Here is a 46,210-nt window from a genome sequence, read left to right as displayed (position 1 = left end):
CCGCGGCACCGGCGGGACCAGGGAGGTGTCCTGGGACGACGACGTATCCTCGCTCGTGCTGCGGCACCCCGGCCGGGTCGATCTGGGCCGGATCGGCGACTTCGTGGAAGGCCTGCTCGAGGCCTACGGCAACGACATGCTGCGCTACAAGGGCATCCTGGCCATCGCGGACAGGGACGAGCGCCTGATCTTCCAGGGCGTGCACCGCATCACCGGGTTCGACTACGGCCGGCCCTGGGCGGAGGGGGAGTGCCCGGAGTGCCTGATCGTCATCATCGGGCGCCGCCTGGACGACGCGGATATCCGTTCCCGCTTCGCCCGCGCCGTCGGCCAGGACGCTACGAGTACCGGCGTACCCGGCGCCGGGCCGTCAGGCGCATGCCCAGGATGAGCCCACCGAGGGCGCCCAGGACGAACGCGCACATTAGGCCGATGACCGATGCCTCGTAGAACATCTGGGAGCCGCCCACACCCAGCAACAGGTAGGGTTTCACTTCGTAGAACATGCTTTCCATGATCGCGTTCCTCTCCTCATGTGCCTGGCTTGTTGGTCGGTTGCCTGCGACATGCGCCGCCCGGTCGATCATGCAATGGCTTGCTGGGCAGCGTACTTCTACTGAGTTTGGCCGGACTGTAATACCCGAGTAAAAAAGCTGTCAACAGGCCCGCCGTGGCGGCCGGCCAAAAGAAAACGGGCAGCCTGGGCTGCCCGTGTCCAGTGCCGATGGCGACTTACTTCGGCTGCTGGCCGGCGTAGTACTCGGCGATGGCCTGGATGTCGGCGTCGGACAGGGGGGCGCCCATGGCGTGCATGGCCGACTGGACCCGCTTGCCTTCGCGGTAGTCCTTGAGCGCCTTGACCAGGTAGGCGACCGGCTGCCCTTCCAGGTGCGGCGTGACCATTTCCGGGTTGTCGACGGCGGCGCCATGGCACTTGTCGCAGCGTTCCGCCCATTGCTGGCCGGCGGTCGGCTTCGCCACGCCCGCGGCCTTGGGCGCCTGGGCGACGTAGAACGCGGCGACGTGCGCCAGGTCCTGGTCCTTCACGCCCGCGAGCATGCTCTTCATCTCGGCATGGGCACGGCCGCCGTCGCGATAGTTCTTCATGGTCTTGACCAGGTATTGGGCATCCTGGCCGGCCAGGCTCGGCGTCTTCTCGTCGGCGCTGTGGCCTTGCTGGCCGTGGCAGCCGCCGCACTTGCCGGACAGCGGTTCGCCGGCCTTGGCGTCGCCGGCAGACGACTTGTCGCGTTCGACCGGGGTCTGGGCGGCAAAGTAGGCGGCGATGTTCTCCATGGTGACCTGGTCGAGCTTGGCGACCTGCCCGGACATGGTGGCATCCTTGCGGCTGCCGGCCTTGTAGGCCTGCATGGCGCTGAGCAGGTAGCCCGGATGCTGGCCGGCCAGGCTGGGGGTGCCCGGGACCTTGCTGTTGCCGTCGCTGCCGTGGCAGGCGGCGCACACCGTGGCGGCCGCCTTGCCGGCCGCCACGGTGTCGGCGACACCGGCGGCGGCCGCCGCCCCGGCCGCCTTCTGGCTGGCGTAGTAGGCGGCGATGTTGTTGACGTCGGCCTCCGTGAGTTCGGAGGACAACTGCTGCAGGGCGGCGTGCTGGCGGGTGCCGGTACGGTAGCCGTTCAGCGCGTTGAGCAGATAGGCGACCTTCTGGCCACCCAGGTTCGGGATGTCGGGGCCGGTGCCCTTGCCGTCGAGGCCGTGGCAGCTGACGCACTTGCTTTCCGCGACGGCCTTGCCGGCGGCGATGTCACCGGCAGGCTGGGCGGCCGCGGGTGCGGTGGCAGTGGGCTCCTTGCCGCAGCCGGCGGCCAGGAGGGCGAGGACCAACAGGGATGGGACATATTTTTTCATTGTTATTACCTCGTCGACAGAAATCGGTTTTCGAGGAAGCGAGCCCCGAGGGGCCCGCTATGTGCCTCGGCGGTCAGGCGGAAACGGAGGGCAGGCGACCCTGGGCATCGATGAGATCCTGGGACGGCTTGTAGAGCCACATCTGGTACATGGAGGTGAACCACATGATGGTGAAGCAGATGCCGTACAGCGCGCCGCCGATGATCACGGCCCAGGCGAAGCCGGTCCACAGCTTGGTCAGGTACCAGGCCGCGACGTCCACGATCAGGGACAGGAACGGCGTCGCCAGCACCACGCACTTGAACCAGGCCGGACGGATGTACGAGTGGGTGAAGATGTAGCCGGTGATGAAGAAGATGAAGGTGATCGAGAACAGGTGGATGTGGGAAACCCGGACCAGCGTGGCGATGGTCATGCCGGTGTCGGCGGCCGCCACCTTGGAGACGCCGTCAAAGTTGGTCAGGTTGGGCAGGTTGGGGTTGGCCGAGGGGTTGTGGCAGGCCACGCAGTGTTCCTGCAGGATCGGGCCGATGGTGCTGTCGAATTGGTCCTGGGGGGCCTTGGCGTGCAGCCAGGCGAAGATCTTCTGCTTGTTCTCGGCGTCCAGCATGTCGGCCATCGGGCCGCGCAGGGCGGTTTCCAGGCGGGTCCCTTCCGGATTGCCGCTATACGAGATCATCAGGTCCTTGGCGGACAGCATCGGGTTGCCGTCCTTGCCGGCGTGGGATTCCCAGACCTGGACCATGGCCATGCAGTAGCCGAGGCCGAACACCAGCAGGACCATGCTGAACAGAACCCGCACTGAAAGCGGAAGAAACTTGAAATGGACGTAACTCACCTTGGTCATGAAAAACTCCTGAGATTGAAACTGGGCAGATATTGAACGGGCGCGAGTATATAAGCGGACACTAATGTCGTCAATTTAGACCGACGAAAAGCGCCCCGCTTTGACCTGCGTCAAGCGGAGCGGCTGCGGACCCGGGCGAAAAAGGCGGCGGACAAGAAGAGGGACAGCGAGAGCGCGATTTCGATCCCGGCCAGGATGGCCGACGGCGCCGGCTCGGTCATCGCGCGCATGACGCCTTCGGCGAAATACGGCCAGACCAGCAGGCTGGTCCAGCGGTAGGCGCGCAGACGCCCGTGCAGGATGCCGAAGAGCGGAAACAGCAGGGGCACGACTTTGAGCACCAGCCAGGAACCGCCCGGGCGCAGCGGTGCCAGCCAGAGTTCCCAGGCCAGGCCGAGCAGGATCAGGGCGATCAGGCTGGCGGCGGCGATGCCCGAAAGGCGGGCCGGGTTCAGGCTCGGCATTGCCGGGCCAATTCGACCAGTGCCGCGCGCGCCGATTGCGCGTCCAGTACCGGTTCGGCGAACGGGAAGCGCAGCAGGCGGCCGTCGGCGCGCACGTCGAAGCCATCCGGATCGATGCCGATCATGGCGGCCTCGGCCGCCTCGACCTGATGCACGTGCCGGCAATAGGCACGCAGATTGTCGGCGTGGTCGGCGTTCATGTGCGCCAGGATGCCGCCCTCCGCCTCCGCAAGGGTGCCCGCGGCGGCCAGGTAGGCCTCCGGCTCGATCCAGAAGATGTGTCCGAAACCGCCGATCCAGCGTACCCGGACCGGTTCGATGCGGTAGAAATTGAAGTCGTGCATGGCGAAATAGCCTTCCGCCTGCGGGAAGTAGCGCAGGTAGCGCGGTCCCAGTTCGTCCTTGTCGGGCAGGCGTTCGGCACGCCCGACCACGGTGACCCGGCCGGTCACCTGCATGTCGGCGGCGTAGGGCTGGACGATCATGGAGACGCGCGCGTCGGCGACGATGTTCTTGGTATGTTCGGCGATGTCGGAGATCAGGATCACCGGCCGGCCGGCGTGGTCCAGGATGAAGGGCGATACCGAGCCGAACGGGAAGCCGTCCAGGCGCTTGGAAAGGGTCGACAGCACCCCGCTGGTGTGGCCGCGCGTGAAACGGCGTGCCTCGTTGCCTTGCTCGCTCATGGTCAGTCCCTCAGCTTGGCGGCGATCTCGGCCAGCCGTCTGCCCTGGGCGAAGGCCAGCCGGCGTTCCTCCTCGGTCACCGGCAGGCTGCCGTCGGCACCGGCGAAGTGGCTGACCCCGTAGGGCGTGCCGCCGGAGCGGGTCGAGTTCAGTTCCGGGTTGGCGTAGGGCAGGCCGACGACGACCATGCCGTGGTGCAGCAGCGGCATCATCATCGTCATCAGGGTGGTCTCCTGGCCGCCGTGCAGGCTGGCGGTGGAAGTGAAGACGGCGGCCGGCTTGCCGGCCAGGGCGCCGGACAGCCAGAGGCTCAGGGTGCCGTCCCAGAAATACTTCATGGCCGCGGCCATGTTGCCGAACCGGGTCGGCGAGCCGAGGGCGACGCCGGCGCATTCCTCCAGGTCCCGGAGGGTGGCGTAGGGGGCGCCCGCGTCGGGCACCAGCTTGGCCGGACCGTCCGACTCGGAGACCACCTTGGGCACGGTGCGCAGGCGCGCGCGCATGCCCGGCACCGACTCGACGCCGTGGGCGATATGGGCGGCCAACTGCTTCACCGAGCCGTGCAGGCTGTAGTACAGGATGAGGATGTCATTGTCATTCATGGCGGGTGCTCCGTGCAGAGCCGCCATGCTACCGGAATTCGGGTGCCATCGTTGCCGGGCGGGCCGGACACGGCGGCGCGCGGGGCGTGCACCGCGAAATTTTCCGCGCCATCGCCCCGGGCCACTAAAATGGCGTTTTCCGTTGACCGGTTGTCGATATGAACCTGCACGAATACCAAGCCAAGGCGGTGCTGCGCGAGTTCGGCGTCCCGACGCCGCGCGGCGTTACCGTCGCGGCCGCCGGACAGTGTGCCGCGGCCGCGGCCGAACTGGGCGGCGAAGCCTGGGTGATCAAGGCGCAAGTCCATGCCGGCGGGCGTGGCAAGGCCGGCGGCGTAAGACTCTGCCGCAGCGCCGAGGAATTGAGCGCCGCGGCCGAAGGGCTGCTCGGCAAGCGCCTGGTCACCTACCAGAACGCCCCCGACGGCCAGCCGGTGAGCACCCTGCTGATCGAGGAAACCCTGCCCATCGCGCGCGAACTCTATCTGTCGATCACCGTCGACCGCGCCGCCGAGCGCATCGGCCTGGTCGCCTCGGCCGCCGGTGGCATGGAGATCGAGGAAGTGGCGGCGACGGCACCGGAAAAAATCCTGCGCGAGACGGTCGATCCGATCACCGGGCTGATGGACTACCAGGGCCGCAACCTGGCCTTCGGCCTCGGCCTGGCGGGCGAGCAGATCGCCGCCTTCGTCAAGCTGGTCAAGACCTGCTACCGCATCTTCCTGGAGCGCGACCTCAGCCTGCTCGAGATCAATCCGCTGGTGGTCACGGCGGACGGCCGCATCCTGCCGCTCGACTGCAAGATGGGCATCGACGACAACGCGCTGTATCGCCAGAAGGCCCTGGCCGAACTGGCCGACTTCTCGCAGATCGACCCCAAGGAGGCCGAGGCGCATCACCACAACGTCAACTACATCGCCCTGAACGGCAACATCGGCTGCATGGTCAACGGCGCCGGCCTGGCCATGGCGACCATGGACCTGATCAAGCTGTCCGGCGGCATGCCGGCCAACTTCCTCGACGTCGGCGGCGGCGCCACCGCGCAATCGGTGGCCCAGGCCTTCCAGATCATCCTGGCCGACGCCAACGTCAAGGCGGTGCTGATCAACATCTTCGGCGGCATCGTGCGCTGCGACCTGATCGCCGAGGGCATCATCCAGGCGGTCAAGGAGGTCGGCGTCAAGGTGCCGGTCATCGTCCGGTTGGAAGGCACCAATGCCGACAAGGGGCGCGAGCTGCTGGCCGGTTCCGGGCTGGCCATCATCGCCGCCAACGACCTCAACGAAGCCGCCAAGCGGGCCGTCGTGGAGGCGGCAGCATGAGCAAGGAGCAGGGCTCCCGCTTGCGGGATGCGACTGGCCGCGAGTGCCGCCAGCCGCCGACGCGCTACGCATTGCTTTCCAGAATCTGTTTTGAAGAGGCGGTGCAATGAGCATCCTGATCGACAAGCACACCAAGGTCATCTGCCAGGGCTTCACCGGCAAGCAGGGCACCTTCCATTCCGAACAGGCCATCGCCTACGGCACCCGGATGGTCGGCGGCGTCACGCCGGGCAAGGGCGGCCAGCGCCACCTCGACCTGCCGGTGTTCAACACCGTCAAGGACGCCGTGCGCGAGACCGGCGCCGACGCCACCATGATCTACGTCCCGGCGCCGTTCGCCGCCGACGGTATCCTGGAAGCGGCCGAGGCCGGCATCCGGGTCATCGCCTGCATCACCGAGGGGATACCCGTGCGCGACATGATCAGCGTCAAGGCCGCCATCCGCGCCAACGGGGCGAACCTCATCGGCCCGAACTGCCCCGGCCTGATCACCCCCGGCGAGTGCAAGATCGGCATCATGCCCGGCTTCATCCACCGGCCGGGCAAGGTCGGCATCGTTTCCCGCTCCGGCACCCTGACCTACGAGGCGGTCTGGCAGACCACGCAGAACGGACTGGGCCAGTCGACCTGCGTCGGCATCGGCGGCGATCCCATCAAGGGCCTCGACTTCATCGACTGCCTGGCGCTGTTCCAGGCCGACCCGCAGACGGAAGCCATCATCATGGTCGGCGAGATCGGCGGTACGGCCGAGGAGGCCGCGGCCGAGTACATCCAGGCCCATGTCACGAAGCCCGTTGCGGCCTACATCGCCGGCCTGACCGCGCCCAAGGGCAAGCGCATGGGCCACGCCGGGGCGATCATCGCCGGCGGCTCGGGCAAGGCCGAGGACAAGATCGCCGCCCTGGAGAAGGCCGGCGTGACGGTGGCCAAGAGCCCGGCCGGCATGGGCGAGGCGGTCAAGGCGGCCATCGCCGCCAAGTGAGCCGATGACCCGGGTCGACTTCTACTTCAACGCCCACGACCGCATCGAGGTAGCCCGGCGCCTGGCCGCCAAGGTGCTGCAGTCGGGCCAGCGGGCGTTGCTGTACGTATCCGACCCGGCCCTGGCGGCCGAGCTTGACAGCGGCCTCTGGACCCAGGACAAGTTGTCCTTCCTGCCGCACGTCCGTTGCGGCCACCCGCTGGCCGCGGAAACCCCGCTCCTGATCGGCACCGATCCCGCGGCCCTGGCCTCGCACGACGTCCTGATCAACCTGGACAACGCCTGTCCGACCTGCTTCAGCCGCTTCGAGCGCCTGCTCGAGGTGGTCAGCACCGACCCGGCCGACCGCGATCCGGCGCGCGAGCGCTATCGTTTCTACCGGGATCGCGGTTACGCGATCGAGAACCACGACCTGGCAAGGAGGTGACCATGGCGGACGAACAGAACGATATCTTCGGCAAGATCGACGCCATGCTCGGCAAGCGGGCCGGCTTCGGCGGCGTGGCCCGGCTGGACGAGGAGTTCCCGTTGCTCACCGAGGTGGTCGACGAGACGCCCGAGGAGCCGGCGCCCGACACGGTGCTGCCGGTGCCCGACGCCATGTCGCTGCCCGGCGATACCATGCCCCAGGTGGCCGCGCCCGAGATGACCGCGGGGCAGTTGTCCGAGGTCGACATCGACCGCCTGGCGGCGGCCCTGGAGGCGCGCCTGTCGGAACTGTTCATCCGCCAGCAGCTGCGCATCGAGGCCCTGGTGCGCCGGGTCGTCCAGGAAGAGCTCGACCGGCGCGGCGGACCGCGCTGACCTGCTGATCGGGCCGCCCGGCCCGGCTATAATTCCCCTCTTTGTTCGACCGCGCCGCCGGCGCCTTTACGCCATCATGGAACTCGCCAAATCATTCGAGCCGCACGACATCGAGAAACGCTGGTATGCCCGCTGGGAATCCGCAGGCTACTTCAAGATGGGCGAGGTCCCCGGCCGCGACCACTACTGCATCCTGCTGCCGCCGCCCAACGTCACCGGCACCCTGCACATGGGCCATGCCTTCCAGCACGGCCTCATGGACGCCCTGACCCGCTACCACCGCATGCTCGGCGACAACACCCTGTGGCAGCCGGGCACCGACCACGCCGGCATCGCCACCCAGATCGTCGTCGAGCGCCAGCTGGACGCCCAGAAGGTGTCGCGCCACGACCTCGGCCGTGACCGCTTCCTCGACAAGGTGTGGGAATGGAAGGAGCACTCCGGTTCCACGATCACCCGGCAGATGCGCCGCCTGGGCACCTCGCCGGCCTGGGAGCGCGAACGCTTCACCATGGACGACGGTCTCTCTCGCGCGGTCACCGAAGTCTTCGTCAAGCTTTACCAAGAAGGCCTGATCTACCGCGGCAAGCGCCTGGTCAACTGGGACCCGGTCCTGCAGACCGCGGTGTCCGACCTGGAGGTGGTGAACACCGAGGAGGACGGCTTCATCTGGGAGATCGATTATCCCCTGGAGGACGGCAGCGGCGTCCTCACCGTCGCCACCACCCGGCCGGAGACCCTGCTGGGCGACACCGCCGTGGCGGTCAACCCGGAGGATGAGCGCTACCTCCATCTGGTCGGCAAGCGCGTGCGCCTGCCGGTGGCGGAACGCAGCATCCCGATCATCGCCGACGACTACGTCGACCGCGAGTTCGGCACCGGGGTCGTCAAGATCACCCCGGCGCACGACTTCAACGACTGGCAGGTCGGCCAGCGCCACAACCTGGCGGCCATCAACGTCCTCACCCTGGACGCCCGGATGAACGAGTTCGCGCCGGCGGAGTACCAGGGCCTGGACCGCTACGTGGCGCGCCAGAAGATCCTCGACGAGCTCCAGGCCAAGGGCCTGCTGGTCTCGGCCAAGCCGCACAAGCTGATGATCCCGCGCGGCGACCGCACCCACTCGGTGATCGAGCCGATGCTCACCGACCAGTGGTTCATGAGCATGGCCGGGCTGGCCCGCGACGCGCTCAAGGTGGTCGACAGCGGCGAACTCCGGTTCGTGCCCGAGAACTGGACCACGACCTACCGGCAGTGGCTGGAGAACATCCAGGACTGGTGCATCTCGCGCCAGCTCTGGTGGGGCCACCGCATTCCGGCCTGGTACGACGACTCCGGCAACGTCTACGTCGCCGCGACCGAGGCGGAGGCGACGGCCCAGGCGGGCGGCCGCACGCTGACCCGCGACGAGGACGTGCTCGACACCTGGTTCTCCTCGGCCCTGTGGCCGTTCTCCACCCTGGGCTGGCCGGACGACACCGCCGAGCTGAAGAACTACCTGCCCACCTCGGTGCTGGTGACCGGCTTCGACATCATCTTCTTCTGGGTCGCCCGCATGGTCATGATGACCTTGCACTTCACCGGCAAGGTGCCGTTCAAGGAGGTCTACGTCACCGGCCTGGTGCGCGACTCGCACGGCAACAAGATGTCCAAGTCGAAGGGCAACGTGCTCGACCCGATCGACCTGATCGACGGCATCGCCCTCGACGACCTGGTCAAGAAGCGCACCTTCGGCCTCATGAACCCGAAGCAGGCCGAGGGCATCGAGAAGGCCACGCGCAAGGAATTCCCGGACGGCATCGCCAGCTTCGGTACCGATGCCCTGCGCTTCACCTTCGCCTCCCTGGCCACCCATGGCCGCGACATCAAGTTCGATCTGGCGCGCTGCGAGGGCTACCGCAATTTCTGCAACAAGCTGTGGAACGCCACCCGCTTCGTGCTCATGAACTGCGACGGCCAGGACGCTGGGGTTGATGAGGCGTTGCCACTCGAATTTAGTTTCGTCGACCGCTGGATACTGTCGCGCCTGGAGGCGGCCAAGGCGGCCGTGCACGACGGCTTCGAGCAGTACCGCTTCGACCAGGTCGCCCGCGCCATCTACGAATTCGTCTGGGACGAGTATTGCGACTGGTACGTCGAGCTCGCCAAGGTGCAGATCGGCAACGGCTCCGAGGCCGCCAAGCGGGCGACCCGGCGCACCCTGGTGCGGGTCCTCGAGGAAACCCTGCGCCTGGCCCATCCGGTCATCCCGTTCATCACCGAGGAACTCTGGCAGTCGGTGGCGCCGCTCGCCGGCGCCCGGGGCGACAGCCTCATGCTGGCTGCCTATCCGCTGCCCGACGCCGGCCGCGTCGATGCCGCCGCCCTGGCCGAGATGGAACGCCTCAAGGCGCTCGTCAACGCCTGCCGCAACCTGCGCGGCGAGATGAACCTCGCCCCCTCGGTCAAGGTGCCGCTCTACGTCGAGGGCGACGCCGAGCGGGTCGCCGTCTACGCGCCCTACATGCAACTGCTCGGCCGCCTGGCCGAGGTGCAGGCGAAGACGCCGCTGCCCGAGGGCGAGGCCCCGGTCGCCGTGGTGGGCGATTGGCGCCTGATGCTGCACATCGAGGTCGATCCGGCCGCCGAGCGGGCCCGCCTGGACAAGGAGATCGCGCGCCTGGAGGGCGAGATCAAGAAGGCCGAGGCGAAGCTGGGCAACCCCGGTTTCGTCGACAAGGCACCGGCCGCCGTGGTCGAGCAGGAACGCAAGCGGCTGGCCGATTTTTCGGCCACGCTGGACAAGGTACGGGGGCAGCGCGCTAAATTGGCGTAGGTGGTTCTACTTCGGGGAGTGGCATGACCTGGAAATATGCCTGGCGGTACCGCTGGAAGGTGTTCACCGAAACCGTGACCACGGCCAATTTCTGGTGGACCGTCCTGGGCATCCTGGCCGCCCTGCTGGTCTGGTTCTACCTGTTCTACCTGGCCATCAAGTACCTCGATACCAGCCTGGCCATGCGCACCGCCTTCTGTTCGAGCGACGAGGAGCGCAACCGGCATATCCTGGTCATCGTCCTCTGCACGCCCTTGTTCCTGGTCGGCCTGATCGGGGTCATCGGCGAGTGGATGGCCATCATGGACAACCGGCGCCTGGGCCGGAAGAACAAGTTCAAGGCCCTGGCCGTGTTCGCCGTGCTGCTCCAGGTCACCGCGGTGATCATCCTCTACGCGCTGAAATGCTGAGCGCGCCGGTGCACGCCTGGCGGGCCGCGCTCGGCCTCCTGCGTACGCCGGCTTTCTGGCTCCTTCTGGTCGCCTTCCTGGGCATTGCCCTGGCCCTGGCCGCCCTGATCGTGTTCGCGGTCGAGCGCCACGACACTTTCCTCCGCCTGCGTCCGATGTTGTGCGAACAGGGCGCCGCCGACCGCAAGGTTTTCCTGGTCGCGGTGGCGGCGCCGCCCTGGCTGGTGTTCGTGCTGATCAGCGTCGCCGAGTTGTGGCAGCAGGCGGGCAACTGGTGGGCCGGGCGCGCCGCCCGCTGGCGCCATTTCTGGCTGTTTCTGGGCCTCGCCTCAGGTCTTGGTGCCGCGCTGCTGTTCGGGCTGTCCTGCTGACGGCGCCTCGCACGGGCCGATGCGCACGGCGCGGGTCTGCTCGGTGTAACCCATCAGGTTGTTGTCACGGGTCTGGATGGTGAGGTTGAACCGGGTCGGCGATTCCGGCTTCAGGTCGACGCTCACCGGGATGGGCTGGCTCTTCCACCATTTCAGCCGGCAGGAGCCTTCGAGGTGATAGGTGCCGTTGACCTGGCTCTCCTTGTCGATGGTGCAGCCCTTGCCGGCGATCCAGTCGACGATCTTGTCGCGCGCGTCCCCGGCGATGCAGGTGTGGCTGCTGCCATTCTCCTGGCGCTTGAGGTGCAGGGGCTTGATCTCGCCCGAGCGCTGGTAGGTCATCAGCCACTGGCCGGACTGGATCTGCTTGCTCAGGTCGATGTCCTGGGCCTGCACCGGCAGGACGAACAGGGTCAGTAGCGTGGCGATGAGTCGGACATCGGTCATGGCGGCCTCTCGGGTGTGGTTTCCGGCATTGGACCACGGCGCGGCGCCGGCGTTTCTAGTATTTTCTACTCGCCGGGCGGCCGCTCGGCCGGCACCGCGAGCTGGTGCGGCTACAGCAGGGCCAGGTTATCCCGGTGGATCAGTTCGGGCTCGTCCTGGTAGCCGAGTATGGCGGCGATCTCCGAGCTCGGCTTGCGCAGGATGCGGCGCGCCTCCTCGGAGCCGTAGTTGACCAGGCCGCGCGCGATGTCCTGGCCGTTGCTGTCGATGCAGCCGACCACCTCGCCGCGCCGGAACTCGCCCCGGACCTCGACCACGCCGATCGGCAGCAGGCTCTTGCCCTGGACGCTCAGGGCGCGTACGGCGCCGGCGTCGAGGACCAGGCTGCCGCGTACCTGCAGGTGGTCGGCCAGCCATTGCCGGCGCGCCGCCAGGGGTTCCTTCTTGGCGAGCAGCTGGCTGCCGATCGCTTCGCCGGCGGCCAGGCGTTCGAGGACCTTGTCCTCGCGCCCGCTGGCGATCACCGTGTGGGCGCCGCTGCGCGCCGCGCGCTTGGCGGCCAGTATCTTGGTCAACATGCCGCCCGTGCCGATCCCGGTCCCGGCCCCGCCGGCCATGGCCTCCAGGCTCGGGTCGCCGGCCACCGCCTCGTCCACGAAGCGGGCGTCCGGGTGCTTGCGCGGGTCGGCCGTGTAGAGGCCGCGCTGGTCGGTCAGGATGACCAGGACGTCGGCCTCGATCAGGTTGGCGACCAGGGCACCCAGCGTGTCGTTGTCGCCGACCTTGATCTCGTCCGTGGTGACGGTGTCGTTCTCGTTGATGATCGGGATCACCTTGAAGCCGAGCAGCGTCCGCAGGGTGGTGCGGGCATTCAGGTAGCGTTCCCGGTTGGCCAGGTCGGCATGGGTGAGGAGGACCTGGGCGGTCTGCAGGCCGTGGGCCTTGAAACCGCGCTCGTAGGCCTCGACCAGGCCCATCTGGCCGACCGCGGCGGCGGCCTGGAGTTCGTTCAGGGCATGCGGCCGCTTGCTCCAGCCCAGGCGCTTGACGCCCTCGGCGATGGCGCCGCTGGAGACCAGGACCACTTCCTTGCCGAGCCGGCTCAGGGCGGCGATCTCCTCGGCCCAGCGGGCCAGGCGGGCATGGTCCAGGCCGCGGCCGTCGTTGGTCACCAGGGCGCTGCCCACCTTGACGACGATGCGGCCGGCGTCCGCGACCACGGAGCGGGTCATTCGGCGGCTTCCCCGGCTGGCTCGCCGGGTTCCTCGGTGCGCTTCAGCTCGTCCAGGGCGTCCATGATGGCGAAGATCAGGGGCTGGCAGTTGCTGCCGCTGATGGCGGCGATGGCATACACCGGGCCCTGCCACTGGTAGGCCTCGACGAAGGCGTCGATGCGCCCCTGGCGCTCCGCCTCGGGGATCAGGTCGAGCTTGTTGAGGACCAGCCAGCGCGGCTTGCGGTAGAGCTCCTCGTCGTACTTCCTGAGTTCCTCGACGATGGCGCGGGCCTCGTGCACCGGGTCGGTGTCGGGGTCGAACGGGGCGAGGTCGACCAGATGCAGGAGCAGGCGCGTGCGCGCCAGGTGGCGCAGGAACTGGTGGCCGAGGCCGTGGCCCTCGGCGGCGCCCTCGATCAGGCCGGGGATGTCGGCGATGACGAAGCTGCGGTCGGTATCGACCCGGACCACGCCCAGGTTGGGGTGCAGTGTCGTGAACGGATAGTCGGCGACCTTCGGGCGCGCCGCCGAGACGGCGCGGATGAAGGTGGACTTGCCGGCGTTGGGCATGCCGAGCAGGCCGATGTCGGCCAGGACGCGCAGTTCCAGTTGCAGGTTGCGCGACTCGCCCGGTTCCCCGGGGGTGCTCTGCCGCGGCGCCCGGTTGGTGCTGGATTTGAAGTGCAGGTTGCCGAGGCCGCCCTTGCCGCCCTTGGCGAGCAGGGCACGCTGGCCGTCCTGGGCGAGGTCGGCGATCAGTTCGCCGGTGTCCTCGTCGTGGATCACGGTGCCCACCGGGACGCGCAGGGTGATGTCGTCGGCACCCTTGCCGTAGCAGTCTGAACCCCGTCCGCCTTCGCCGTTGCGGGCCTTGAAGTGGCGGGTATAGCGGTATTCCACCAGGGTGTTGATATTGCGGTCGGCCACCGCCCAGACGCTGCCGCCACGGCCGCCGTCGCCGCCATCCGGACCGCCCAGGGGGATGAACTTCTCCCGGCGGAACGAAACCGCGCCGTTGCCGCCCTTGCCGGCGGCCACCTCGATGCGGGCTTCGTCGATGAATTTCATGGCAATAGATCGTAAATGAAATTGGCCGCGCTGCGGCCAATTCGGTGGCGGGTAAACGTCGGCTCGGCCAAAACTAAAAAGCCCTATCCGAGGATAGGGCTCTCGCGATCACGGGGCGCTCAGGCCTGGACCGGGATGACGCTGACCGTGCGGCGGTTCAGGGGGCCCTTGGTCTTGTACTCGACGGTGCCGTCGACCAGCGCGAACAGGGTGTGGTCCTTGCCGATGCCGACGTTCAGGCCGGGATGGAACTGGGTGCCGCGCTGACGGACGAGGATGTTGCCCGCGGGCACGAACTCGCCGCCGTAGCGCTTGACGCCCAGCATCTTGGGCTTGGAATCGCGGCCGTTACGGGAGCTGCCGCCTGCCTTTTTGTGTGCCATGGTTCATTGACTCCTGTCAGGCGGAAATGCCGTCGATGCGGATTTCCGTGTAGTTCTGGCGGTGGCCCTGGCTCTTGCGGTAGTGCTTGCGGCGACGCATCTTGTAGATGGTCACCTTCTCGCCACGACCGTGGGACAGGACGGTAGCCTTGACGCTGGCGCCGGCGACCACGGGGGTGCCGACCTTGATGTCGTCGCCGTCGGCAACCATCAGGACGTCGTTGATTACGATTTCGCTACCCACTTCGGCGGGCAGGGTTTCAACTTTCAGAGTGCCACCGGCCGCCACTTTGTATTGCTTGCCACCGGTACGGATAACCGCGTACATGCTTCGCTCCAGAAATATCGGCTATGCAGAGAACGGCGGATTATATCCATCGTCCGCCGGAATCGCAAACGAAAATAACGGTATAGTTGCGGGGCCATGCAAACACCGTCCCTCGCCCGTCGTTTCGCCAGCCTTTTCTACGATGCCCTGCTGCTCGGCGCCGTGCTGTTCCTGGCGGGCCTCCTGGTCGTCGGCCTGTTGCCCGACGTCAGCGCCGGCCGTGCCAGGCACCTTTACCAGGCCTGGCTGTTTCTGGTTGCGGGCGTCTATCTCACCTGGTTCTGGTGCCATGGCGGCCAGACCCTGGCCATGAAGACCTGGCGCATCCGCGTCGTCGAGGTCGGTGGCATGCGGCTCGGCTTCGGCCGGGCCTGGCTGCGCTATGGCCTCGCGGCAGTGGGGCTGGCGGCGGGTGGGATGGGTTTCCTGTGGGCGTTCTTCGACCGCGACCGGCTGTTCCTGCACGACCGCCTGGCCGACACCCGCCTGGTGGCGGCCTAGCGCGTCTCCACGCGTCGGAGCGCGACCAGGGCCGCGATCGAGAATACCGTCAGCGGCAGCAGGGCGCTCAGGGTGGGCGGCCAGTCGTTGAGCAAGCCCAGGTTGCCCGACATCCGGTTGATCAGGTGGAAGCCGAGGCCGATCAGGATGCCCAGCAGGACCCGATTGCCGATCTTGCCGCCGCGCGCCTGCTGGTAGGCGAACGGCAGCGCCAGGAGCAGCATCACCGGGGCGGCCAGAGGCGAGGCGAGCTTGCTCCAGAGGGCGATCTCGTAGCGGGTCGCCTTCTGATGGTTGGCGTTCAGGTAACTGATGTAGGAATACAGGGTGCTGACCGCCATGCGGTCCGGGTTGACCATCAGCACGGACAGCAGGTCGGGCGAAATCGGCGACTGCCAGTCCAGTTCCGGGCGCCGGACCACCTGGGTGCCGGTTTCCCCGAGTGAGGTGTCGGTCACGTCGTGCAGTTGCCAGTGGCCGCTGTCGGACCAGTTGGCGGTGCGGGCGATGCGGATGCGGAGCAGCCGGAAGGCGTCGTCGAATTCATACATGCGCACGTCGACCAGGCTCGTATCCGGGCGCATCTGGCGGATGTTGATGAAGGTTCCGCCATCCTTGGCCCAGAGCCCGGAGCGGAACTGCTGGGCGACGATGCCGGTGGTGCTGCGGATCTTGATCTGCTGGGCCAGGCGCTCGGCGGGTGGCGTCAGGTACTCGCCGACCAGCAGGGTGGCGACGCCGAGCAGCAGGCCGAGGGCCGCCATATAGCCGACCAGGCGGCCGGTGCTCAGGCCGGACGCGCGCATGACCGTGAACTCGGAGGTGGCCGCCAGCCGCGCCAGGGCGAAGATGGCCCCGAGCAGGGCGGCGATCGGCAGCAGTTCCTGGGCCCGGCCGGGCATGCTGAGCAGGACGTAGATGACGGCGCGGCCGACCGTGTAGTCGTCGCGCAGGGAATCGAGCTCGTTCATCAGGTCGAAGATGCCGAACAGCAGCAGCAGGGCGGTCAGGGCGAGACCGAAGGAGGCCAGTATCTGGCCGCTCAGGTAACGGAACAGCAGGGTCATCGCCGGCCCCTGGTGAGGGCGCGCCCGTAGCGCCACCAGTAGCTCGCCACCAGGAGGGCCAGGGCCATGCCGTGCACCAGGGCCAGGCTGGCCCCGGCGCCCAGGCTGCCGTGGCTGACCCAGGACTGGCTCAGGCTGACGACGTTGATGTACAGGGTGAACAACAGGATGGCGAGCAGGATGTTCAAGGAACGCCCGGCGCGCGGGTTGATGAAGCTGATCGGCACGGCGAACAGCGACAGCATCAGGGCGCTGATCGGGGTGCCGATGCGCCAGGCCAGTTCCGCCTGGTTGCCGGGGCTCGGGTTGGCCAGCAGGTAGGCGGTGTCGCGCTCCCTGGGCGGGGCCGTCTTGGTCTTGACCTTGGCGGGGTCCAGGCGGAAGCCGTAGTGGAGGAAGTCGGCGACCCGGTAGTCGGCCTGGCCGGGGATGCCCTCGTAGCGGCGGCCGGTGTCGAGGACCAGGAAGCGGTCGCCGTTCGGCATCTGCTGGACCGAACCCTGGTTGGCCACCACGATGCCGGTGCGGCCCTGGTCCTCGGACTGGATGAAGATGTTGCGCACGTCCGGGCCGCGTTCCTTGAGGCTCTCGACGAAATACACCCGGGTGCCGCGCTGGGTCTCGGCGAACAGGCCGGGAGTCAGGTCGGCCGCCTCGTCCTTCTTCACCGTCAGGTAGTTTTCGTATTCGGTACGCTGCTGTGCCAGCCAGGGGTTGAGCGCCAGGCTGAGGGTGCCGATGATCAGGGTGATCGGCACGGACAGGCGCAGCACCGACGGTATCCAGGCCAGCGGCGACAGGCCCGCCCCCGACCAGATCACCATCTCGCTGTCCTGCCAGTAACGCGAGAAGGTCAGCAGGACGCCGATGAAGAGCGCCAGGGCGAGCAGGATGTGGAGAAAGCGCAGGTAGCCGAAGGTGATGAACGGCAGGACCGCCGAGACGCCGATCTCGCCCAGGGCCGCGGTACCCAGGATGCGTACCGACAGGATGACCAGCATGATGGCCGACACGACGCCCAGCGCGATCCCCGATGTGGCGGTCATTTCCCGCAGGAGGGCTCTTTGGTAGAGGCGCATGCTTTGATTTATGCTGGTGGGGCCCAGGCGCACCCGGAGCGGGTGCCGCCCTATCGATCGTCCGAGACAGAACCGTTTGACTTAGGAGTTCGCCGTGGAATTTAGCATAAAAAGCCGTAGCCCCGAGAAGATGAAGACCCCCTGCGCCGTCGTCGGCGTCTACGAGCCGGGCAAGCTGACGCCCGCCGCCCAGGCGCTCGACCTGGCCGGCGGAGGCGTGCTCGCTGCCCTGATCAAACGCGGCGACGTGGATGGCCGTGCCGGCTCCACGCTGATTCTCCACAACCCGGCCGGCCTGGTTTGCGAGCGGGTGTTGCTGGTCGGTCTCGGCAAGGAAGAGGAATTCGGCGAGAAGGCTTTCCGGGATGCCGCCCGCACCGCCATCAAGGCCCTGGCCGGCACCGGCGCGAGCGAAGCGGCGGTCTTCCTGCCCGAGGTGCCGGTGGGCCTGCACGACCCGGGCTGGAAGGCCGAGCAGATCGTCGTCATGGCGGGCGAGGCGGCGTACCGCTTCGACGGCATGAAGAGCCACAAGGACGACGACAAGAAAGCCCTGCGCAAGCTGACCCTGATGGTCGGCGCCGGCGTCGCCGGGGTGACCGAGGCCGGGGTCGCCCGCGGCCAGGCCATCGTCAACGGCGTCAATCTGGCCAAGGACCTGGGCAACCTGCCGGGCAACGTCTGCACGCCCGGCTACCTGGCCGATCGCGCCAAGGCCCTGGCCGAGGCCGGCAAGATGAAGATCCAGGTGCTCGGCCAGAAGGACATGGAGAAGCTCGGCATGGGCTCCCTGCTTTCCGTCGCCAAGGGTTCCGAGCAGCCGCCCAAGTTCATCGTCATGGAATACCGCGGTGGCGCCAAGTCGGACAAGCCGGTCGTCCTGGTCGGCAAGGGCATCACCTTCGATTCCGGCGGCATCTCGCTCAAGCCGGCCGCCGAGATGGACGAGATGAAGTACGACATGTGCGGTGCCGCCTCGGTGCTCGGCACCCTGCAGGCGGTCGCCGAGTTGAAGCTGCCCCTGAACGTGGTGGGCCTGATTCCGACCTGCGAGAACATGCCGAGTGGGGGGGCCAACAAGCCGGGCGACATCGTCACCTCGATGTCCGGCCAGACCATCGAAGTGCTCAACACCGACGCCGAGGGGCGGCTGATCCTGTGCGACGCGCTGACCTACGCCGAACGCTTCGAGCCGGCCGCGGTGATCGACATCGCCACCCTGACCGGGGCCTGCGTGATCGCCCTCGGCCACGTCGTCTCCGGTCTGCTCGCCAACGACGATGCCCTGGCGCGCGAGGTCTACCAGGCCGGGGAACAGGCCGGCGACCGCTGCTGGCAGCTGCCCCTGCTGGACGAGTACCAGGACCAGCTGAAGAGCAATTTCGCCGACATGGCCAACATCGGCGGCCGCCCGGCCGGCACCATCACGGCCTCGGCCTTCCTGTCGCGTTTCACCAAGAAGTACAAGTGGGCGCACCTGGACATTGCCGGCACGGCCTGGAAGTCGGGCAAGGAGAAGGGCGGCACCGGCCGTCCGGTGCCGCTGCTGGTGCATTTCCTGGCCGGACGGGCGCAGAAATAACCGCGCCATTCCCGTCCCGGGCGGCGGCGACGGGAAGCCTCGATCCATCTTGATTCCGTCGTCATGGCGCCGGGAGCCCTGCTGAATCAAATCTCAGGGGGTGTGCCCGGCGGATGGACGTTGGCTTCCCGGAGCCTTTCCGTCGGTTTCGCGGGGTTTGGCCGGGGGTGCCCGGCAGCGCCTCACTTTCTTTACTCGTGCAAAGAAAGTAAGCAAAGAAAACACGCCCCGCATCCGTCGAAACCCCGGGATTTCGGATCGAGGCCGGGCGGCGAAAGAACTCGCTGCGCTCAGACACCTTTCGCCGACTTCCCCCGTCCTCGCCCCGAAATCCCGGCTCCGGCTGAGGGGGAACACACCCTTTGTCCATGTCCGTGTTTACTGTGTTAGGACGGCGTCTTATGCTTCGAGAAGCATAAGAATCATTAGGTTGGATACAGGGATGGTTGCCAAATTTTCTGTGGCAGCCTTTGTGCTCACTCTGTCCATTGCAGGGTGTGTTGCCTTATTCGTCATGATGGGGCCATTTGGCATGTTGTCCATATCTCTTGGCGACGGCCCCGTTCGCGTATGTGTTGATCAACCTGGTTCGGGGCAAGACCAAACTGATCGATTTGCCTGGGCGTAGAACGGCAATGGGACGCTTGTTTATCTTGTTGGGTTTGTCGTTTTGTGCGCTGGCAGGCCTCCTCGCTTTCATCGGATATTGGTTGACCGATAGTCACTATGCCGCCGTGAAGATATTGGCGATTCCCTTCTGCGTTGGTGTGTTGTTTACGATCTTTTCCGGCGTGAAATTCGATGCTCGATGAGCCCACCGCAAGCTGGGGAGGGCAGGGTGGGGGCGTTGTCCCTTCCCCTCTGAGCCGCCAAATTCTTGGCGAATATTCGGGGGATGTCGGCGAGCACTGTTTGAGCCCGCAGGGCGAGTTGCGCAGCCGCCCGAATGTTTGCCAAGAATTTGGGAACCCGAAGGGCGGTGAAGTGGGGTGTGCTTTCTTTGCTGACTTTCTTTGCACGAGCAAAGAAAGTCAGGCGTTGCCGGGCGCCTCCCGGCCTGAGCCGTTTGCGAAGTGATGTCCTGGCTTTGGCGGTAAGGCAAATTAACCGTTACGCCCTCTCGCCCACGTCCCTCTCCCAAAGGGCGAGGGGAGAAAACTGCCTACTCCGGTTCCAGCACCGTATTCCTGGCCTCCGGTAACAGCTCCGGATAATCCCTCGACGCGTGCAGGCCCCGGCTCTCGTGCCGGGCCTGGGCGCAACGCACCATGAGGCCGGCCGTCTCGACCAGGTTGCGCAACTCGATCAGGTCGTTGCTGACCCGGAAGTTGCTGTAGTACTCGTGGATCTCCTGGCGCAGCAGGCGGATGCGGTGCACCGCCCGCTCCAGGCGCTTGTTGGTGCGCACGATGCCGACGTAGTCCCACATGAAGCTGCGCAGCTCGTGCCAGTTGTGGGTAATGACGATCTGCTCGTCCGCGTCGGTAACCCGGCTCTCGTCCCAGTCGGGCAACACGGGTGCCTCGGCGGGGGTGCCGCGGACGATGTCCGCCGCCGCGGCGCGGCCGTAGACCAGGCACTCGAGCAGGGAGTTGCTGGCCAGCCGGTTGGCCCCGTGCAGGCCGGTGCAGGTGGTCTCGCCGATGGCGTAGAGGTTCTCCAGGTCGGTGCGGCTGTTCTCGTCCACCAGGACCCCGCCGCAGGTGTAATGGGCGGCCGGCGCGACCGGTATCCATTCGCGCGTGATGTCGATGCCGAGTTCCTTGCAGCGGGCATAGATGTTGGGGAAGTGGCCGACGATGAACTTGGCCGGCTGGTGCGTGATGTCCAGGTAGACGCAGTCGAGGCCGCGCTTCTTCATCTCGAAGTCGATGGCGCGGGCGACGATGTCGCGCGGCGCCAGTTCGGCCCGCTCGTCGTGCTCGGGCATGAAGCGGGTGCCGTCGGGCAGGCGCAGCACGGCGCCCTCGCCGCGCATGGCCTCGGTGATCAGGAAGGACTTGGCCTGCGGGTGGTACAGGCAGGTCGGATGGAATTGCACGAATTCCAGGTTGGCGACCCGGCAGCCGGCCCGCCAGGCCATGGCGACGCCGTCGCCGGTGGCGGTGTCGGGGTTGGAGGTGTAGAGGAATACCTTGCCGGCGCCGCCGGTGGCGAGCACCGTATGGCCGGCGGCGATGGTTTCGACCTGGTCGGCGTCGGCGTCCAGGACGTAGGCGCCGTAGACGCGCTTGTCGTCGAGACCGAGCTTGCGTCCGGTGATCAGGTCGATGGCGATGTGGCGTTCCTTGAACTCGACGTTGGGCGCGGCGCGCAGCCTGGCCATCAGGGTTTCCTGGACACCCGCACCGGTGGCGTCGGCGACGTGGAAGATGCGGCGCTGGCTGTGGCCGCCCTCGCGGGTCAGGTGGTAGCCGTTGTTCTCGCGGTCGAACGGCACGCCCTGCCAGATCAGCCACTTGATGGCGTCCGGGCCGTGTTCGACGACGTAGCGCACGGCGGCCTCGTCGCACAACCCGGCCCCGGCGACCAGGGTGTCGCGGATGTGGTCGGCGAAGCTGTCCTCGTTGGAGAAGGCGGCCGCGATGCCGCCCTGGGCCATGGCGCTGGAACTGTCGCCGAAGGTCTTCTTGGTGATCATCAGGATGCGCAGGTGCTCGGGCAGGGAGAGGGCGAGCGTGCAGGCGGCGAGGCCGGAACCGATGATGAGGACGTCGTAATCTTGCATGGTGCGAGGGGGAACTTACGTGGCGTGGCCGATGTCAGTAGCGCAGTACTGGCGCTTCAGTGACGGTTATACTAGCCCGGTTTTGATGGAAAGGGTGGGCCAGGGGCTTCCATGCTCCGTATGAATCGATCATGAGCGAACAGGATATTGACCGGCAGCTGGTGGAACGAGCGCGCTTGGGCGACAAGCGGGCGTTCGAGCTGTTGGTCGAGAAGTATCACCGGCGCTTGCTCAGGCTGTTGTCGCGCATGGTGCGCGACCCGGACGAAGTCGACGATATCGCCCAGGAAACCTTCATCAAGGCGTACCGGGCCTTGCCCAATTTCCGCGGCGACTCGGCCTTCTACACCTGGCTGTACCGGATCGGCGTAAACACGGCCAAGAACTATCTGGCGACGCGCAAGAAGTCCATGCCGACCATCAGCGAGCAGGCACTGGACGACGACGACGAGCCCGACGAGCGCCTGGTCGCGCAGGACATCAGTACGCCGGAGTCGGAGTTGCTGTCCAAGCAGGTGGCCATGGCGGTCAACCAGGTCGTCGAGGCCCTGCCCGAGGAGTTGCGCACTGCCATCACCCTGCGGGAGATGGAGGGCTTGAGTTACGAGGAGATCGCCGAGATGATGGGTTGCCCCATCGGCACCGTGCGATCCCGGATTTTCCGGGCGCGCGAGGCTATCGCCGCCAAGCTGCGGCCGATACTCGGTACGTCCGAAGACAAAAGGTGGTGAAGATGACTGAACTGAACGCGATGCGAAAACCCGATGCCGACGAGGAGAGTTGGTTGTCGGCTTTGTTCGACGGTGAACTCGAAACGGAAACCGCCAAGCGCCATCTTGCCCATCTCGACCCCGATGCCGCCCGGCGTTGGGCCGACTACAGCCTGATCGGCGACGCCCTGCGCGGTTGCGGCGGGCGGCGTCCGGACCTGACCGCACGCATCGGCGCCGCCCTGGCCGACGAGCCGACCGTCCTGGCGCCCATGGCGGCCAAGCACGATACCCCGCGGCCATACTATCTCGCGGCCGCCGCCGCCGCGGTCGCCGCCATCGCCTGGGGCGTGCTGAGCCTGTCGCCGCAGGAAGGTGTCGGCCCGATCGCCCCGGTGGCGGTCAACGCCCCGGCCAACGCGGTCACTCCGGCTACCCTCGCCTCGGCCTCGAACGACGAGGCCCAGCCTTATCTCGCCGCCCATCAGGACTACGCCTATGCGGTCGCCGGCGAACCCGAGATGCGTTTCACCCAGGTGTCCCTCGCCGGAGGCGAACGATGATCTATGCGCTCGTGCTGGCCGCGGCACTCGCCGCGCCAGCCTGGGCCGGGACCGAAGTTCCCGACGCCGAAGGGGCCTCCTGGCTGCAGCGCATTTCCGATGCCTCGCGCAAGCTACCCTACGAGGGCATCTTCGTCATGCAGATGGGCGACCGCATGAAGACCATCCAGGTCGAGAACCATAGCAGCGGCCTGACCAGCACCAGCCGGCTGGTGGTCCTGGACGGCAAGCAACGCGAGATCCGCTGCTATCGCAACGAGTCGGTGACCCTGGTGTGGGATGCCAAGGGCCAGCGCCTGGAGCGCCGCCTGGGCAGCCGGCACTTTCCGGACCTGCTGCCGGAGAAGACGGCCAAGCTGATCGACAACTATTCCGTGCGCCTGGGCGACCTGGACCGGGTTGCCGGCCAGGAATGCCGCACCGTGGAACTGGTGCCGCGCGACCGCTACCGCTGGGGTTATCAACTCTGCGCCGATCAACTCACCGGCTTGCCGCTCAAGGCCGTGATGGTCGACGGTGCCGGCCACACCCTGGTCCAGTACGCCTTCACCAGCGTGCGCACGGGCGGCCAGAGCAAGCCGGAGCCGGAGCCGCCCGCGGTGGCCCCGTCGGACGACCTGCGGCCCCTCGATACCGGGGCCATCGCGGTCCGCTTCCTGCCGCCCGGCTTCATCAAGGAGGTTGCCATCAAGCGCAAGCTGCCCAACCGCAACGGCGAGGTCGAGCACTGGGTGTTCAGCGACGGCCTCAGCCATATCTCGATGTTCGTCGAGCCGGCGCCCAAGAACCTGATCAGCATCCGCGGCCAAAGCACGCACGGCATGATGAACATGCTCACCCGCAAGCTCGGCCCCTACCAGGTCACCGTGCTGGGCGACGCGCCCTGGCCCGCGGTCGAGGCCGTGGCCACCAACCTGGCGGTGCGCTGAGCCGATGATCGAGAATTCCGCGCGGGTGGTCCGGGTCGAGGGCGACATCGCCTGGGTGCGCAGCGAAAGTCCCAGTTCCTGCGGCGCCTGCGGCGGCAAGGGCTGCGGCAGTTCCACCTTCGCCCGCATGCTGCATCCCCACGAACCGGAATATGCCGTGTCGAACCCGATCGACGCCGAACCCGGCGACAACGTCGTCGTGGGCATCGAGGAAGGTTCCCTGTTGCGCGCCGCGTTGTCCGCCTATGTCGTGCCGCTGCTGCTCCTGCTGCTCGGGGCGCTGCTGGGCGGGAACTGGGGCGAGGGCTGGGCGGTCGCAGGAGGTGTGGCCGGCCTGGCGGTCGCGGCGCTCTGGCTGAAACGCCGGCACGCCGCAACGGCGCCGGTCATCCTCAGGCGAGGTTCCGCCGGCTGCTCGGTGGCTTGATCCCGGCCCGCCCGGGCCTCGACTTCAATCTGGTTTCGGAGAGGTAGACATGAAGAAATGTATTGCCTGGATCATCCTCGCCTTCGGCGTGGCCGGCGTCGCCCAAGCCGGCACGCTGCCCGACTTCACCGACCTGGTCGAAAAGCAGTCGCCGTCCGTGGTCAACATCACCACCACCCAGGACGCCAAACCCGCGGCGGGCGCCCGCGGCAACCGGATGCCGGACGAGATGGCCGAATTGTTCAAGCGTTTCGGCATGCCCGACATGGGCGCGCCCGAGAACGGCTTTGGCCGGCCGCGGCACGGCCAGGGCTCCGGCTTCATCGTCTCCTCGGATGGCTACATCCTGACCAACACCCACGTCGTCGACGGGGCCGACGAGGTGACCGTGAAGCTGCCCGACCGGCGCGAGTTCCGTGCCAAGGTGATCGGCAGCGACGAGAAGTCCGACGTCGCCCTGCTCAAGATCAAGGCCGACCATCTGCCCAAGGTGGCCATCGGCGACCCCGACAAGCTCAAGGTCGGCGAATGGGTGCTGGCGATCGGCGCGCCGTTCGGCTTCGAGAACTCGGTCACCGCCGGCATCGTCTCGGCCAAGGGGCGGGCCCTGCCGCACGGCAGCTACACCCCGTTCATCCAGACCGACGTGGCCGTGAACCCGGGCAACTCGGGCGGCCCGCTGTTCAACATGCGCGGCGAGGTGGTGGGCATGAACTCGCAGATCATCTCCCGGTCGGGTGGCTACATGGGCCTGTCCTTCGCCATCCCCATCGACGTCGCCATGGAGGTGGCCGAGCAGATCAAGGCCGGCGGCAAGGTCAGCCGCGGGCGCCTCGGCGTGATGATCCAGGAGGTCACCGCCGACCTGGCCGACTCCTTCGGCCTCGGCAAGCCGCGCGGTGCGCTGGTCTCGGAGGTCGAGGCCGACAGTCCGGCCGAGAAGGCCGGCATCAAGCCTTCCGACATCATCCTCGGCTACGACGGCAAGCCGGTCGACAACTCCATCGACCTGCCCCGCATGGTGGCGGCCACCAAGCCGGGCAGCCAGGTGGTCATGTCCGTCTGGCGCAAGGGCGCCACCCGCGACGTCACGGTCAAGGTGGGCGAGGCCGATGCCGGTGCCGTGGCGGTGTCCGAGGACGGCAAGCCGGACCCGGCCGGCCTGGCGGTGAGCAGCCTCCGGCCCGAGCAGAAGACCCAGCTCAACGTGGATTCCGGCGTCCTGGTCGAGGAGTCGGTGGGGGCGGCGGCACGCGCCGGCATCCGTCCCGGCGACGTCATCGTCGCGGCCGGGAACCAGCCGGTCAACAGCGCCGCGGAACTGTCCCGCGCGGTCAACGTCAAGGGCCGCAAGAGCATCGCCCTGCTGATCAAGCGCGGCGACGGTTCCCTGTACATCCCGCTGCGTCTTGACTGAGCTGGTGCTGTATACGCGGGCCGGCTGCCATCTCTGCGACGAGATGAAGGCCGGCCTGGTCGCCCTGGCGCCGACGCTCGAATTCACCCTGCGCGAGGTCGAGGTCGGCTGGGACGGCGAAGTGGCCGAACGCTACGGGCAGCTGTTGCCGGTGCTGGAACTGGCCGGACGCGAGCTCTGCCGCTATTTCCTGGATCCGGACGCCGTTCGCGCCGCGCTGGCCTGATTCCGGGGCCCCGCGCGGGTCAATGCAGGTCGCCCACGGTCAGCGAACGGCCGTTGTCGTGGCGGCCGAGTCCGAGCAGCCAGGGTACGGCCGCGCGGGCCCATTCCGTCGCGTCCGGATAAGCGGCGGCCTGGGTGCCGAAACAACTGCGCAGCATGTCGGTGTCGATGATGCCCGGTGACACCGGGACGGCGGCCATGCCCCGGGGAAGTTCCTGCGCCAGGGCCTTGGTCAGGCCCTCGACGGCCCATTTGCTGGCGCAATAGGGGGCCACTTCCGGGTCCGTTTCCCGGCCCCAACCCGAACTGAAGTTGACCACCACGCCGTGGCCGCGAGCGACCATGGCGGGCAGGAAATGGCGGATGACGTTGGCGACGCCCTTGACGTTGACGTCGATGACGGCGTCGAAGTCGGCGGCGGCGATGCGCCAGAGGCTGGCGTTGCGGTTGATCAGGGCGGCGTTGTTGATGAGCAGGTCGGGTGCTTCCCCCTCGGCCAGGCAGCTTTGTGCCCAGGCCGCGACCTGGTCGTCGCGGCTGACGTCGACGATGTCGAAGCGGTGCGGCCGCGGGTATTCGGCCGCCAGCGTCGCCATGGCCGCCGGGTCGCGCCCGCAGCCGTAGACGGTGTGGCCGCGGTCCATGAACCCCGTCGCCAGGGCCCGGCCGAGCCCGCGCGAGACACCGGTGATCAGTATGAGCATTGCCGCCTCCGACGAGTCTTGCCGGTTGCAGGATAAGGCATTTGCCCGCCGGGCGGGCGTTGCCGGCGTTCCCGCCCGACGCTCGCGCTGACGGTGCCGGTATGAAAGCGTCCGACAAAGGTCTATGTTCTGCTGAGTTTCCAATGACCCGGGGCTGCGATGTCCAATTCCAACGACCGACTGGACAAGATCGTTCTCGAAGCGCGGCGTAACGCCGAGCAGCGTGAGCGGGGATACAGGGAGCAAGCCCTGAAGCTGTTCCCATGGGTATGCGGCCGCTGTGCGCGGACCTTCGACCGGAGCAACCTCCGGCAACTGGAGGTCCATCACAAGAACGGCAACCACCATGACAATCCCGCGGACGGAAGCAACTGGGAGTTGCTGTGCACCTATTGCCACGAGCATGAGCATGCCAAGCTGAAGGACATGGAGGGACGCGGCGATCGCGCAGCGGCGCCAGCGGCGGCGACCTTCAATCCTTTTGCCGACCTCAAAGCCAGGATGGAGGCCAAGAAAGGGGAGGGGTAGCTTATGTGATCGGCGGCGTCGCCATCCGGCGAATGCCTGCGGAGGGCCCGTTGCCGAAAATGCCGGGATGCTCGGCCGTGGTCGTCAAAGGGGCGGGGAACCGGTCCGTGCGTTGACCATGGGGCGGCCGTCGTCGAGGGGGTGGTGCGGGTGCCGATGGGCGCGGATGCACCAATTCATGGCCGGATGTCCCTGTGATGCACCAATCGGGCGCCCCGGGGGACTGGCCGGGTGGCCGGACTCAATAGACCCGGAACAGCCGTTGGATCTGCTCGAATTCGTGCAGGTAGGCCTGCGCGATGTCGCGGCTGTTGATCACGACCAGCAGGTCGTGCGAGAACACCGAGGTGTTGTACCAGTTGAAGCTGCCTTCCAGCACGATGGCGCCGTCGATGACACAGTACTTCGAATGTATCGGCGAATAGGGCACCACATGGTCGTGCAGGCCGTAGACCAGGCCCACGCGGACGCCGGCCGACCGGAGCCTGTCGACCACCGGCAGCAAGGGGCGGTCCAGTTCCTCCGCCATGGTGCGCGCCACCCCGATCCGCCCCTGCCTGGCCAGGTGGCCGTTCAGTAGGAGATGGACATCGACGCCGCGGGCCTTGGCGTCGATCAACGCGTCCACCACGCTGTCGTGGTGTTCGCCCTGCAGTTCCCCCATGAGGAACAACGACAGCTTGAGCGAATGCCTGGCGCGGCGGATCTCGGAAATGATCGCGTGATGGGGGCGATAGTTCTTGCCGTCCCGGATGAAGTGCCTGCCGAAGGTGTACAGCAGGTTGAACGGGCTCATCGGGTCGATGCCGTATCGCTGGATGAAACCGCCGCGTTGGCTCTGGAAGATGTTGTCGAGCAGGCGGCATACGCCCTTGGATTGAAACGTCATGCCGGATTCCCAGTTCGCCCACCATCGGTCGAAGGTGATGTTGAACGACCCCAGTATGCAATCCTCGTCGTTGAATATGATGAACTTGGTGTGCATGTCCGGCGCGAGCTCGATGAGAGGGTGCTGCGGGGTGCAGACCACCCCGATCAACTCGATCCCGGAACGCTTCAGGCGCGCATAGTTCTCGCTCCTGGTCAGGGTCATCTTGCGCCAGTCCACGACGCACTGGACGAAGACGTTGCGCCGGCTGGCGTAGATCAGATGGTTGATGAAGTCGCTGTCGTCGATGCAATCCACGCTCGCCTTGATGGTACATAGCCGATTCGGGTCTTCCCGCTTGGCGGCAATGACCTTGTCGATGTGGTCGTGGATATAGCGTTTCGGATGATAGGGGTGCTGCGGCTGCCCCTTGGTGAACTTCGGCGTCAGGTTCAGCGAGCGCTGGTGCGCGTTGTACCAGTCCACATCGCGCTGCAACTGGTCCGCCGACAGTTCATAGCTGCAATAGCGATTGGGCGTCGCCCAGGCCCCGCTGATGGCGCGCTGCTGCGCGCGCGGGTCGAGGACCTGATGGCCATCCATGAAGATGTATTCGAACTGGGATGGAATCGAGTGCTCGTCGAGATGCACGATAAACGCGAACTTGACGCACCGCACCGGTCCGAACTGGGGCGAATCGGGCAGGATGAAGAAATCCCGGGTACTTCGCTTGTGGTACCCCGAGCCGGCCTCGGTCGGGTCGGTGTCGACGATATAGGATTCGCGGATGCCCTGGTCACGGTCGACCTGCACCAGCACCTTGACGTTCGCGCCGGCGTCCAGGAAGACGTCGAATTCGATCTTTCCCCAGCGCAGGGTGAACGGCTCGCCGAGGTCGTTGGCTTTCTGGAAAAACTCCCCCAGTTCTCCGTATCGGGGCGTAGCGTAGTGCTCAGCGTATGGCTCAGCGTATTGCTCTGCTGCTTGCATGTCACTCCCTGCCGACGGGCGTCTGTCCGGACCGCTCAGCCGAATCCCCCAGCAGGGGAAAGCTATTGGTCCCCGGTGTTCCTTTTTCCTAGCAAGACAGATGCCGGCTCGAAAGTCAGCAGCACACCCTGGTGGTCGGAAACCTCGGCGTACTCCGTGCCGGTGAACACCTGCCTTGCGGATGTCACCTTCAGGGCGCTCGACTTCTCCAGGAATGCGAAATCGATGCGCCCGTCATTGGCGAGGAGACTTTGCCAACCCGGTTTCCGTTCCCGAAACACGGCCGCAAAGGTCGCCGGCGCGTGCACGGCGAGAAACTGGTCGTCGTAGTCCTGGGCCGCCACGATGCGCGCGTATCCCGGCGAGCCGGCCGCGACGTTGAAGTCGCCGCACAGCAAGGTCCCCGTCACCCCCGTCTCCCGGCGGCTTCTCGCCCACTGGTGCAGGTTGTCGAACTGCTCCGCGAAGCCGTTCTCCCACCAGCTGACATGCACTGAAAACACGTTGATCGCGCCGAAATAGGGAACGGCGATCTTCCCCATCACCACTTTCCGGCTGTCGATGCTGTAGGGGTCGCGTTTGTTCGACACATACCGCGAGTCATATTCGGAAAACGGGTACCGGCTCAGTATCGCGACGCCTTCCCGATAGCGGCCAAAGCCGAGGTGCGACCAATCGTTGTGGATATGGAACGGCTTCTCGAGCCGGTCGTTGATGATCCGGGCCGAGTTGGAAGCCCAGTCGCCCTGGGCATCGTTCCAGTCTTCCGACACTTCCTGCAGGCAGACGACGTCCACGGACAATTCGTCGATGGCCTTGGCGATTTCGGAGAACTTGTAGTCCTGATCGTCCTCCTGGCGGCAATGCAGGTTCAGAACCAGGACGTTGAGCGGCTTCCGGCTGGGACTGTAGTTGTCGAAGTCGTTGTTGTCCCAGATGGCTTGCTCGCCGGATTCGCAGCAGACGCTGTACTGAATGCGGAAGGCGTCGCCCGCGTTGAGCACGGCCGACCATATTTCGCACGCTTCCTCCTCCGGGCCGCCGGCAGGCATGCGCTCCAGGCGGCTTCTCGGCTGGCACGGCGTGACATGGACGTTCTGCCAGTCGTCGGTGGTCCAGTGCACGACGACCTGATCGGCGCGGACCGGCTGATGGACCGCCACGGATACGGCGATCGTGCGCTGGTGGTCATGCAGGCGCTGGGTCGGTCCGAGGTTGAAGACGGCGCGGTCCCCGCCGAGGCGCATGTACGAGTGGGCCGGGCAGACGTAGTTGGCGCCGCCGTTGTTGTCCCAGTGCTCCTCCCCCTGCATCTGGCAACGCAAGGCGAAACGTATGGCATCCGGCCCCGCGCCATGGCTCGCCAAATGGAGGCTTGCCGTGGCGATCCAATATTCGGAGTGGTCCCCAGCCATGCTGTGAAAGGTCGCCGGCAGCGTGTGCCACACGCCGTCCCGGCCGGCCCAGAGTATGTCGACGCGCTTGGCGTAGGCGATATTGTCGACTGCGGCGACGAAGAACAGGTCTTGCCGGCTGTGGCCCGCCTCCTGGACGACTTCGTTGCCGGCATGCTGCAATCGAATGCGACCGTTCTGGGCTTCGTTGCTATCGCTCATTCGTGTTTTCGCCTTGTTGGCTACTGGCAGCCTGCCTGCGGCTGCAAATATCCGCCTGTTGGAACAGACCCGGTTGGGGCCCCATCCCCGGGTAAAACCCCGCAACCGCCTTGCACGGGCGACCTATAGCGCAACCGGAGGATTCTTTCAATTCCATTCGGCGGCCGCCGCGGCCATGCGGCCCGCCCGGCGCCAGCCGTGCCGACGCGGACTGCCGGGCCGAAGCCATGTCTGCGACGCGCCGCCGGCCGCGACCGGTGCCGCCACGGGATGCCCTGGCGCGGCGAGCCGCCCCGTCACCCGGAGCGGTCCACGGGGCGGTGGCATCTTGAGGGACCGGCCCGCCTCCGGCGATGCGTCTCAGGCGGGGGCCAAGACCACCCCGGTCCCGCCGTGCACGTGATAATCGGTGCGGGCAGGCGGCACGCCCGCGATGCCGTCCGCGTCCACCCTCAGGCCGTCCCCGTCGACGATGATCTTCCATTCGCCCTGGGGCAGACGAAAGTTCGCGCCGACCGTACTGCCGTTGAGCAACACGACGAGCTTCGGCCACCGCCACCGCCAGACGGACGATTCCCGCGGTGGCTTGATGATGTAGCCGATGGCGTTCACATTGTCGTGGTGGGGGTAGCCGGTCGGATAGATCCAGTCGATGTCCCAGCGGCCGTTGTCGTGCTGGCGTTGCGCGAGGCGTCTCGTGTAGCGGAAGTGGGGCGCCTGCTTGCGCAAGGCGATCAGCCCGGCGACGGCCTCGACCAGGTCGGCATGCGCGTCGCCGTTGCGCCAATCGATGCGATTCAGATCCGGGCGATCGTAGCTGTTGTCGTGACCGTGTTTGCTATGCATGAGCTCGCTCCCCTCACCCAGCATCGGCACCCCCTGCGAGGTCATCACCAGCAGCATGCCGAGAAACACCCGTCGCTTGTCCCCGTCCAGGAAATCGGCGAGCGTCCTGCCGTCGTGGCTGGAGAGGTAGTTGATGCTTTGCTGGGGCCGGCACGCCCAGCCGCCGTCGTCGACGTGGCTGCCCATGATCGCGCGCATGAGTCGATCACGATCGAGGTGGCTGCCCCGGCCGCTGACGAAGGTCTTGCCGGCCTCGCGGAAGTCATCGTTCCAGACCGCCCAGCGGGTGCCGGCGAAGGCGCCGTGCATATCGGCCTTGCCCCATTGCGTGCCACCCAATGCCCAGGGTTCGGCAATGAGGTACAGGTGCGCCGGCAAGCGCCGGTCGACGGCCAGCATCGTCTCCTTGTCGTGCAATGCGCCCAGGTCGAAACGAAACCCGTCGAACCGGTAGTCCCGCACCAGATGCAGCAGCGTTTGGATGATGAGCTCGCGAATACGCGGGTGTTCGCTGCGTATCGTCGGACCGCAGCCCGAGCCGTGGCAGAAGTCGCCGTTGGCGTGTTTGCGGTAGACGACGTCCTTCCCCCAGGCTTTGACCCACAGCTCGCCGCCGTGGTTGAAGACGACGTCGAGGATGACGGGGATGCCGCGGTGATGCATGGCGTCCACCACCGCCATGACCTCGCGATTCACCTCGCACTTGTCGTGCGCGTAGCCGTCCCGCATGGCATGGAACGAGGTGGAGAAATAGCCCCAGTCCTGGCCCAGCAGACCATCGCTTGCGTGCAGCGGCAGGAACTCGACGGCCACCTGCAGGCGCTTCAGATGCGCGAGTACCGCCGGGGCACGCGCCCCCGCGTAGGTACCCCGGTGCCCCGCTTCATGCACCGCGGCGCTCTCGTGGCGACTCAGCGCCGGCAGGTGCGCCTCGTAGATGACCAGGTCGCACAGGGCGGGCGCCTTGAAGCGCCGTGTCTGCCAGCGATAGCTGAGATCGCTGAACCGCGAGCCTATGCCGTGGGCGCCACGCTCCGTCCGGGGCGCGAGCGGATCGGCGACGGCGTAGGTGCGGCCGGCGCGGCGCACCTCGAAGTGATAGGCACGCCCGTGCAGTTGCCTGAAGGGCAGGCGCAGCCGCGTAGTCCAATTGCCATTGCCGTCGGGTTTCATCGGCCAGGCCTCGTCCTGCTTCTCCACCACCAGGGATACGGCGTCTGCTTCCGGTTGATAGAACTCAATGAGCGGCCGGAACAGTAGCGTCCACAACATCGTTTACTCCTCAATCGCTCGAGCGCATGGTTGGCCCCATTGTACCGACCCCGGCCGGGAGGGTCCGGACTTGCTCGCCGACGGCCAGGTCCGGAAACGCCGCAGGCCCGGCCGGATTGCACGTCCTATACGACCTCCGACAAAGGAGGTCGCCACGGCTGAGCCCCGTCCTGTTGCCACCGTTCCGACGGCGTAGCGTGCCCGCGAATGGGCGGACTGACGGCCTGGCGGCTTGCCGGCGGTCGCCAGCAGGCCCGGTTAGGTGAGGCGTGCCGGTCAATCGCGGCCTTCCGGGTTGGCTGCGTCGCCGTGCATGAGTTGCGCTGCCGCTGCTTCGGTCTCACACGATGGCGTCGAAAACCGGCCGATCGATCTGGTCGGAGGCTTTGCGCGCGGTGGCCGGCAGGGGGAAGGGCTTCAAGGAGACAGTGACCAGAAACGACATCGTCGAACACCGAAATCCGCTGTTCGGCCTGACCTTCGATACTTGGGCTGTTTGGGTCGGCAATGCCGGGGACGGCGGCCGTATATCGAAAAGTCATGGTCAACGACGGCTTTTCAAACCAGGCGGATGCGAGCTTTCGCCCCAAGTTGATCACTGAGCCGGCATCGTTCAACGTCCGGTTACTGATGCGGATGTGCCCTCGTTGGAAAGTTCAAGTCCAACAGGCGGCTAGGCCGGGAAAAATCAGAAAAAAAATTCAAGAAAGTAAAAAAGCATGAACTAATGTACTAACAGGATATTTGGATAACAATCACCGTTGAGTTCTTTGATCGATGTGTGTGGCGACATGATCGGCAATACCTGTTGCATGGCTCCATCGACGCCCTGCGGGGCGAAGACCATGGTGTATGGGGGAGGGTGTTTCGTGGCGACGCTCAAGGGAACCTCCTGATGAACATACGATTTCCACGCTGGATTCTTGGCCTGATCGCGATCGGTTTGCTGATACTGGTTCCGTACGCCTATCAGCATCCGATGATGAAGCCGTCACAGGACGCGGCGGCGAATATTCCGATCAAGAGTGCGCATGTCGACCATCGCGACATCGTCAAGGGCGACTTCAAGACCGGACAGGACGTCACCCGCGCTTGTCTGGTCTGCCACAAGGACGCTGCCGCGGAGTTGATGAAGACCTCTCACTGGACTTGGCATTCAAAAGCCTTTGAGGTGCCCTGGCGCAAAGGGCCGGTCACCATCGGCAAGATCAACCAACTTAACAACTTTTGCATCGGCTCGCAGGGCAACGAGAACAAGTGCAATTCATGCCACATCGGCTATGGCTGGGAAGCCGGCAAGGCGGCGCAACAGGTCAATCCCGAAAACGTCGATTGCCTGGTCTGCCACGCCGACCCGGCAAGCTATGGGAAGGGCTTGTTCGGCAATCCGTCGCCAAAGGTGAACCTGCTGGCCGCCGCCAAGAGCGTGCGCGCAACCACCCGCGACAACTGCGGCAAGTGCCATTTCGACGGTGGCGGTGGCAATGGCGTCAAGCACGGTGACCTTGACGAGAGCCTGTATTTCCCGGCCCGCGCTCTGGACGTGCACATGGGCGGTAAACAGCACATGAAGTGCAGCGACTGCCATGTCACCCGCAAGCATCAGATTCTCGGCCGCATGCTCGCCGACAACTACACGATCGATCCGGCCGAGCAAGTCTCCTGTGAACAGTGCCACAAGGGCACCATCCACAAGGATGAACGCATCAGCACGCACGTCAAGACAGTGGCTTGCCAGACCTGCCACATTCCCGCCGTGGCTCGTGAAGAGCCGACCAAGGTGTACTGGGATTGGTCGACGGCGGGCCAGAATGGGCGCAAGGAGGACCACTACACCTACCTGAAGATCAAAGGCGATTTCAGCTACGACTCGAACATCACGCCGACTTACCTATGGTTCAACGGAAACAACGAATATCGCTATCTGCTCGGCGACCAGATCAACCGCGAGGGCCCGACCTACATCAACAGGCCCGCCGGCAGCATCAAGGATCCGAAAGCGCGAATATTCCCGTTCAAGGTGCATATCGCCAAGCAGCCGTACGACAAGGTGAATGGCTACTTGCTGCAACCGGTGACCTCCGGCAAGGACGGCTTCTGGACCAACTTCGACTGGAATCAGGCCTTCGAACTCGCGGTGCCGATCACCGGGCTGGCGTACAGCGGCCAATACGGCTTCACCGAAACCTATATGTATTTCCCGAGCACCCACATGGTGCAGAGCCCCGACGCAGCCTTGCAATGCGATGACTGCCATTCCAGCACCGGAAAACCGGGGCGATTGGATTGGACCGCCTTGGGCTACCCGGGTGACCCGGTCAAGTGGGGCGGGAGGAAGTTGCCATGAATGCCAAGATTCGCGGGCTTATATTGGGTCTGTGTGCGGGTGCGAGCCTGCTTGCTGCGGCAAACCCCGACGTGCCGGTTACGGCGACTGCGACGCCGCCTTCGATGAAGAGCCTGCACCCGAATTTCGCCTTGCTCGACGTCGACTCGGTGAATGTGTTGAAGAGTGGCCGCGCCGTGTCGACCATGAAGACATGCGGCCAATGTCACGATACGGCGTTCATCGCCTCGCACGCCTTCCATGTCGACCTAGGCCTCGGCGCCTTCGCGCCGTCTGCTAAAACCTTGGATTCCAGCCCGGGTCTGTTCGGTCAATGGGATCCGCTGCGCTACCGGTATCTGAGCCAGGCCGGTGATGAACGCCTGGATCTGTCGACGGCAGGCTGGTTGATGCTCAACGGTGACCGCGTAGTCGGTGGCGGGCCGGCCACGACATCGCGCGCCGGACTTCCGCTGCAGTCTTTGGCGTTGAAGGCCGACGATCCGGAAACGTCGGTGCTGGATGCGGCCGGCGAACGCATTGTCTGGGACTGGTCCGCTTCCGGGACCATGGAAATGAACTGCTTCCTCTGCCACCTGGCGCAGCCCAATCTGGCGGCGCGCAAGGAGGCAATCCGCGCCGGTCGCTTTGGCGACGCCAACACGGCGACCCTGTCCGGTCTGAATGTGGTCGAGGCGGACGCCAAAGGGTGGGCATGGAATCGGGCCGCCTTCACCCCGGAAGGCCTGGTCGACGGCAAGAGGCTGGCTATCCAGGACCCGACAAACGACAACTGTGCCGCCTGCCATGGCGAGGCCCATTCTGCCAGCGACAAGCCCTTGCAGATCAACGCAGGCGATCTGGACTACCCGCAGACGGCGACAACCGGGCAGGTGGTGGCGCCGCAACGCATCAACGCTTCAGGCCTCAACCTGGCCGACAAGTCGGGACTGCATCGACCCTGGGACATTCACGCCGAGCGCCAGTTGCAGTGCACGGACTGCCACCACGCGCTGAACAATCCGGCCCACGTCATCCATGTCCAGGGCAAGAAGCCGGCGCACTTGCGTTATGACCCGCGCGCCCTTGATATCACCGAATATCTACAGCGGCCCGACCACAACTTCGCGCGCGGCCAGAGTACTCAGAGTCACGTCGCGCCCGAATACAAGGGCACCATGCGTCGTTGCGAAAGCTGTCACGATGCCGGGGTCAGCCACCAGACCTGGCTGCCCTACGTCGAGAAGCACATGGCGGTGCTCGCGTGTGAAAGCTGTCACATACCCAAGATGTATGCGCCTGCGATTCAGACCTACGACTGGACTGTCGTCGGTACCGATGGCGGTCCGCAACGAAGCTACCGCGGCGTAGACGGCGCACCCAACGACGTTCGCTCATTGGTGACCGGTTTCGACCCGGTGCTGCTGAAGCGGACCAACGTGGACGGCACCTCCCTGCTCGCGCCCTACAACCTGATCACCACGTTCTATTGGGTCTACGACGACGCCAACGGCAATAAGCGTCCGGTACGTCTGCAGGACCTGAAGGCTGCATATCTGGAGGGCGGCACCTATGCCGCCGACATCGTGGCCGCGTTCGACAGCAATCACGACGGCGCCATCGGCTCCGCGGAGTTGCGCGTTGATTCGGCACAGAAGGAAGCGGCGGTGAAGGCGCGCTTCGCGAAGCTGGGACTGCCGAACGTGCACATGGAAGGTCAGGTTCAACCCTTCAGCATCAACCACAACGTCACCCGCGGCGAGGACGCCCTCAACGACTGCCGGGACTGCCATACGGCCAGGTCGCGCCTGACCCAAGGTATGCAACTGGCGGGGTTCGCCCCGGTTTTGCCCGCGATCAATACGAACAACAACGTCAGCGCCTCCGGCGATCTTATCCGGCAGGACAACGGTGTGCTGTTCTATCAGCCCGTGTCGGCCCGCGACCATCTGTATGTCTTCGGGGCCAACCGTCTCAACTGGATCGACGGCCTCGGTGCGCTGGCAATCGTGGGTGCCCTGTTGGGCGTGATCGGCCATGGAGGATTGCGTTATCTCGCGTCCAGAAAGCGTCCGCATGGCCATGAATCGACCCATCGGATCTACATGTACGACGCCTACCACCGCTTCTGGCATTGGCTCCAGGCCATCAGCATCATCGTTCTGCTGTTGACCGGCCTGATCATCCATCGCCCGGACTTGTTTGCTGTGTTCTCGTTCGACGGGGTGGTGTCGCTGCACAACATCCTCGCGGCCATCCTCGTGATCAATGCGGCACTGTCACTCTTCTACCACCTGGCGACCGAGCGCATGCAGGAATTCATCCCGCGGCCCTATGGCTTCTTCGACGACGCCATCCGGCAAGCCAAGTACTACGTTTCGGGCATCTTCAAGGGCGAACCACACCCGTTCGAGAAACGTCCGGATGCTCGGTTGAATCCGCTTCAGAAGCTGACCTATTTTGGCGTCCTGAATGTGTTGTTGCCGCTGCAGATCGTCACCGGCGCGCTGATGTGGGGTGTTCAGCGCGCGCCGGAACTGGCCGTCGCGCTGGGCGGCTTGCCGTTGTTGGCGCCGATACATGCCTTGGTGGCCTGGCTGTTTGGCGCTTTCCTCGTCGTCCACGTGTATTTGACGACGACTGGGGCAACGCCGCTGGAGGCCATACGCGGCATGGTCACGGGCTATGAAGAGGTCGAAGATCATGATCAGCCTATCAATGGCTGAAACGCCAGCAACACGGCTTTGACTCGCAGACTGGAGATGGCAATGCAATGGCTTAGATCACTATTCAACCGGCCGGAAAAACCCTACCTGCATCCTTACTTCGCCGGGGCCGTCCTCGGGGTGGTCCTGTTTTCGGCCTTCCTGTTGACCGGCAATGGCCTGGGATCCTCTGGCGCGACAAGCCGCATCGATGCACTGCTCGTCGATCTGGTGGCCCCGACGCACGTCGACAACACGCCGTATCTGCTGAAGATGGCCGGCGGCGACAAGAACCCGCTGGACGACTGGATCGTGCCCGTGTTCCTAGGGGCCTTGATGGGTAGCTTCATGTCGGGCGCACGCAACGGCCGGTTGAAGCTGACCACGACCAAGGGCCCGCACATCTCCAACTCGACGCGCTGGCTGATGTCCTTTCTGGGGGGCATGATTTTCTTGTACGGCGCGCGGATGGCACGCGGATGCACCTCGGGTCAGGCTTTGTCGGGCGGCGCCACGCTGGCGGCGGGGTCATGGGCGATCATGCTGGCGATCTTTGCCAGCGCTTATCTGCTGGCGTATTTCGTGAGAAAGCTGTGGCTATGAAGCCGCTGCAATTGGCGCCGACCTTGCCGGCCGGGCACCAACTGAGGAGCAGGACATGACCTTCCCCCTGGAAGCCTTTTCGGCGGTGAGTTCCGCCCATCCGTGGACGTACGTGGTCTTTGGCGGCATCGGGGTTGCCTTCGGTTACACCCTGGAGTCGGCGGGGTTCGGCGACTCGCGAAAATTGGCGGCGCAGTTCTATTTCAAGGAGCTCACGGTTCTTAAGGTCATGTTCACGGCGATCGTGGTGGCCATGACGCTGCTGTTCGGCGCCGTGGGGCTCGGGCTGATCGATTTCAGCCAGGTCTGGGTCAATCCCACCTACCTCGGCTCGGGGGTGCTGGGTGGTCTCATCATGGGGGTCGGCTTCATCATCGGCGGTTTTTGCCCGACCACTTCGCTGGCCGCGGCCTCCACCGGCAAGATCGACGGGATGATGTTCATGCTGGGCGGATTCGTCGGCGCGTTCCTGTTCGGCGAAACCGAAGGCTACTTCGACCATTGGTACAACGACGCCGGTCACTACGGCCGGCTGACGCTGGACCAGGTGTTCGGCCTCTCGGCACCGACTTTGGTTCTGATCTTCGTGGTGATGGCGCTATTCATGTTCTGGGGCGCCGAGCAACTTGAGCGCATCGTCGGCGGTAAGGACCAGAGCCGCGAGCCCAGGCTGCGCAAGGTCGGGGCGGTGGGCCTGCTGGGCATGGCGGTGGCGGTGCTGGCCATCGGCAGTCCGTCATTGGAGGGGCGCTACCAGCGTTTGACCTTCAAGCGCAGCGAGGCAATCACGCAAGCCGACGGCACGGTTCAGACCCTGCCCCACGTGTACAGTGCCGATGAAATGTTGAGCAAGCGTCTGGTGTTCATCTCACCGGCAGAGGCTTTCAAGGTGCGCTATCAGCAGGAGATCAAGCCGGTCTACCTCGACGTGCGCAGCGAGGCCGACTACAACCTCTACCACCTTGCCGACGCCATCAATGTCCCCCTGGACCAACTTGCCGCCGCCGTCCCGGACATGTTGACCGAGCCTGCGGCCAACACCGTGTTCATCGCCATCAGCAACGATGAGCAAGCGGCGATCAAGGCATGGAAACTTCTGGTCGCCAACAAGGTGCCCAATGTGTACATCCTGGATGGCGGGGTCAATCACTGGATCGCTACATTTGGCACGCAAGATGCCGGGCTACATCCGAGTGCGACGGCTGGCGACGACCAGTTGCGGTACGTCTTTGCCGCAGCCCTCGGCGACCGCTACGCGTCCTGCTCGCCGAGTCCTATGAAGTTCGAGGAACTCGATTACCAGCCACGAATCGTGCTGCAGCTCAAACGTGACAAGTCTGGTGGGGGGTGCGGCTAGAGGTCTATGTGCCGGTGCAGGTGATGCCCATAGCCAAACCAAAGTGTGGCGTGTCACCTGCCATCCGAGTATCGGACTTGACGACGCCGTCCTAACCGGCGGGTGAGAAGCACATGGATCCCTCCGGATCTGTCGTTCCGTCGGGTATGGCCGAGGTGTAATAGTTGGGTCTGCGCCCGGTATGATCCGTCAAGTCGGACCTGGCCGTCAGTCCTCCGACGAAAAGTCCGACGGCCGGAGTCAGGCGGTTGCCGACCGACATCGGAGGATGAAGCTGCCGTTGGCCGTGCTTCGCCAACGAAAGGGCGCTGTCCGTAGGATAGCGGACCGACGCAGCCCGCCTACCCAAGGTTGGCCCCGGCCAACTTGCAGCCCCGAACGGTGCCGCCAGACCTCGACACATAGCGGGCATGCGAGTATCTAGAGGGCTTGTGTCGAGTTTTCGACTTTAAGTGGCCCAACCAGCTTCCCGGCGATCCGGCGAGAACAAAATTTGACTAGCCTAGTCGGGAATTGCGAGAATAATATCCTTTATATCTTTATGGCTTCCTAGATGTTCCAGCGCTTGCGCGAAGACATAGGCGTGGTATTCGATCGCGACCCGGCGGCGCGCACCTTCTTCGAGGTGCTCACGACCTACCCCGGCCTGCATGCGATCCTCATGCACCGTTTCGCCCATGCCCTCTGGAATTGGCGGCTGAAGTGGCTGGCGCGCCTGTCCAGCCACATCGCGCGCTGGCTGACCGGCATCGAGATCCATCCGGGTGCCTGCATCGGCCGACGGGTGTTCATCGACCACGGCATGGGCGTGGTGATCGGCGAGACCGCCGAGGTGGGCGACGACTGCACCCTTTACCACGGCGTCACCCTCGGTGGCACGTCCTGGCAGAAGGGCAAGCGCCACCCGACCCTGGGAACCGGCGTGATCATCGGTGCCGGTGCCAAGGTGCTCGGCCCGATCACCCTGGGCGCCGGCGCCAAGGTCGGCTCCAACGCCGTGGTGGTCAAGGACGTGCCGGCTGGCGCCACGGCGGTGGGCATCCCGGCCCGCATCCTGGACGCCGACAAGGACAAGGCCGCGGAGGCGGCCGAGGCACCGGTGGCGCGGGGCGGGCAAGAACCGGCGACGGCGGAGCCGGCCGACGGCAAGCTGGCCTTCTCGGCCTACGGTGTCGGGGCCGATATGAACGACCCGATGGTCAAGGCGTTGCACGGTCTGATCGACCATTCCAATACCACGGACCAGCGTATCGAGTGGATCGTCGCGGAGCTCAAGCGGCTCGGCTACGCGCTCGAAGAGAGCCGCGAGCCCACCGACCGATTCGATCCGGACTACTTGAACAAAATCGTTGATTAGTTGACTAAAACAATCGACAATTGTCGGCACCGGATCAAATTTGAAAGCGAGGCAAGGAAAATGCGGCTAACCACGAAAGGGCGTTTCGCCGTTACGGCCATGATCGACCTGGGCCTGCGCCATCAGCGCGGCCCCGTCACCCTGGCCGGCATCAGCGAGCGCCAGAAGATTTCCCTGTCCTACCTGGAGCAGTTGTTCGGCCGCCTGCGCCGCCAGGGTATCGTCGACAGCGTGCGCGGTCCGGGCGGCGGCTATTGCCTGGCCAAGCCCATGGAAGAGATCACCGTGGCGGCGATCATCCGCGCCGTGGACGAGCCGATCGACGCCACCCAGTGCGGCGGCCTGGGCAATTGCCACGGCGACGAGCCTTGCATGACGCACGAGTTGTGGACCGGTCTGACCGCCCATATCTACAACTACCTGGAATCGGTCAACCTGTCCCAGTTGGTGGCCGGGCAGATGGCCTGCCAGGATACCCAGCACAAACACAAGTCCCGCGTGATGGGCACGGCCGACCTCAAGGTCGCCGTTGCATGATGGAGCAGCGAAAATGGTGAAGACCCCGATCTATCTCGACTATTCCGCGACCACGCCGGTGGACCCGCGGGTGGCGGACAAGATGATCCCCTACCTGACCGAGAAGTTCGGCAACCCGGCCTCGCGTTCGCACTCCTTCGGCTGGGAGGCGGACAAGGCGGTGGAAGAGGCGCGCGAGCAGGTGGCTGCCCTGGTCAATGCCGACCCGAAGGAGATCATCTGGACCTCCGGCGCGACCGAGTCGAACAACCTCGCGCTCAAGGGTGCGGCACACTTCTATTCCGGCAAGGGCAAGCACCTGATCACCGTGAAGACCGAGCACAAGGCCGTGCTCGACACTTGCCGCGAACTGGAACGCCAGGGCTTCGAGGTGACCTATCTGGGGGTCAAGGAAGACGGCCTGATCGACATCGAAGAATTCAAGGCGGCGATCCGGCCGGACACCATCCTGGCCTCGGTAATGTTCGTCAACAACGAGATCGGCGTCATCCAGGACATCCCGCAGCTGGGCGAGATCTGCCGCAGCAAGGGCGTGATCTTCCACGTCGATTCCGCCCAGGCGGCCGGCAAGGTCGACATCGACCTGGCCAAGCTGAAAGTCGACCTGATGTCCTTTTCCGGGCACAAGGTATATGGCCCCAAGGGCATCGGCGCGCTCTACGTCCGGCGCAAGCCGCGCGTCCGCCTGGAAGCCCAGATGCACGGCGGCGGCCATGAGCGCGGCATGCGTTCCGGCACCCTGCCCACCCACCAGATCGTCGGCATGGGCGAGGCCTTCGCGATTGCCAAGCGTGAGATGCACGCCGAGAACGAACGCATCCGCATGCTGCGCGACAAGCTGTTCAAGGGCGTCTCCGACATCGAGGAGGTGCACCTGAACGGCGACATGGAGTCGCGCATCGCCGGCAACCTGAACGTCAGTTTCAACTTCGTCGAAGGCGAGTCGCTGATCATGGCGATCAAGGACCTCGCCGTGTCGTCCGGTTCGGCCTGCACCTCGGCCAGCCTGGAGCCTTCCTACGTGCTCAAGGCCCTGGGCCGCAACGACGAGCTGGCGCACAGCTCGATCCGCTTCACCATCGGCCGCTTCACCACCGAGGAAGAGATAGACTACGCGGTCAAGCTGTTGCACGAGAAGATCGGCAAGCTGCGCGAAATGTCGCCGCTGTGGGAGATGTACAAGGACGGCATCGACCTCGACACGGTGCAGTGGGCGGCACACTGAATTTACGGAGTATCGATATGGCATACAGCGAAAAGGTCCTGGACCACTACGAAAACCCCCGCAACGTCGGGTCGTTCGACAAGGATTCCGCCGACATCGGCACCGGCATGGTCGGTGCGCCCGCCTGCGGCGACGTCATGAAGCTGCAGATCAGGGTCAATGACCAGGGTGTCATCGAGGACGCTAAGTTCAAGACCTACGGTTGCGGTTCGGCGATTGCCTCCTCCTCCCTGGTGACCGAGTGGGTCAAGGGCAAGACCCTGGACGAGGCCATGGCCCTGAAGAACACCCAGATCGCCGAGGAACTGGCCCTGCCGCCGGTGAAGATCCACTGCTCCATCCTGGCCGAGGACGCCATCAAGGCGGCGGTGGCCGACTACAAGCAGAAGCACGGTGCCGGCGGCGAATACGTCGCCTGCCAGCCGGTCGAGGAGAACTGAGATGGCCGCCACCTGCAGCGCGCCGCAAGGCGCTCCCACCGAGCTGGGCACCGGCCCGGCCAACGTCGCCGCCGGCGTCACCCTGTCCGCCCGCGCGGCCGACCACATCCGCAACTTCCTCGTCAGGCGCGGCAAGGGCCTGGGCATCAAGCTCGGCGTGCGTACTTCCGGTTGCTCGGGCATGGCCTACAAGCTCGAATTCGCCGACGTCGAGGACCCGGAGGACCACAAATTCGAGTGCTTGGGCGTCACGGTCTACGTCGATCCCAAGAGCCTGTCCTACCTGGCCGGTACCGAACTGGACTACGTCCGCGAGGGCCTCAACGAGGGCTTCAAGTTCAACAACCCGAACGTGAAGAACGCCTGCGGCTGCGGCGAGTCGTTCAACGTCTGATCGGAGCGCGCGATGTGACGGTCGAGACGGGGGTGGCGGGCGCGAGCGGCGCCACCTTTGCCCGGACGCCCGCCATCCGCTGCCTGCCATGGCCATCGATTTCAACCAGAACCATTTCGCCCTTTTCGGTCTGACGCCGGCCTTCGCCGTCGACCTGGAGGCGCTCGACCGGGCCTACCGCGAACTCCAGACCGAGATCCACCCGGACCGTTTCGCGCATGCCGGCGAGGCCGACCAGCGCCTCGCGGTGCAATGGGCGACCCGCGCCAACGAGGCCTACCAAGCTCTGAAGCATCCCTTCGCCCGGGCCTGCTATCTGCTCCTGATGCACGGGATCGATGCCATGGCGCCCGGCCACGCGCCCATGCCCATGGCCTTCCTCGAGCGCCAGATGGCAAGCCGGGAAGCCCTGGCCGAGGCGGTGGCGAACGCCGACTACGATGCCCTGGGGCGACTCGAGAAGGTGACCCGGAACGAAGCCGAACGCCTGCTCGCCGACGTCGCCGAACTGCTCGATGGCCGGCAGGACTACGCCGGCGCGGCCGAAGTCCTGAGACAATACCGCTTTCTGGAAAAATTTCTGGCCGACGTCGGCCACGCCTACGACGAAATGGAGTAGTGAGGCGTCAGGAATGAGGTGTGAGGGGGTGCCCTTACTCCTCACTCCCGACTTCTTACCCGTATCACACACGCATGGCCCTACTGCAAATCGCCGAACCCGGCCTGTCCGCCGCACCGCACGAGCATCGCCTGGCGGTGGGCATCGACCTGGGTACCACCAACTCGCTGGTCGCCACCGTCCGCAACGGCATGGCCGTGGTGCTCAATGACGTGCACGGACGGCCACTGCTGCCCTCCGTGGTTCGCTACCATGCAGACGGCAGCACCACGGTCGGCTGCGAGGCACAGAAACGGGCCAGTGAGGATCCGTACAACACCATTGTCTCGGTGAAGCGTTTCATGGGCCGCGGCATCAAGGACATCCCGGACGCCGCCACCCTGCCGTACCATTTCGTCGATGCGCCGGGCATGGTCCAGATTCGCACCGTGGCCGGCGTGAAGAGCCCGGTCGAGGTGTCCGCCGAGATCCTCAAGGTGCTGAAGCAACGCGGCGAGGACGCCCTGGGTGGCGATCTGACCGGCGCCGTGATCACCGTGCCGGCCTATTTCGACGACGCCCAGCGCCAGGCCACCAAGGATGCCGCCCGCCTGGCCGGTCTCACCGTCCTGCGTCTGCTCAACGAGCCGACTGCGGCGGCCATCGCCTACGGCCTCGACAACGCCTCCGAGGGGATCTACGCGGTCTACGACCTGGGCGGCGGCACCTTCGACATCTCCATCCTGAAGCTCACCAAAGGCATCTTCGAGGTCCTGGCCACCAACGGCGACTCTGCCCTGGGCGGCGACGACTTCGATCGCCGCGTCTATTGCTGGATGCTCGAGGAGGCCGGCCTGCACACGGTCGGCGACCACGACAAGGCCATGCTCATGGCGAAGGCGCGCGAGGCCAAGGAACGCCTGACCGACCACCCGGAAGTCGGCATCACCGCCGTGCTGGCCACCGGCCAGCTGATCGATCTCAGCCTCAGCGAAGCCAAGTTCAACGAACTCACCGCCAGCCTGGTCAGCAAGACCCTGCTGCCGTGCCGCAAGGCCCTGCGCGACGCCGGGCTGAGCGCCGCCGAGGTCAAGGGCGTGGTCATGGTGGGCGGCTCCACCCGGGTGCCGCGCATCCAGGCGGCCGTGGGCGAGTTCTTCGGCCAGACGCCGCTGACCAACCTGGACCCGGACAAGGTGGTCGCCCTGGGCGCCGCCATCCAGGCCAACGTCCTGGCCGGCAACAAGCGCGAGGACGACTGGTTGCTGCTGGACGTGGTGCCCCTCAGCCTGGGCATCGAGACCATGGGCGGTCTGGTCGAGAAGATCGTGCCGCGCAACAGCACCATCCCGGTCGCACGCGCGCAGGATTTCACCACCTACAAGGACGGCCAGACGGCCATGAGTGTCCACGTCCTGCAGGGCGAGCGCGAGCTGGTGTCCGACTGCCGCAGCCTGGCCCGCTTCACCCTGCGCGGCATCCCGCCCATGGTGGCCGGTGCCGCCCGCATCCGGGTGACCTTCCAGGTCGATGCCGACGGTCTCCTGTCGGTGACCGCCCGGGAGACCGGTTCCGGGGTCGAGGCCCACATCGAGGTGAAGCCGTCCTACGGTTTGACGGACGACGAGGTCGCCCGCATGCTGCAAGAATCCTACGCCCATGCCCGCGAGGACGTGGATGCGCGCCAGTTGGCCGAACTCCAGGTCGACGCCCAACGCCTGCTCGACGCCACCATGGCGGCGCTGGCCGAGGACGGCGGCCTGTTGGCCGCCGACGAACGTGTCGCCGTCGAGGCGCTGATAACCAATCTGTCCGGCCAGTTGCAGACCAGCGACCAGGCCGCCATCAAGCGCGCCACCGAGGCCTTGAACCGCGGCACGGTCGAATTCGCCGCCCGCCGCATGGATGCCAGCGTGAAGCGCGCGCTGGCTGGACACAAGATCGACGAGATAGGAATGTAACGATGAGTCATATCGAACCCGAATTCATCCACGGCCTGCAG

The 46,210-nt window shown here is 65.6% G+C and carries 48 protein-coding genes; 30 read left to right on the top strand and 18 right to left on the bottom strand.

The annotated features are described in order from the left end of the window. A partial coding sequence (locus EZJ19_RS01520; protein WP_206199274.1) for a GTP-binding protein occupies positions 1 to 391 on the top strand: 391 nt, incomplete at its 5' end. On the opposite strand, the gene EZJ19_RS15730 is transcribed toward EZJ19_RS01520, so the two are convergent. The 6 genes from EZJ19_RS15730 to wrbA all read right to left on the bottom strand — a co-directional run bounded on the left by EZJ19_RS15730 (position 339) and on the right by wrbA (position 4,468). After that, positions 339 to 515 (bottom strand): hypothetical protein, encoded by a 177-nt coding sequence (locus tag EZJ19_RS15730; protein WP_165873419.1) that lies wholly within the window; start codon positions 513 to 515, stop codon positions 339 to 341. The two genes, EZJ19_RS01520 and EZJ19_RS15730, sit on opposite strands and share 53 nt — an antisense overlap. 217 nt (positions 516 to 732) lie before the next feature. After that, complete coding sequence (locus EZJ19_RS01515) at positions 733 to 1,869, bottom strand: c-type cytochrome (RefSeq protein WP_131444541.1); 1,137 nt, start codon at positions 1,867 to 1,869, stop codon at positions 733 to 735. A 73-nt stretch (positions 1,870 to 1,942) separates the two neighbouring features. Continuing rightward, positions 1,943 to 2,716: an elongation factor-1 alpha gene (locus tag EZJ19_RS01510; RefSeq protein ID WP_131444540.1), complete on the bottom strand. Its 774-nt coding sequence runs from the start codon at positions 2,714 to 2,716 to the stop codon at positions 1,943 to 1,945. A 110-nt stretch (positions 2,717 to 2,826) separates the two neighbouring features. Further along, positions 2,827 to 3,180 carry a DUF2069 domain-containing protein gene (locus EZJ19_RS01505; RefSeq protein ID WP_131444539.1) on the bottom strand — a complete coding sequence of 118 codons (354 nt, stop codon included), beginning with the start codon at positions 3,178 to 3,180 and terminating at the stop codon, positions 2,827 to 2,829. Beyond that, entirely contained in the window at positions 3,168 to 3,866 is a 699-nt protein-coding gene (locus EZJ19_RS01500) for a HugZ family pyridoxamine 5'-phosphate oxidase (RefSeq protein ID WP_131444538.1), read from the bottom strand. Before EZJ19_RS01500 ends, EZJ19_RS01505 begins: the two co-directional genes overlap by 13 nt. Before the next feature lie 2 nt (positions 3,867 to 3,868). Further along, the gene (gene wrbA, locus EZJ19_RS01495) at positions 3,869 to 4,468 is read right to left on the bottom strand and encodes an NAD(P)H:quinone oxidoreductase (protein WP_131444537.1); all 600 of its coding nucleotides are present in this window, start codon (positions 4,466 to 4,468) and stop codon (positions 3,869 to 3,871) included. Between the two features lie 158 nt (positions 4,469 to 4,626). Here wrbA and sucC point away from each other — a divergent pair, with 158 nt between their 5' ends. The 7 genes from sucC to EZJ19_RS01460 all read left to right on the top strand — a co-directional run bounded on the left by sucC (position 4,627) and on the right by EZJ19_RS01460 (position 11,172). Further along, positions 4,627 to 5,790: an ADP-forming succinate--CoA ligase subunit beta gene (gene sucC / locus EZJ19_RS01490; protein WP_131444536.1), complete on the top strand. Its 1,164-nt coding sequence runs from the start codon at positions 4,627 to 4,629 to the stop codon at positions 5,788 to 5,790. 106 nt (positions 5,791 to 5,896) lie between these two features. Next, positions 5,897 to 6,772: a succinate--CoA ligase subunit alpha gene (gene sucD / locus EZJ19_RS01485; protein ID WP_131444535.1), complete on the top strand. Its 876-nt coding sequence runs from the start codon at positions 5,897 to 5,899 to the stop codon at positions 6,770 to 6,772. A 4-nt stretch (positions 6,773 to 6,776) separates the two neighbouring features. Then, the gene (locus tag EZJ19_RS01480) at positions 6,777 to 7,199 is read left to right on the top strand and encodes a DNA polymerase III subunit chi (protein WP_131444534.1); all 423 of its coding nucleotides are present in this window, start codon (positions 6,777 to 6,779) and stop codon (positions 7,197 to 7,199) included. A 2-nt stretch (positions 7,200 to 7,201) separates the two neighbouring features. Then, positions 7,202 to 7,576, top strand: a complete 375-nt coding sequence (locus EZJ19_RS01475; RefSeq protein ID WP_131444533.1) for a hypothetical protein — start codon at positions 7,202 to 7,204, stop codon at positions 7,574 to 7,576. A 76-nt stretch (positions 7,577 to 7,652) separates the two neighbouring features. Then, complete coding sequence (locus EZJ19_RS01470; protein ID WP_131444532.1) at positions 7,653 to 10,391, top strand: valine--tRNA ligase; 2,739 nt, start codon at positions 7,653 to 7,655, stop codon at positions 10,389 to 10,391. Between the two features lie 23 nt (positions 10,392 to 10,414). Further along, a complete protein-coding gene (locus EZJ19_RS01465) occupies positions 10,415 to 10,801 on the top strand; it encodes a hypothetical protein (RefSeq protein WP_131444531.1) in 387 nt (128 codons plus the stop codon). After that, positions 10,795 to 11,172 carry a hypothetical protein gene (locus EZJ19_RS01460; protein ID WP_131444530.1) on the top strand — a complete coding sequence of 126 codons (378 nt, stop codon included), beginning with the start codon at positions 10,795 to 10,797 and terminating at the stop codon, positions 11,170 to 11,172. Before EZJ19_RS01465 ends, EZJ19_RS01460 begins: the two co-directional genes overlap by 7 nt. Here the strand turns inward: EZJ19_RS01460 and EZJ19_RS01455 are convergent. From EZJ19_RS01455 to rplU, 5 genes are all read right to left on the bottom strand, one after another. After that, entirely contained in the window at positions 11,131 to 11,619 is a 489-nt protein-coding gene (locus tag EZJ19_RS01455) for a DUF3617 domain-containing protein (RefSeq protein WP_131444529.1), read from the bottom strand. The two genes, EZJ19_RS01460 and EZJ19_RS01455, sit on opposite strands and share 42 nt — an antisense overlap. Before the next feature lie 110 nt (positions 11,620 to 11,729). Further along, the gene (gene proB / locus EZJ19_RS01450) at positions 11,730 to 12,851 is read right to left on the bottom strand and encodes a glutamate 5-kinase (protein ID WP_131444528.1); all 1,122 of its coding nucleotides are present in this window, start codon (positions 12,849 to 12,851) and stop codon (positions 11,730 to 11,732) included. Further along, a complete protein-coding gene (gene obgE / locus EZJ19_RS01445; protein WP_131444527.1) occupies positions 12,848 to 13,903 on the bottom strand; it encodes a GTPase ObgE in 1,056 nt (351 codons plus the stop codon). The genes proB and obgE overlap by 4 nt, the downstream gene beginning before the upstream one ends. Positions 13,904 to 14,022: 119 nt before the next feature. Then, entirely contained in the window at positions 14,023 to 14,286 is a 264-nt protein-coding gene (rpmA, locus tag EZJ19_RS01440; RefSeq protein ID WP_131444526.1) for a 50S ribosomal protein L27, read from the bottom strand. Between the two features lie 16 nt (positions 14,287 to 14,302). Continuing rightward, a complete protein-coding gene (gene rplU / locus EZJ19_RS01435; RefSeq protein ID WP_131444525.1) occupies positions 14,303 to 14,614 on the bottom strand; it encodes a 50S ribosomal protein L21 in 312 nt (103 codons plus the stop codon). A gap of 96 nt (positions 14,615 to 14,710) precedes the next feature. On the opposite strand from rplU, the gene EZJ19_RS01430 reads away from it, so the two are divergent. Then, the gene (locus EZJ19_RS01430) at positions 14,711 to 15,115 is read left to right on the top strand and encodes an RDD family protein (RefSeq protein ID WP_131444524.1); all 405 of its coding nucleotides are present in this window, start codon (positions 14,711 to 14,713) and stop codon (positions 15,113 to 15,115) included. On the opposite strand, the gene lptG is transcribed toward EZJ19_RS01430, so the two are convergent. Next, entirely contained in the window at positions 15,112 to 16,182 is a 1,071-nt protein-coding gene (lptG, locus tag EZJ19_RS01425; protein ID WP_131444523.1) for an LPS export ABC transporter permease LptG, read from the bottom strand. The two genes, EZJ19_RS01430 and lptG, sit on opposite strands and share 4 nt — an antisense overlap. Continuing rightward, the gene (lptF, locus tag EZJ19_RS01420) at positions 16,179 to 17,261 is read right to left on the bottom strand and encodes an LPS export ABC transporter permease LptF (RefSeq protein ID WP_131444522.1); all 1,083 of its coding nucleotides are present in this window, start codon (positions 17,259 to 17,261) and stop codon (positions 16,179 to 16,181) included. The genes lptG and lptF overlap by 4 nt, the downstream gene beginning before the upstream one ends. Positions 17,262 to 17,355: 94 nt before the next feature. Here lptF and EZJ19_RS01415 point away from each other — a divergent pair, with 94 nt between their 5' ends. Both EZJ19_RS01415 and EZJ19_RS01410 read left to right on the top strand, forming a co-directional pair. Continuing rightward, the gene (locus tag EZJ19_RS01415) at positions 17,356 to 18,843 is read left to right on the top strand and encodes a leucyl aminopeptidase (RefSeq protein WP_131444521.1); all 1,488 of its coding nucleotides are present in this window, start codon (positions 17,356 to 17,358) and stop codon (positions 18,841 to 18,843) included. A 575-nt stretch (positions 18,844 to 19,418) separates the two neighbouring features. After that, positions 19,419 to 19,655: a hypothetical protein gene (locus EZJ19_RS01410; protein WP_131444520.1), complete on the top strand. Its 237-nt coding sequence runs from the start codon at positions 19,419 to 19,421 to the stop codon at positions 19,653 to 19,655. Positions 19,656 to 20,005: 350 nt separating this feature from the next. Here the strand turns inward: EZJ19_RS01410 and nadB are convergent, their stop codons facing one another. After that, positions 20,006 to 21,571 carry an L-aspartate oxidase gene (gene nadB / locus EZJ19_RS01405; RefSeq protein WP_131444519.1) on the bottom strand — a complete coding sequence of 522 codons (1,566 nt, stop codon included), beginning with the start codon at positions 21,569 to 21,571 and terminating at the stop codon, positions 20,006 to 20,008. Positions 21,572 to 21,702: 131 nt separating this feature from the next. Here nadB and rpoE point away from each other — a divergent pair, with 131 nt between their 5' ends. From rpoE to EZJ19_RS01375, 6 genes are read left to right on the top strand one after another with little or no spacing between them, the layout of a single operon-like run. After that, the gene (gene rpoE, locus EZJ19_RS01400) at positions 21,703 to 22,302 is read left to right on the top strand and encodes an RNA polymerase sigma factor RpoE (protein ID WP_131444518.1); all 600 of its coding nucleotides are present in this window, start codon (positions 21,703 to 21,705) and stop codon (positions 22,300 to 22,302) included. A 2-nt stretch (positions 22,303 to 22,304) separates the two neighbouring features. Continuing rightward, on the top strand, positions 22,305 to 22,844 hold the full coding sequence (locus tag EZJ19_RS01395; RefSeq protein WP_131444517.1) for a sigma-E factor negative regulatory protein: 540 nt from the start codon (positions 22,305 to 22,307) through the stop codon (positions 22,842 to 22,844). Further along, positions 22,841 to 23,773, top strand: a complete 933-nt coding sequence (locus tag EZJ19_RS01390) for a MucB/RseB C-terminal domain-containing protein (RefSeq protein WP_131444516.1) — start codon at positions 22,841 to 22,843, stop codon at positions 23,771 to 23,773. The genes EZJ19_RS01395 and EZJ19_RS01390 overlap by 4 nt, the downstream gene beginning before the upstream one ends. A gap of 4 nt (positions 23,774 to 23,777) precedes the next feature. Next, the gene (locus tag EZJ19_RS01385; protein WP_131444515.1) at positions 23,778 to 24,200 is read left to right on the top strand and encodes a SoxR reducing system RseC family protein; all 423 of its coding nucleotides are present in this window, start codon (positions 23,778 to 23,780) and stop codon (positions 24,198 to 24,200) included. Positions 24,201 to 24,249: 49 nt separating this feature from the next. Next, complete coding sequence (locus EZJ19_RS01380; RefSeq protein ID WP_131444514.1) at positions 24,250 to 25,617, top strand: DegQ family serine endoprotease; 1,368 nt, start codon at positions 24,250 to 24,252, stop codon at positions 25,615 to 25,617. Next, complete coding sequence (locus tag EZJ19_RS01375) at positions 25,610 to 25,843, top strand: glutaredoxin family protein (RefSeq protein WP_131444513.1); 234 nt, start codon at positions 25,610 to 25,612, stop codon at positions 25,841 to 25,843. Before EZJ19_RS01380 ends, EZJ19_RS01375 begins: the two co-directional genes overlap by 8 nt. A gap of 19 nt (positions 25,844 to 25,862) precedes the next feature. On the opposite strand, the gene EZJ19_RS01370 is transcribed toward EZJ19_RS01375, so the two are convergent. Continuing rightward, on the bottom strand, positions 25,863 to 26,546 hold the full coding sequence (locus EZJ19_RS01370; protein WP_131444512.1) for an SDR family oxidoreductase: 684 nt from the start codon (positions 26,544 to 26,546) through the stop codon (positions 25,863 to 25,865). A gap of 159 nt (positions 26,547 to 26,705) precedes the next feature. Between EZJ19_RS01370 and EZJ19_RS01365 the strand changes: the two genes are divergently transcribed. Then, entirely contained in the window at positions 26,706 to 27,074 is a 369-nt protein-coding gene (locus EZJ19_RS01365) for a YajD family HNH nuclease (protein WP_131444511.1), read from the top strand. Between the two features lie 241 nt (positions 27,075 to 27,315). On the opposite strand, the gene EZJ19_RS01360 is transcribed toward EZJ19_RS01365, so the two are convergent. From EZJ19_RS01360 to EZJ19_RS01350, 3 genes are all read right to left on the bottom strand, one after another. Further along, the gene (locus EZJ19_RS01360; RefSeq protein WP_131444510.1) at positions 27,316 to 28,932 is read right to left on the bottom strand and encodes a phospholipase D-like domain-containing protein; all 1,617 of its coding nucleotides are present in this window, start codon (positions 28,930 to 28,932) and stop codon (positions 27,316 to 27,318) included. 62 nt (positions 28,933 to 28,994) lie between these two features. Beyond that, positions 28,995 to 30,548, bottom strand: a complete 1,554-nt coding sequence (locus EZJ19_RS01355; protein WP_131444509.1) for an endonuclease/exonuclease/phosphatase family protein — start codon at positions 30,546 to 30,548, stop codon at positions 28,995 to 28,997. Positions 30,549 to 30,908: 360 nt separating this feature from the next. Continuing rightward, the gene (locus tag EZJ19_RS01350) at positions 30,909 to 32,666 is read right to left on the bottom strand and encodes a hypothetical protein (protein WP_131444508.1); all 1,758 of its coding nucleotides are present in this window, start codon (positions 32,664 to 32,666) and stop codon (positions 30,909 to 30,911) included. A 540-nt stretch (positions 32,667 to 33,206) separates the two neighbouring features. Between EZJ19_RS01350 and EZJ19_RS01345 the strand changes: the two genes are divergently transcribed. From EZJ19_RS01345 to hscA, 12 genes are all read left to right on the top strand, one after another. Continuing rightward, positions 33,207 to 33,389, top strand: coding sequence for a hypothetical protein (locus tag EZJ19_RS01345; RefSeq protein WP_131444507.1), 183 nt, complete (start codon positions 33,207 to 33,209; stop codon positions 33,387 to 33,389). Positions 33,390 to 33,561: 172 nt separating this feature from the next. Beyond that, positions 33,562 to 35,013 (top strand): tetrathionate reductase family octaheme c-type cytochrome, encoded by a 1,452-nt coding sequence (locus EZJ19_RS01340; RefSeq protein WP_131444506.1) that lies wholly within the window; start codon positions 33,562 to 33,564, stop codon positions 35,011 to 35,013. Next, complete coding sequence (locus tag EZJ19_RS01335) at positions 35,010 to 37,718, top strand: cytochrome b/b6 domain-containing protein (protein ID WP_131444505.1); 2,709 nt, start codon at positions 35,010 to 35,012, stop codon at positions 37,716 to 37,718. The genes EZJ19_RS01340 and EZJ19_RS01335 overlap by 4 nt, the downstream gene beginning before the upstream one ends. Positions 37,719 to 37,754: 36 nt before the next feature. Beyond that, the gene (locus tag EZJ19_RS01330; protein WP_206199273.1) at positions 37,755 to 38,300 is read left to right on the top strand and encodes a YeeE/YedE thiosulfate transporter family protein; all 546 of its coding nucleotides are present in this window, start codon (positions 37,755 to 37,757) and stop codon (positions 38,298 to 38,300) included. Positions 38,301 to 38,355: 55 nt separating this feature from the next. Beyond that, positions 38,356 to 39,657 (top strand): YeeE/YedE thiosulfate transporter family protein, encoded by a 1,302-nt coding sequence (locus EZJ19_RS01325; protein ID WP_131444504.1) that lies wholly within the window; start codon positions 38,356 to 38,358, stop codon positions 39,655 to 39,657. Between the two features lie 553 nt (positions 39,658 to 40,210). Continuing rightward, positions 40,211 to 41,014, top strand: coding sequence for a serine O-acetyltransferase (cysE, locus tag EZJ19_RS01320; RefSeq protein ID WP_131444503.1), 804 nt, complete (start codon positions 40,211 to 40,213; stop codon positions 41,012 to 41,014). Positions 41,015 to 41,074: 60 nt separating this feature from the next. Beyond that, positions 41,075 to 41,551, top strand: coding sequence for a Fe-S cluster assembly transcription factor (locus EZJ19_RS01315; protein ID WP_131444502.1), 477 nt, complete (start codon positions 41,075 to 41,077; stop codon positions 41,549 to 41,551). Positions 41,552 to 41,564: 13 nt separating this feature from the next. After that, positions 41,565 to 42,776, top strand: a complete 1,212-nt coding sequence (locus EZJ19_RS01310) for an IscS subfamily cysteine desulfurase (protein WP_131444501.1) — start codon at positions 41,565 to 41,567, stop codon at positions 42,774 to 42,776. A gap of 17 nt (positions 42,777 to 42,793) precedes the next feature. After that, entirely contained in the window at positions 42,794 to 43,216 is a 423-nt protein-coding gene (gene iscU, locus EZJ19_RS01305) for a Fe-S cluster assembly scaffold IscU (RefSeq protein WP_131444500.1), read from the top strand. A gap of 1 nt (position 43,217) precedes the next feature. Further along, positions 43,218 to 43,610 carry an iron-sulfur cluster assembly protein IscA gene (gene iscA, locus EZJ19_RS01300; protein WP_131444499.1) on the top strand — a complete coding sequence of 131 codons (393 nt, stop codon included), beginning with the start codon at positions 43,218 to 43,220 and terminating at the stop codon, positions 43,608 to 43,610. A gap of 88 nt (positions 43,611 to 43,698) precedes the next feature. Beyond that, positions 43,699 to 44,229 (top strand): Fe-S protein assembly co-chaperone HscB, encoded by a 531-nt coding sequence (gene hscB, locus EZJ19_RS01295; protein WP_131444498.1) that lies wholly within the window; start codon positions 43,699 to 43,701, stop codon positions 44,227 to 44,229. A 74-nt stretch (positions 44,230 to 44,303) separates the two neighbouring features. Further along, a complete protein-coding gene (hscA, locus tag EZJ19_RS01290) occupies positions 44,304 to 46,169 on the top strand; it encodes a Fe-S protein assembly chaperone HscA (protein WP_131444497.1) in 1,866 nt (621 codons plus the stop codon). Positions 46,170 to 46,210 lie beyond the last annotated feature (41 nt).

Source organism: Parasulfuritortus cantonensis (assembly GCF_004337445.1).
Classification (GTDB): Bacteria; Pseudomonadota; Gammaproteobacteria; order Burkholderiales; family Thiobacillaceae; genus Parasulfuritortus; species Parasulfuritortus cantonensis.
The sequence above is the reverse complement of the archived record's forward strand: the minus strand, read 5'-3'. Positions and strand labels throughout refer to the sequence as shown.

Excerpts from the sequence above, each read along its gene's own strand:
- EZJ19_RS01325 (WP_131444504.1), top strand. The coding sequence starts at position 38,356 with ATGACCTTCCCCCTGGAAGCCTTTTCGGCGGTGAGTTCCGCCCATCCG.
- EZJ19_RS01500 (WP_131444538.1), bottom strand. The coding sequence starts at position 3,866 with ATGAGCGAGCAAGGCAACGAGGCACGCCGTTTCACGCGCGGCCACACC.
- EZJ19_RS01370 (WP_131444512.1), bottom strand. The coding sequence starts at position 26,546 with ATGCTCATACTGATCACCGGTGTCTCGCGCGGGCTCGGCCGGGCCCTG.
- sucC (WP_131444536.1), top strand. The coding sequence starts at position 4,627 with ATGAACCTGCACGAATACCAAGCCAAGGCGGTGCTGCGCGAGTTCGGC.
- EZJ19_RS01385 (WP_131444515.1), top strand. The coding sequence starts at position 23,778 with ATGATCGAGAATTCCGCGCGGGTGGTCCGGGTCGAGGGCGACATCGCC.
- iscU (WP_131444500.1), top strand. The coding sequence starts at position 42,794 with ATGGCATACAGCGAAAAGGTCCTGGACCACTACGAAAACCCCCGCAAC.
- EZJ19_RS01455 (WP_131444529.1), bottom strand. The coding sequence starts at position 11,619 with ATGACCGATGTCCGACTCATCGCCACGCTACTGACCCTGTTCGTCCTG.
- EZJ19_RS01345 (WP_131444507.1), top strand. The coding sequence starts at position 33,207 with ATGGTCAACGACGGCTTTTCAAACCAGGCGGATGCGAGCTTTCGCCCC.
- EZJ19_RS01315 (WP_131444502.1), top strand. The coding sequence starts at position 41,075 with ATGCGGCTAACCACGAAAGGGCGTTTCGCCGTTACGGCCATGATCGAC.
- EZJ19_RS01465 (WP_131444531.1), top strand. The coding sequence starts at position 10,415 with ATGACCTGGAAATATGCCTGGCGGTACCGCTGGAAGGTGTTCACCGAA.
- iscA (WP_131444499.1), top strand. The coding sequence starts at position 43,218 with ATGGCCGCCACCTGCAGCGCGCCGCAAGGCGCTCCCACCGAGCTGGGC.
- hscA (WP_131444497.1), top strand. The coding sequence starts at position 44,304 with ATGGCCCTACTGCAAATCGCCGAACCCGGCCTGTCCGCCGCACCGCAC.
- hscB (WP_131444498.1), top strand. The coding sequence starts at position 43,699 with ATGGCCATCGATTTCAACCAGAACCATTTCGCCCTTTTCGGTCTGACG.
- EZJ19_RS01470 (WP_131444532.1), top strand. The coding sequence starts at position 7,653 with ATGGAACTCGCCAAATCATTCGAGCCGCACGACATCGAGAAACGCTGG.
- rpmA (WP_131444526.1), bottom strand. The coding sequence starts at position 14,286 with ATGGCACACAAAAAGGCAGGCGGCAGCTCCCGTAACGGCCGCGATTCC.
- EZJ19_RS01365 (WP_131444511.1), top strand. The coding sequence starts at position 26,706 with ATGTCCAATTCCAACGACCGACTGGACAAGATCGTTCTCGAAGCGCGG.
- EZJ19_RS01360 (WP_131444510.1), bottom strand. The coding sequence starts at position 28,932 with ATGCAAGCAGCAGAGCAATACGCTGAGCCATACGCTGAGCACTACGCT.
- sucD (WP_131444535.1), top strand. The coding sequence starts at position 5,897 with ATGAGCATCCTGATCGACAAGCACACCAAGGTCATCTGCCAGGGCTTC.
- EZJ19_RS01335 (WP_131444505.1), top strand. The coding sequence starts at position 35,010 with ATGAATGCCAAGATTCGCGGGCTTATATTGGGTCTGTGTGCGGGTGCG.
- EZJ19_RS01480 (WP_131444534.1), top strand. The coding sequence starts at position 6,777 with ATGACCCGGGTCGACTTCTACTTCAACGCCCACGACCGCATCGAGGTA.
- wrbA (WP_131444537.1), bottom strand. The coding sequence starts at position 4,468 with ATGAATGACAATGACATCCTCATCCTGTACTACAGCCTGCACGGCTCG.
- EZJ19_RS01430 (WP_131444524.1), top strand. The coding sequence starts at position 14,711 with ATGCAAACACCGTCCCTCGCCCGTCGTTTCGCCAGCCTTTTCTACGAT.
- EZJ19_RS01330 (WP_206199273.1), top strand. The coding sequence starts at position 37,755 with ATGGCAATGCAATGGCTTAGATCACTATTCAACCGGCCGGAAAAACCC.
- EZJ19_RS01350 (WP_131444508.1), bottom strand. The coding sequence starts at position 32,666 with ATGTTGTGGACGCTACTGTTCCGGCCGCTCATTGAGTTCTATCAACCG.
- EZJ19_RS01460 (WP_131444530.1), top strand. The coding sequence starts at position 10,795 with ATGCTGAGCGCGCCGGTGCACGCCTGGCGGGCCGCGCTCGGCCTCCTG.
- lptF (WP_131444522.1), bottom strand. The coding sequence starts at position 17,261 with ATGCGCCTCTACCAAAGAGCCCTCCTGCGGGAAATGACCGCCACATCG.
- EZJ19_RS01380 (WP_131444514.1), top strand. The coding sequence starts at position 24,250 with ATGAAGAAATGTATTGCCTGGATCATCCTCGCCTTCGGCGTGGCCGGC.
- EZJ19_RS01390 (WP_131444516.1), top strand. The coding sequence starts at position 22,841 with ATGATCTATGCGCTCGTGCTGGCCGCGGCACTCGCCGCGCCAGCCTGG.
- EZJ19_RS01355 (WP_131444509.1), bottom strand. The coding sequence starts at position 30,548 with ATGAGCGATAGCAACGAAGCCCAGAACGGTCGCATTCGATTGCAGCAT.
- obgE (WP_131444527.1), bottom strand. The coding sequence starts at position 13,903 with ATGAAATTCATCGACGAAGCCCGCATCGAGGTGGCCGCCGGCAAGGGC.
- EZJ19_RS01505 (WP_131444539.1), bottom strand. The coding sequence starts at position 3,180 with ATGCCGAGCCTGAACCCGGCCCGCCTTTCGGGCATCGCCGCCGCCAGC.
- EZJ19_RS01395 (WP_131444517.1), top strand. The coding sequence starts at position 22,305 with ATGACTGAACTGAACGCGATGCGAAAACCCGATGCCGACGAGGAGAGT.
- EZJ19_RS15730 (WP_165873419.1), bottom strand. The coding sequence starts at position 515 with ATGGAAAGCATGTTCTACGAAGTGAAACCCTACCTGTTGCTGGGTGTG.
- EZJ19_RS01475 (WP_131444533.1), top strand. The coding sequence starts at position 7,202 with ATGGCGGACGAACAGAACGATATCTTCGGCAAGATCGACGCCATGCTC.
- lptG (WP_131444523.1), bottom strand. The coding sequence starts at position 16,182 with ATGACCCTGCTGTTCCGTTACCTGAGCGGCCAGATACTGGCCTCCTTC.
- rplU (WP_131444525.1), bottom strand. The coding sequence starts at position 14,614 with ATGTACGCGGTTATCCGTACCGGTGGCAAGCAATACAAAGTGGCGGCC.
- EZJ19_RS01515 (WP_131444541.1), bottom strand. The coding sequence starts at position 1,869 with ATGAAAAAATATGTCCCATCCCTGTTGGTCCTCGCCCTCCTGGCCGCC.
- proB (WP_131444528.1), bottom strand. The coding sequence starts at position 12,851 with ATGACCCGCTCCGTGGTCGCGGACGCCGGCCGCATCGTCGTCAAGGTG.
- cysE (WP_131444503.1), top strand. The coding sequence starts at position 40,211 with ATGTTCCAGCGCTTGCGCGAAGACATAGGCGTGGTATTCGATCGCGAC.
- nadB (WP_131444519.1), bottom strand. The coding sequence starts at position 21,571 with ATGCAAGATTACGACGTCCTCATCATCGGTTCCGGCCTCGCCGCCTGC.
- EZJ19_RS01510 (WP_131444540.1), bottom strand. The coding sequence starts at position 2,716 with ATGACCAAGGTGAGTTACGTCCATTTCAAGTTTCTTCCGCTTTCAGTG.
- EZJ19_RS01310 (WP_131444501.1), top strand. The coding sequence starts at position 41,565 with ATGGTGAAGACCCCGATCTATCTCGACTATTCCGCGACCACGCCGGTG.
- EZJ19_RS01340 (WP_131444506.1), top strand. The coding sequence starts at position 33,562 with ATGAACATACGATTTCCACGCTGGATTCTTGGCCTGATCGCGATCGGT.
- rpoE (WP_131444518.1), top strand. The coding sequence starts at position 21,703 with ATGAGCGAACAGGATATTGACCGGCAGCTGGTGGAACGAGCGCGCTTG.